Below are 56,026 nucleotides of genomic sequence, written 5' to 3'. Positions count from 1 at the left end.
AGACGGGGGTAAAGATGAACGAATTGGTCCAAGTAGACGATCCCGCCCTTTGGTACGCCGAGGTTCCGAGATCGATAACCAAGTTCATAGTCGTGGGCACCGTGCTGCTGGTCGCCTGTTTCGGCGGGTTCGGCCTGTGGTCGTTTCAGGCGCCGCTCGCGGCCGCAGTGATTGCGCAAGGCAGCTTTGTAGCCACTGGGCGCAACAAGATCGTCCAGCATCTTGAAGGAGGGATCATCGAACAGATTCTGGTCACCGAAGGTCAGACCGTGCAGGAGGGGCAGGTCTTGATGACACTCGACCAGACCTCGGCCGAGGCAAATGAGCGTGAATTGTTCATCCGCAAGATCCGCCTTCAGGCGATGGTCGAGCGCTTGCTGGCCGAATACGCCGAAAAGGACACTTTGGAGTTTTCACCCGCCCTGATCGAGGCATCCGACGACGTTGAAGTGATGACCATTCTCGACAACCAGCGGCTCAGTTTCGAAGTCTCGCGCAAGACTCTGCTGAATGACATTGCCCTTCTCGAACGCAATATTGAAGCGCTGAAGATCAGGGCCAGCGGCTTCGAGGCGCAATTGGAAAGCATGGAGCGCCGCAAGGCGATCCTTCAGGAAGAATACGAAACCAAGAACGCGTTGTTCGAAAAAGGGCTTGTCCGAAAGGGTGAGTTGAACACCATCCGGCGGGTCCAGGCCGAAGCGGACGGGCAGTTGGCCCGACTGGCGGCCGAGGCTTCGGAAACCAGCCAGATGCTGCTGAAATACGAAGAGCAGATCACCCGGACCCGGTCCGCCTATCGCGAAGCAGCGCTGGACGAACTGGGTGTAATCGAGGCGGATCTGGAAAGCGTGCGGGAAAAATCGCGCCAGGCCAGCAGTGTTCTTGCCCGCGCGGTGGTTCGCGCCCCGGTCGATGGCACGGTTGTGCGACTGCACTATTACACGCCGGGCGGCGTCATCGAGACCGGCAAGCCGATTGCCGAAATCCTGCCAGCTGATGCCCCGCTGATCATCGAGGCCCAGATCCCGCGCACCGATATCGACAGCGTTGTGACCGGCCAGACCGCGACCGTGCGGTTGGTAGCTTTGAATCAGCGCACGACACCGGTTCTGACGGGCGAAGTCTTTTACGTCTCGGCGGACGCGGTTCTGGAAGAAGCCAGCGGAATACCTCAAGAGGTCTATCTGGCCCGGGTGTCGTTGGAGCCTGACGAGATGGACCGGGTACGGGGTTTCATTCCGACCCCCGGCATGCCGGCCGAGATCATGATCCAGACCGAGGAACGCACCTTTGCCGCCTATATCGCCAAACCGATCGTCGACAGCATGTCTCGGGCCTTTCGCGAGCAATAGGCGACCACCATAGCGCTTACAAATACAAAAGGCCCCGTGCTAGCATTCGTGAAAATCCGGGAGGGACCGCACGAATGCCATTGACCGTTCAAGAGATGCTTGAGGCCGCGAATTCCGTTGTTCAACGTATCAGCGCCGCGCAAGCCAGGGAGCTATTGCAGCAGGGTGCGCTGCTGCTGGACATTCGCGATGCGCCTGAACTGGAAAAGACCGGTCGCGCCGTCGGATCTCACCATATCTCACGCGGTATGCTCGAGTTTCGTGCCGATCCTGCGCTGCAGTCGCATGACCCCGAGCTGCGGAAGGATCGCCCGATCATTCTGCATTGCGCTTCGGGCGGACGGGCGGCACTTGCGGGCAAGTTGCTCAAGGACATGGGGTATCAGCATGTCTACAACCTGGGTGGGTTCTCGGACTGGGTAAACGGCGGGGGCGACTATGTCGGCCCGGTTGATTCTGGGATGTAGGGACCCAGCCTGATCTGCATCAAAGCCGATTGTATTCCGCTTCGGCAATCTGCGCGTCAGACGCCATCAACAAGGACGACTGGCAATGATGGGACTTGCAGCGCTACTGTATTCCCTGATCGCGACCGCCCTCGCGGGGTCGGCCGTTATCGCCGTGCTGACCGCCGGGATGGTTTCGACCCTGGCCATCGTGGGTGCCGCAGCCGCCGGAGCGGTCGCGGCTTTGCCCGCATCCTGGCTGGTCGCCAAGCGCCTGTACCAATAGAGAGCTTAGGCGGCGTTCAGAAATATCCGGACAGCAGCTTCGAACTCACGCGGTTTTTCGGCGTGCAGCCAATGGCCTGCGCCCGGAATCTTGGCGAAACGGGCGTTCGGGAACAAAGATTTGATGACTTCGCGGTGACTTGCCTGAACATAGTCCGACTCCGCACCGGCGAGAAACAGCGCCGGGCCGTCCCAATGCGAGGTAAAGTCCGGAAAACCCATGATATTCGGCATCTCTTTGGCCAATACGTCCAGGTTCAGCCGCCAGCGTTTGCCGGGAACGTCCAGCGACTGAGTGAAGAAGCTCTGCAACGCCTTTTCGACTCCGAGATCGGCCAGTTGCTGTTCCACATCCGAGCGGCGCGCGACCTGTGTCATGTCCACGGCGCGCATGGCCTCGATATATTGAATTTGCGTGTGGCTGTACCGAACCGGAGCAATGTCCGCCACGACCAACCTGTTGACCATTTCGCCATGCTCGAGCGCCAATGTCATTGCCGACTTGCCGCCCATCGAATGCCCGATCACGTCTGCCACGCCGCCCATGCTTTCGATGACCTCAGCCAAATCATCCGCCAATGCCGGATAATCGTGCCGGTCGTCCCAGAAGCTGTGGGCGTGATTGCGCATGTCGACCGCCACCACCTGACGTTCATCTGACAGCCGACGCGCAATCACCCCCCAGTTTCGGGCCGATCCGTATAGCCCATGGGCAATCAAAAGCGGTGTGCGGGACGTCGGTTCGCCATGTGTGATCGTGTTCAGCATGTCTTTCTGATAGCCTCCGGCGCCCCGGACAACCAGCCCCATTGTGACCGCCTGCGCAGACCGTTAGATTGCCCCATCAGGAGGGGCGCATGGCTCAGGAAACAGAAATTCAGACCCAGATCGCGCAGACGATAATCCTGTTGCGCAAAAAACTGGGCGCAAAGGGCAAGACCCTGGCCGAGTCGGTGCGCCGTGCCAAGCGTCGCTTGCCGCGCAAGGTCTACAAACAGGCAATGGAACTCGCCCGTGCCGAGCCGTTGGTCGAGCATCCCAAGCTCCGGCTGACCCTGGACTCGCCGACCCTGGAAAAGGCGGCGAAGGATGTTCAGTCGCATCTGCGCGCCATTAATTTGGCGGATCGCCGCTGGGGTTGGTTCCTGGGCATGCTCGGGGGGCTGGCCTTCAACATTCTGGCCTTGGCCGCACTGTTCCTTGTCGTGCTTTGGTGGCGCGGTCTGATCTGATCAGGGCATCTGCCGGCAAGGAAAAATGGCGCCCGAAAAAGGCGCCATTCTGTTGTTTCTGACCTTGTGTCGTCAGAGGTTCGGGTAGATCGGGAACTTGGCGCACAGATCCGCGACCTGCGCTTTGACCCGCGCTTCGACCTCACCGTTGTTGTCTTCACCATTGGCGGCCAGTCCATCGACCACCTCGATGATCCAATCCGCAATCTGGCGGAACTCGGGCTCTCCAAAGCCTCGGGTCGTGCCGGCGGGCGAACCCAGACGGATGCCGCTGGTCACGGTCGGCTTTTCTGGATCGAACGGCACGCCGTTCTTGTTGCAGGTGATGTGCGCACGGCCCAGCGCCTTTTCGGTCGCGTTGCCCTTGACGCCCTTGGGGCGCAGGTCGACCAGAACAACATGGGTGTCGGTGCCGTGGGTCACCGTGTCCAGGCCGCCCTTGATCAGTTGATCCGACAACGCCTGAGCGTTGACGACGACCTGTTTGATGTAGTCTTTGAACGAAGGCTGCAGCGCCTCGCCAAATGCCACGGCTTTTGCCGCGATCACATGCATCAGTGGGCCGCCCTGGATGCCCGGGAAGATGGCCGAATTCACTTTTTTGGCGATCGTCTCGTCATTGGTCAGGATCATGCCGCCACGCGGGCCGCGCAAGGTTTTATGCGTGGTAGTGGTGGCCACATGCGCGTGCGGGAAGGGGCTGGGATGCTCGCCCGCGGCGACCAGACCGGCGAAATGCGCCATGTCTACGTGCAGATAAGCCCCCACCATGTCGGCGATCTCGCGCATGCGGGCAAAGTCGATCTGGCGCGGGATGGCCGAGCCGCCGGCGATGATCAGCTTGGGCTGGTGTTCTTTGGCCAGCGCCTCGACCTGATCGTAGTCCAGCATGTTGTCCTGCTTGCGCACGCCGTACTGAACCGCATTGAACCACTTGCCCGACTGGTTGGGCTTGGCGCCATGGGTCAGGTGGCCGCCAGCATCCAGGCTCATGCCCAGAATGGTGTCGCCCGGCTGGATCAGCGCCTGGAACACGCCCTGGTTAGCTTGTGATCCCGAATTCGGCTGCACGTTGGCGAATTCGCAACCGAACAGTTGCTTGGCGCGGTCGATGGCCAGGTTCTCGGCGATGTCGACGAACTGGCAGCCGCCATAGTAACGCCGCCCGGGATAACCTTCGGCGTATTTGTTGGTCATGACCGAGCCCTGCGCCTCCATGACGGCTGCGCTGACGATGTTTTCCGAAGCGATCAGCTCGATCTCGTCGCGCTGACGTCCCAGTTCGGACGTGATTGCCCCAAAAAGTTCAGGGTCGCGATCCGCGAGGGACTGGGTGAAGAAACCGGTATCACGAAGGTTGGCGTTCATGGGCGCTCCGCATGGCTGAGGTTGGTTTGGCGGATTTCCTATAGGAAACTGCACGGATGAAAAAGACTTTAAAGCGACGAAATGGCCAGCTGCGGCGTCACGTCTGGCCTAATGGGGAAAGGTATGTTTGTTTCGGAACCAAATGCGCAGCACCGGAAACCGGAAAACATGACAAAGAGAATCGCTTTTCTCGCCAGCGACGTGGATGTCGCGCAGTCGGCCCGCAACAAACTGGTTGCACGCTATGGCAATGCGGCCCCCCGAGATGCGGATGTCATCGTGGCGCTGGGCGGCGACGGGTTCATGTTGCGGACGCTGCACAACACGCAGCATCTGGATGTGCCGGTCTACGGCATGAATCGCGGGACCATCGGGTTTCTGATGAACGAGTTCCACGAAGCCGATCTGATGGAGCGTCTGAAAGCAGCCGAAGAAGAAGTCATCAACCCCTTGACGATGAAGGCCATGGACCAATCGGGGCAGGTGCACGAAGCCCTTGCGATTAACGAGGTTTCGTTGCTGCGCGCCGGTCCGCAAGCCGCGCGCCTGAAGATCAGCGTGAATGGCCGGGTGCGGTTGGCCGAACTGGTCTGTGACGGGGCGCTGTTGTCCACGCCCGCCGGGTCGACCGCCTACAACTATTCGGCACATGGTCCGATTCTGCCCATTGGGTCGGATGTTCTGGCGCTGACGGCCATTGCGGCCTTTCGTCCTCGGCGGTGGCGCGGTGCGTTGCTGCCCAGCACGGCGCATGTGCGCTTTGACGTGCTTGAGGCCGACAAGCGCCCGGTGATGGCGGACGCTGATTCCATATCCTTTCCGGATATCGATTGGGTCGAGATTCGGTCGGAACCCAAGATCCGTCACAGGATCCTGTTTGACCCCGGGCATGGCCTGGAAGAGCGTCTAACGATTGAACAATTTACATAAATTCCCGAGATTCTCGGACTTATGTGAAGCAGTTCACAGGAAGCTGACCACCTCTCAGCTATGCTGATCCTGCCCGGAGAACACGCCGCGGTGGGAGTGAGTGGCCACCAAATGGTGTTTTCGGATGATTGCGCAGTTTTCGCGCTGGCGAGGGTGGGTGGTGCTACGCTCGTCATCACAATCCGGGCATATTTTAGCACGTGGACCCCGGGCTCTCAGTCCCGGGGTCAATTATTTTGGGGCAGTTGAAGGCGGTTGGTGTTTCAGCCCGTGCCTGCTAGATCGGCCCACAGGTGATCAGCCATACGACCAACCCGGGCTTCAATCGCGATGGCTGCGTCCACCGCCAGGTCCTCGCGCCATCGCTGCGCTGCGATCTGAACGTTGATTGGCTGGCGCCCGCTCGGCAATTCGGCCAAACGCGCCGGAACGCAGGCGGCGGGCAGGCCCAGAAAGTTCATGGCATAGGAATAGACTGCACAGCCCAGCACTTCGTGTACGCCTTCCGAGCCTTCTGTATCACGGTCGGGTCTGAAAAAGGGCTGCGGCAGGAAAGGCGATAGCACCAGCGGGTAGTCCTCCAAGAACAGGGACCATTCCCGCGCATAGTGGCTGCGCTGCGCCAGTGCTCGGATCAGGTCCGGGCCGGTGATCGGGGGAAATTCCTGGAAGTAAGTGGCAAAGATGCGCTGGATGGTCTCGGACCCGGCCGCCTCGACATCGGCTTTCATCAGGGTCAGAACCTCGCCCATCAATGCGCGATAACCCAGCCGTCCACATTCAAAAACGTTCGGAGGGTCGATCTCGTCAACGGTGTACCCGGCATCAACCAGTGCATCACGGGCCGTGTCCAGCGCTTTGTCGACCTCGGGGTGGAGATCGTAACCGAAAGTGTTCTTGGTGAAAGCTGCCCGCGGCTGCTGGTCAGGCTCGGTCACGCGCCAGGGCAGCGGAACGTGAAACGGATCGCGCGGATCCGGCGCGATCAGGCTGGGCATGGCTAGGTGCAGGTCAGCCGCGCTGCGGGTGATCAGGCCTTGCACCGACATGGATTGCGCAAGCAGTCCACGTTCGGCGGTTTGGCTGGGGTTCCATGCGGGAACGCGCCCCAAGCCCGGCTTCACGGTCACCGCGCCAAGGGCCGCGGCCGGAAACCGCAGGCTGCCGCCGATGTCGTTTCCATGCGCCAGCGCCCCCATGCCCGTCATCACCGCCACACCGGCCCCGCCCGAGGAGCCCCCGGGAGAAATATGTCGGCCCCAAGGGTTGTGGGTGCGTCCATAAAGCGGGTTGTCGGTGTCGGCACGGAATGAGAACTCGGGCGTGTTGGTCCGGCCGATCACCACCGCACCGGCCTTCAGCAGGTTCGACACGACGGGCGCATCGTCGGGGGCAATTACGTCTTTCAGAGCGGTCACACCGTTGGTCGTGGCATGGCCCTTCTGGTCGACATTGACTTTGATCGTGACGGGAACGCCGTGCAGCGGGCCGGTCGGTTCGCCGCGGGCCCGCTGGGCATCGAGGGCGCGGGCGCGCTCCCGCGCCTCGGCGCTGAGGTCTTCGACGACGGCATTCAGCGCCGGGTTCAGCGCGTGCATCCGGTCGATTGCGCTTTGGACGGCTTCGGTCGCGCTCAATTCGCCGGAGCGGGTCAGTTTTGCGAGTACTGTGGCGCTCAGGCGCCAGATGTCGTCATTTGCCATGTGCCCTCCGTCAAGGGCACAGTAGGCGGTCTGCCAATGGTTGCAACCCCGCAGGGCAGGGCGGGCGGCCCGGGGCCGCCCGATGCCCGGTTACTGGGCGTAACCGATTGATTTCAGGGCTTCGGTAATTTCGTCCAGAATGGCCGGATCGTCGATCGTGGCGGGCATTTTGTAATCTTTGCCATCGGCGATCGATACCATCGTTCCACGCAGGATCTTGCCAGACCGTGTCTTTGGCAGACGATCCACTACGACGGCCAGTTTGAATGCCGCAACGGGCCCGATTTTGTCGCGCACCATCTGCACGACCTCTTTCGCGATCTCGGCATGGTCACGATTGCAGCCTGCGTTCAGGCACAGGAAGCCAACCGGGGCCTGACCCTTCAACTGGTCCGATACACCGATGACTGCGCATTCGGCCACATCGGGATGGGCTGCCAGAACCTCCTCCATCGCGCCGGTGGACAGGCGGTGGCCGGCCACGTTGATCACGTCATCGGTGCGGGCCATGATATACAGGTAACCGTCTTCGTCGATCATCCCGGCATCGCCGGTTTCATAGTAGCCCGGGAAATGCTCGAGATAGGATTTCTTGAACCGCTCCTCGGCATTCCACAGGGTCGGCAGCGTTCCCGGCGGCAGGGGCAGCTTGACCGCGATCGCGCCCAGCTCGCCCGGTTTCATCGGGTGGCCGCCTTCGTCCAGGATCTGCACGTCATAGCCGGGCATCGGCTTGGCGGGCGAGCCCAGCTTGATCGGCAGTTCCTCGATCCCCAGCGGGTTGCCGGCGATGGTCCAGCCGGTTTCGGTCTGCCACCAGTGGTCGACGACCGGAACCTTCAGCGCGTCCTGCGCCCAAGTGATCGTGTCCGGGTCGGCGCGTTCACCGGCCAGGAACAGGGCCTTGAGGCAGGACAGGTCGTATTTCGCCAGCATCTCGCCCTTGGGGTCCTCGCGCTTGACCGCGCGGATCGCCGTTGGGGCGGTAAAAAAGCTTTTGACCTTGTGCTCGGAAATCACCCGCCAGAAGGTGCCGGAATCGGGTGTGCCGACGGGCTTGCCCTCGAACACGATGGTGGTGTTGCCGTGGATCAGCGGGCCATAGCAGATGTAGGAGTGACCCACGACCCAGCCCACGTCCGAGGCCGCCCAGAACACATCGCCGGGATCGACGTTGTAGATGTTCTTCATCGTCCAGTTCAGCGCCACAAGGTGCCCCGCCGTGGGCCGCACGACGCCTTTGGGCGCCCCCGTGGTGCCCGAGGTGTAAAGGATGTAGGCGGGATCATTGCCTGCGACCGGCACACACTCGGACGGCTCGACACCGTATTGGAAGCCGTGCCAGTTGAAGTCGCGCCCTTCGATCAGCTTGGCCACTTCCTGTTCGCGCTGGAAGATCACGCAGAACTCGGGCTTGTGGCTGGCCATGTCGATGGCGCCGTCCAGCAGTGGCTTGTAATGTACCACACGACCGGGCTCCAGCCCGCAGGACGCCGCGATGATCGCCTTGGGTTTGGCGTCGTCGATCCGAACGGCCAGCTCGTTGCTGGCAAACCCGCCAAAGACCACCGAATGCACCGCACCCAGCCGCGCGCAGGCCAGCATCGCCTCGAGCGCCTCGGGGATCATCGGCATGTAGATGATGACGCGGTCGCCCTGTTCGATCCCCTTGGCCCGCAGCGCACCGGCCAGGGTCGCCACGCGATTGCGCAGTTCCATGTAGGAGATCTCGCGCTTGGTGTGGGTGATCGGGCTGTCATAGATGATGGCGGTCTGCTCGCCCCGGCCGTTTTCCACATGGCGGTCCACGGCGTTCCAGCAGGTGTTCACCTTGGCATCGCAGAACCATTCGTACAGAGGAGCGTTGTCGTCAAACAGTGCTTTCGATGGTGGTCGGATCCAGTCGATGCCTTTGGCGGCTTCCATCCAGAAAGCCTCTGGGTCATTTTTCCAGCTGTCATACACGTCCTGGTACGCCATGGGTCCTCCTCCCGAAAACTGTCATCTTTGTGTTAGGCGGCTGGGTTCACCCGGGCAAGCGGCGCGCGTGACGGCGCGTCAGTTTATCGCGAAATATTTGCAGAACTGCCCCATTTGTCTTGCAAAGTTTTGCAAATGATCCTTGTTTTCGCGCCTGAGCAGGAAATTTTTGCAGAACTTGCAAATCTGCGAAGCGTCTGGTGCAAAAGTGGCTTTGCCAGATTCGGATCAGGTCGCCGTTCCGGCATATCGGGGCAGGCTGTCCTCGATGTTCAGCCAGTGCAGATGCTCGGCGTGATAAACGTGAAACCGGGGCGCGGCATCCTCGGGGTTGTCCAACGTGGCGGTGTAGAGATGAATGTTCACCCGGTCGCGGGCATTGCGATATGCCATCGGCGTGCCGCAGGTCCCGCAGAACAGACGTTCAACATCCTCAGACGAGTTGTACACGCGTGGCGGATCCCCTGACCATGCCACCGAGCCGTGCGGCAGCCCGATGAACGCCGTGACTGGGGCGGCGCAATTGCGACGGCAATCCACGCAATGACAGTAGCAGCTCCAGGCGATCTCGGCATCGCTGGCCCATCGCACGGCGCCGCAGTGGCAGTGACCTTTCATGATGACCTCCCTCGGCAGGGCGGCCAGACCGGTCAGGCCGCCGCGGTCAACCGTAATGCGCGACGGGCGTTCCGGCAATCGCCGCCATGTTCAGCAGCCCGCGCGCCGTGATCGAGGGTGTCACGATATGTGCCTTGTTGCCCATGCCCATCAGGATGGGGCCGACCTCGATGCCGTCGGCCTTCATCTTCAGAATGTTGCGCACGCCGCTGGCCGCGTCCGCATGGGCAAAGATCAGCACGTTGGCCGCCCCCTCCAGGCGCGAATTGGGGAAAATCCGCTCGCGCAGTTCGGGGTCCAGGGCCACGTCCAGGTTCATTTCGCCTTCATAGATGAAGTCGCGGGGCTTGCTGTCCAATATCGCGATGGCTTCGCGCAGGCGCTTGCCCGAGCCCTCGGCCTGATTGCCGAATTGCGATTGCGAGCAGAACGCGATCTTGGGTTCGATCCCGAACCGCCGTACATGCCGCGCGGCGCCCACGGTGATCTCAGCCAGTTCTTCCGGGCTGGGCAATTGCCGGACATGAGTGTCGGCGATGAACAGCGGGCCGTCTTCAAGGATCATGAGGGACAATGCACCATGGGGGCGAAGGTCGCCGTCATTCAGCACTTGCTCGACATAGTTCAGGTGCCAACGATACTCGCCGAAGGTGCCGCAGATCATGCTGTCGGCTTCACCCCTGTGAACCATGATTGCGCCGATCGCGGTGGAATTGGTCCGCATGATCGCTTTGGCCAGATCAGGCGTCACCCCCCGGCGCTGCATGATTTGGTGGTACGAGTTCCAATAGTCATAATAGCGCGGGTCGTTTTCCGGGTTCACGATTTGGAAGTCCTGCCCGGGGCGGACCGACAGGCCCAGACGTTCGCAGCGCGCCTCGATCACCTCGGGACGGCCGATCAGGATCGGGGTTTCGGTGGTTTCCTCAAGAATCGCCTGAGCGGCGCGCAGTACGCGTTCGTCTTCGCCCTCGGCAAAGACGATGCGGCGCGAGGCGGCGGCGGCGGCCTCGAAGACGGGTCGCATCAGAAGGGCGGACTTGAAGACCGTCTGGTTCAGCTTTTCCTTGTAGGCCTCGATGTCCTCGATGGGGCGTCTGGCCACGCCGCTTTCCATCGCGGCCCGGGCCACAGCCGAAGACACCACACCCACCAGCCGTGGGTCGAACGGTTTCGGGATCAGGTAGTCGGGGCCGAAGGTCAGCTGCTCGCCCTTGTAGGCGGCTGCGGCCTCGGCGCTGGTGGTGGCGCGGGCCATCTCGGCGATGCCTTCGACACAGGCGATCTGCATGGCATCGTTGATTTCGGTCGCGCCCACGTCCAGCGCGCCGCGGAAGATAAACGGGAAACACAGGACGTTGTTCACCTGGTTCGGGAAGTCGCTGCGCCCGGTGGCGATGATGGCGTCGGGGGCCACTTCACGCGCGGCGTCGGGCAGGATCTCCGGGGTTGGGTTCGCCAGCGCAAAGATGATCGGCTGTTTGGCCATGCGCGCGACCATCTCGGGCTTGAGCACGTTCGGCCCGCTGAGGCCCAGAAACAGGTCGGCCCCGTCGATCACCTGATCCAGCGTGCGCAGGTCGGTTTTCTGGGCGAATTGGTCCTTGTGCGGGTTCATGTCCTCGGCCCGGCCTTCATAGACCAGCCCGTGAATGTCGCAAAGCCAGATGTTCTCGCGCTTGACGCCCAGCTTGACCAGCATGTTCAGGCAGGCGATCCCAGCCGCTCCGCCGCCGGTGGACACGACCTTGATGTCCTCGAACCGCTTGCCGGCCACGTGCAGCGCGTTGCGCGCCGCGGCCCCAACCACGATGGCGGTGCCGTGCTGGTCGTCGTGGAACACGGGGATGTTCATCCGCTCGCGGCACAGTTTCTCGACGACAAAGCAATCGGGCGCCTTGATGTCTTCGAGGTTGATCGCGCCGAAAGTGGGTTCCAACGCGCAGACGATATCGGCCAGCTTTTCGGGGTCGGGTTCGTTCACCTCGATGTCGAAACAGTCGATGCCGGCGAATTTCTTGAACAGGACGGCCTTGCCCTCCATCACCGGCTTGGAGGCCAGCGCGCCGATATTGCCCAGCCCCAGCACCGCGGTGCCATTCGAGACGACGGCCACCAGATTTCCGCGCGCGGTATACATCTCGGCAGTCGCCGGGTCGGCCTTGATCTCAAGGCTCGCCTCGGCCACGCCGGGCGAATAGGCGCGCGCCAGATCGCGCCCGTTGGCCATGGGTTTGGTCGCCTTGATCTCCAGTTTCCCAGGCTTTGGATGCGCGTGGTAATCAAGTGCGGCCTGGCGCAGGCTGGGTGTGTCGGACATGTCAAAACTTCCCGTTTGGAATTTAGTTTAGTGCTAAACTATTTCTGACGCAGGGGAAACCTCGAAATCGCATGACGGCGGATCCGACCCCGACTTGCAAATCCCCCAACGGCCCCTCACAGTCCCGCGCAGAGGAGACCAGCATGACCGATACCATAGCCGAATTCCGCATTCCGACCCAAGAACTGCGAAACGACATTCCGTTCTACACCAAGGTTCTGGGCATGCGGATGGACATGATCTATCCGGCGGATGACCCACGGGTCGCGGTGTTTTCGGGGCATGGCCTGCGACTGCGTGTGGAAAAGGACGCGCCCGAGGCGCCGGGCACCTTGCGCATCCTCACTGATGACCCGGACGGGTTTGCCGGCGGTCAGCGCAGCCTGGTCGCCCCCAACGGCACCCGCATCGAGATCGAAGAGCGCAACCCGCCCCTGGTGATGCCCGAGACGGTTCATTCCTTCGTCGTCCGCAGGCTCAAGGATCAGGCGCCCTGGATCATCGGGCGCGCGGGCATGCATTACCGCGATCTGGTGCCGGACCGGCTGGGTGGGTCGATCATCGCCAGCCATATCCGCATTCCCGACGGCGGCCCGGTGCCGGACATGGTGCATTTCCACAAGGTCGGGTTCCAGCTGATCTTCTGCATCCACGGCTGGGTGGATGTGGTCTATGAGGATCAGGGGGACAAGATGCGCCTGACCGCTGGCGACTGTTTCATTCAGCCACCCGAAATCCGGCACCGTGTGCTCGAAGCGTCGGACAACGTGCAGGTGATCGAAATCGGCGTTCCGTCCGAACATGTCACCGAGATCGACCACGAAATGCAGCTGCCCACGCCGCATTACCGCCCCGAGCGGGAATGGCAGGGCCAGCGGTTCGTCTACAACCGGGCCGAAGGGGCAGAGTGGCAGCCGTTCCGCCTGCCGGGCTATCAATGCCGCGACACGACGATTGCCGAAAACACCAAGGGCGTGGCCGGCGTTCAGGTGGTGCGCCGGGGGCAGGGCGACCCGGTCTGGGCCAGCCATGATGCCGATATCCACTTCACCTTCGTGATGAACGGGGCCGTCACCCTGGAGGGTGAAGGCCGCGACCCGTACCGCCTGGAACAGGGCGACGCCTTTGTCATCCCACCCGGAATGCGCACGCGGCTGGCCGACCCCAGCGACGATGTCGAACTGCTCGAGGTCACGCTGCCGGGGTATTTCAAGACCGATCTGGGCTGATGCCCGGACATTCCGGTGCAGAGGGGGCTTCAATTCCCCCGCGGATTTCCAGTAGGGTATGGCATTCTGACCAGATGATCAAAAATCGGGGAATCGCCATGTCGTTGAAAGAAGCAGCCCTCAAGGTGCGTGAAAACGCCTATGCGCCCTATTCGAATTTCAAGGTGGGCGCCGCGGTCCGCACCCCGTCGGGCGCAGTGTTCGCGGGCTGCAACGTGGAAAACGTGGCCTATCCCGAAGGCACCTGCGCCGAGGCCGGGGCGATCGCCGCGATGGTCGCCGCCGGAGAAAACAAGCTGGCCGAGGTCTATGTGGTCGCCTCCAGCTCGCAACCGGTGCCGCCCTGCGGCGGATGCCGGCAGAAACTGGCCGAGTTCGGGGGCAGGGACGTGGTCGTCACAATGGCGACGGTGGACGGGGTAGAAACCCGAACGACCATCGGCGAGCTGCTGCCCGGCGCCTTCGACGCCTCGTTCATGTAAGGGCCGCGCCCATGGACGCCCGTTCGATTATCGCGAAACTGCGACGCCGCGAGGTGCCGGATTCCGGCGAACTGGCGTGGTTCGCCCAAGGTCTGGCCGATGGCAGCGTCAGCGACGCCCAGGCCGGAGCCTTTGCCATGGCCGTCTGCATGGGCGGGCTGGGTCCCGAAGGCCGCGCCGCGCTGACGCTGGCCATGCGCGACAGCGGTGAGGTTCTGACCTGGGATCTGGGCGGCCCGTTGATCGACAAGCATTCGACCGGCGGGGTGGGGGATTGCGTCAGCCTCGTGCTGGCTCCGGCGCTGGCGGAATGCGGGGCCTATGTGCCGATGATCTCAGGGCGCGGTCTGGGCCATACCGGTGGGACACTCGACAAGCTCGAGGCCATCCCCGGCGTGTCGACCCAGATCAGCCAGGACCGTTTGGCCCAGATTTTGGCCGAGACCGGCGCCGCCATCGTTGGCGCGACCGCCCAGATCGCTCCGGCGGACAAACGGCTCTATGCGATCCGCGACGTGACCGCCACGGTTGAAAGCCTCGATCTGATCACCGCCTCGATCCTGTCTAAGAAACTGGCGGCCAGCCCGGATGCGCTGGTGCTGGACGTCAAGGTGGGCAGCGGGGCCTTCATGAAAACGCTGGACGAGGCGCGCAAGCTGGCGCAGGCTCTGACCGAAACGGCCAATACGGCCGGGTGCCGGACTTCGGCCCTGATCACCGACATGAACCAGCCGCTGGCGCCTGCCTTGGGCAACGCCCTGGAAATCGCCGAAGTGATGAAGGTGCTGACCGGTGGGGAGCCCTCGCCTCTGGCCGAGATTTCGGCCGAGCTGGGCGGTGTTCTGCTGTCTGACGCTGGTATGTTCGCCGACGCGCAGGCCGGGCGGGACATGATCGCCGAGGTGATCCGCGATGGCCGCGCGGCCGAGCGGTTCGGACGGATGATGGCCGCGGTGGGCGGGCCGTTGGGTCTGGTCGAGGACTGGGCGCGCTATCTGCCCGAGGCCAGCGTGATTCTTGAGGTCGCGGCGCAGGACGAAGGCTATGTCACCGCGATGGATGGCGAGGCTCTGGGCCTTGCCGTCGTGGCGCTGGGCGGTGGCCGGCAGGTGGAAAGCGATGTGATCGACCCGGCTGTGGGGCTGTCGGGGCTGGTGCGGCTGGGCGACAAGGTCTCGGCCGGAACGCCGCTGGCCGTGGTCCATGCCGCGCGCGAGGACGCCGCGCAGCGGGCCGCGCAAGCCGTGCGTGCCGCAATCACCATCGGCCCGGCGCCCGTTCCGGTGCCGGAGCTGGTACAGGAAAGGATCCTCGCATGAGCCGCGCGTTCCTCGTGGTGATGGATTCGGTGGGTATCGGCGGTGCGCCGGATGCTAACCGGTTCTTTAACGGCGACGTGCCGGACACGGGCGCCAACACGGTGGCCCATATCGCGCAGGCCTGCGCCGCAGGGCGGGCCGAGGATGGCCGGTTCGGGCCGTTGCGCCTGCCCAACCTCGATGCGCTGGGGCTGGGGGCGGCGGTACGACTAGCTTCGGGCGCGGATGCGCCGGGGTTGGGGGCCGACCCGGCCGGACTGTGGGGTTGCGCGCGCGAGCATTCGCCGGGCAAGGACACGCCTTCGGGTCATTGGGAATTGGCCGGGCTGCCGGTGCCGTGGGACTGGCACTATTTCCCCGACACGGTCCCCGCGTTCCCTGATGATGTGACCCGCGCCGCCGCGCAGGCCGCAGGTACCGAGGGCATTTTGGGCAATTGCCACGCCTCGGGTACCACGATCATTGCCGAACTAGGTGCTGAACACATGCGCACGGGTTGGCCGATCTGCTATACCTCGGCTGACAGCGTGTTCCAGATTGCCGCACACGAGGAGACGTTCGGGCTGGAGCGCCTGTACCAGATGTGCCGGAGCCTGGCCCCCATGCTGCACGAGATGAAGGTGGGCCGGGTGATCGCGCGCCCCTTCGTGGGATCGCCGGAACAGGGGTTTGTCCGCACCACCAACCGCAAGGATTTCGCCATCACGCCGCCTGCTCCGGTGCTGACCAATTGGGCGCAGGATGCCGGGCGCACGGTGCATGGCGTGGGCAAGATCGGTGACATCTACTCGATGCAGGGGATCGACACGCTGGACAAGGGCTCGGACGCCGAACTGATGGGTCACCTCTCGCGCCTTGTAGACAGCGCCGAGGACGGCAGCCTGACATTCGCAAATTTCGTCGAGTTTGACAGCCAGTACGGCCACCGGCGCGACATCTCGGGCTATGCCCGCGCGCTGGAATGGTTCGACGCTGAGATTGGCCGTATCCTGCCCCGGCTGCGCCCGGGCGACCTGTTTCTGCTGACCGCCGATCACGGCAACGACCCAAGCTGGATCGGCACCGACCACACCCGCGAGCAGGTGCCGGTGCTGACCGCCGGCCTGGGGGCCGGACAGATCGGGCAAGTAAATTTCGCCGACGTGGCCGCCAGCATCGCCCATCACCTGAACATTCCGGCGCAAGGGCCGGGAAGGACCTTTCTATGACCGTCGCAGACCTGCCCAAGATCGAACTGCACCTGCATCACGAAGGCGCGGCCCCGCCCGCCTTCATCCGCCAGCTGGCGCATGAAAAGAAGGTTGACCTGAGCGGCATTTTCAAACCCGACGGCAGCTATGACTTTCGCGATTTCGCGCATTTCCTCAGCGTCTACGAGGCCGCTTGCGAAGTGTTGAAAACCCCTGAGGATTTCCGCCGCCTGACGCTGGCGATCCTGGAGGAAAGCGCGGCGAACGGGGTGGTCTATTCCGAAACCTTCCTCAGCCCCGATTTCTGCGGCGGGGGCGATCTGCATGCCTGGCGCGACTATCTGGCCGCCATTCAGGACGCCGCCGACGAGGCCGAGCGCAAGTTCGACATCACCCTGCGCGGCGTGGTAACCTGCGTGCGCCATTTCGGACCCGACAAGGCCAAGCGCAGCGCGCTGTGCGCCGCCGAAACCGCCGGTGACTGGATCACCGGGTTCGGTATGGGCGGGAACGAGACCATGGGCCAGCAGGCCGATTTCAAATGGGCCTTCGACTGCGCGCGCGAGGCCGGATTGCGCCTGACCACCCATGCCGGCGAATTCGGCGGCCCCGAAAGCGTGCGCGATGCGGTGCGCGCGCTGGGGGTCGAACGTGTGGGCCATGGCGTGCGAGCCATCGAAGACCCCGATCTGGTGCATGAGCTGGCCGACCGGGGCGTCACGCTCGAGGTCTGTCCGGGCTCGAACGTGGTGCTGGGACTGTACCCCGATTTTGCGGCCCACCCGATCGCGCGGCTGCGCGCGGCGGGTGTGAAGGTCACAGTATCCACCGATGACCCGCCGTTTTTTCATACCACCATGCGCCGCGAATATGACATGCTGGCCCAGGCCTTCGGCTGGGACGCCAAGGATTTCGCCGCGCTGAACGACACCGCCCTGAACGCCGCATTCTGCGATGAAGAGACCCGCGCAAGGGTCAGAAAAAGACTGGAGAACACATGAGCGAACATCTGACCGTCGTCGACCACCCGCTGGTTCAGCACAAACTGACGCTCATGCGGGACAAGGGCACCTCGACCGCCTCGTTCCGTCAATTGCTGCGCGAGATCACGCTGCTGCTGGCCTATGAAGTCACGCGCGAGATGCCCCTGACCACGCGCCATATCGAAACTCCGATGGAGGAGATGGACGCGCCGATCCTGGCGGGCAAGAAACTGGCGCTGGTGTCGATCCTGCGTGCGGGCAACGGGATGCTTGACGGCGTTCTGGAACTGGTGCCCTCCGCCCGGGTCGGATTTGTGGGGCTGTATCGCGATGAAGAAACGCTACAGCCGGTGCAGTACTACTTCAAGGCCCCCGAAGGCCTTAAAGATCGGCTGGTGATTGCGGTTGACCCGATGCTGGCCACCGGCAACAGCTCGGCCGCTGCGATCGACCTTCTGAAACAGGCCGGTGCCACCGACATCCGGTTCCTGTGCCTGCTGGCCGCCCCCGAAGGTGTGGCGCGCATGAAAGAGGCGCATCCCGACGTCAAGATCGTTACTGCCGCACTGGACCGCGAGCTGAATTCCAAAGGCTACATCATGCCCGGTCTGGGCGATGCTGGAGACCGGATGTTCGGCACCAAATAGGCGCGCCTAGTCGCTGCAGATGTTCTGCAGCCGTACCCAGTCCCGGTCGGGCATAACCTGATCCAAAGGCTGACCCGCCATCGGGTCGGCCTCGATCAAACCCAGAACCGTTTCGCCGGTTATGTCAACCGCATAGGCATATGGGGTTGAGGGCAAATTGGCGGACGCAAACGCCTCCAGCAAGTCGTCTTCCGGAACTGCGGGGCGGGGTTCGGCCAGAACCTGTTCGGTATAGGTGTCCACGATCTGGGGTGTCAGTTCGCCCGTCGTCAGCAGGCGAAACGCTGCAGTGGGCCCAGTTTTGTCCAGGAGATCGTCCAACGGATCATGCAGCCTGGCCCGCGTGCGTTCAGCTATCACGTAACCGGCGGCAACCGCGGGATCTTCACTGTCTTCAACCAGCGCTCGGTTCAGCAGCACGATCCCTCCGGGAAGTGACAGGCTTTCCTGCACTCCGGCCGGCAACACAACGATCCGTCGCACACCTGTTCTCTGGGCCAGCTTCTGCAGCGCCGGCTGCGCGTCCGCCGAGGCGCAGGCCCGGCCCGAGACCCGTTCAATCCGTTGCAGAATCGTGTTCCCGATGTCCTGCCGTTTGATCTCGGGCACGACCTTTTCGACATGGCTTTGCAGGGCGCCGGGCAGCCAGAACAGCAAGACCGCCGCGACAGCCGCAACCACGCCGCCGACACTGGCCCACCGCAACCGCCCGGGATGCGGGCGCGCCCGTTCGATGGCGTGTTGCAAGCGGTCGATTGCCTCGATCATGGTGGTTTCGGACTGCTCCAGCTCCAGTGTCTCGTCCGGATCGCCGTCGGGGTTGAATATCGCGGGGAACTTGCCCGGGTTCTGCCTTTCAAGTGCGGCAAGCGACCAGTGCGTCAGCGCGCGATCGTTGAAATCGGTGATGGTCAACGTCGCCTCGCCGATCGAAACAACCACTTCGCGCCGCTGCTCGTCGGGCGACGGGCGCCACAGACCGGTAGCCTCGATCCGCTGGTATTGTTTCAGTGCCGTCATTTCGATGAGGTCTGCTCGTTTTTTCTTTTGTCGATTTCTAACACGGAGAGATTAATCCGCGCAAACCTGTTGCGTGGTGATTTGGAAATGTGCTCGATAACCGGGACGCGCAGTTTCGGCCAAAGGGCCCGGAGGCCAAGGCCACATGCAGACAGCACATCCTTCTTCACCGGTTCTTGCATCGGTCCTGATGGTCTCGGCCATGGCAATCATCGGCGTCGTGGACAATTTCGTCATCCGACTGGCTGAAACAATCGGTCTGTGGCAATTCCACCTTAGCCGGGCCGTGATGATGCTGCCTCTTATCGTTGGACTGTCGTTTCTTGGGTTTGGAGGGCTGCGACCTCAGAGGTTTTGGGCGGTCCTGCTGCGCAGTGTTCTGATCACCCTGGCGATGTTGTTCTATTTCAGCTCACTGGCTTTGATGCCAATTGCTCAGGCCCTTGCGGGGCTGTTCACATCACCGATCTTCGTTCTGTTGATTTCCGCGCTGTTGCTGGACCAGAAGATCGGCCCCTGGCGGGTCCTGGCTGTGCTTATCGGGTTTGTCGGAATCCTCTGTGTATTGCAGCCTGACCCCAATGCCTTTGATGCGACCAGCCTATTGCCGGTGGCTGGCGGCTTTTTCTATGCGCTCAGTGCGATTCTGACCCGAACGCATTGTGCAAACGAAAGCACCGTCGCCTTACTGGCCGCGATGATTGTCACGCTTGGGCTGGCCGGCGCTCTTGGCCTCGCCGTGTTTTCGGTTTTGCCGGTGGTCGGGTCTGACGGCCCGGCTGGTTTTGTGACCCGGGGCTGGGTCTGGCCGATGGAGGCCGCTCTGCCTTGGGTCGCATTGCAGGCGGTTGGGTCCACGGCTGCGGTATTCATGCTGATCAAGGCCTACCAACTGGGCGAGCCGTCATATGTCGCGGTGTTCGAGTATTCGGTCATGATCTTCGGGCCGCTTTTTGCCTGGGTGGTGATGGGGCAGGGGATCGGACCGCTTCAGATTGCGGGCATCGCCCTGATCGCCGCGGCCGGTGCAGTTCTGGCGTGGCGGGCGAGCGTGGTTCCCCAACGGGAACCGGCGCAATGATTCTATCAACAGGGCGGTCCTACATCTTCATACATATTCCCAAGACCGGGGGAACATCGCTGGCGCTGGCGCTCGAGCAGCGGGCCATGAAGGACGATATCCTGGTGGGCGACACCCCCAAGGCGCAGCGCAGAAACAAACGCAACAGGTCACTGAAGACGGCGGGAAGGCTGTGGAAACACTCCCGGCTGACCGATTTGCGGGGGCTTTTGCCCGCCCAGCAGATGAAAGAGATGTTCGTGTTCACGCTGATCCGGAACCCGTGGGACCGGATGGTCAGCTATTACCACTGGCTGAGGGATCAGTCCTTTGATCACCCAGCAGTCCATCTGGCCGGGCGGCTGGATTTTGAGGCCTTTGTTCTGCACCCTAAAATCCAGCAGTCCTTTCGGGAAAACCCGTTCCCATCCTATGTCAGAGACGCCACCGGAACCGATCTTTGTCGCGCATACATTCGGATCGAAAGCTTTCAGCGGGATGCGGCCCCACTGTTCGATCATCTGGGGTTTCGTCTGGACCTTCCGCATGAAAACCGGTCAGCCCGGGGGGCGGAATACGCCAACTACTACTCGGTCCAGGCAAAAAAGGCTGTGTTTGACGCCTGTCGCGAAGACATAGAGAGATTCGAATATCGGTTCGAATAAGGCTGGTCGATTATTTCCCGAATTGCGCGAAACGCTGACAAATACAGGCTTTTGTTTATAAAAAAACGCGACTAATGGGGCGAAAAAGGCCCAAATTGGCCCTAAATATGGCAAAACTAAGTCACTCCCGAAAACTTCGTGCTAGCACAATGGGATAGTTTGAAAGTGCCAAAAGGGGGTCGGCACGTGTTGGAAGTAGTGAGTGTTTCGGGGTTTTCCGAAAATAATATCCAGACCGTACCGGGTGACGCCGTTTCGGTCAGGCGTGGCGGATTGCTGCATGGGACGAAGGTTGCCACCACCAGTGGCTGGAAACTGGCCGAGGCATTGGTCGCCGGGGATCTGGTCAGAACGATGGACAACGGGTTCCAGGAAGTGAAACGCGTGTCCCACGACAGAATAGCCGTACCGGCTGGCGAGGTTCGACCTGACTTTTTGCCCGTGCGCGTGCCGTCCCGCGCGGCATATGACGGTCGCGCGGTCTGGCTAATGCCCGAGCAGGGAATGGCCGTAGCCTTGTCTTCTGATGGCAGCATCGACGAGGGGCTGGCGATCATTCCGGCGCGTCTGCTGAGCGGGCACTTCAGCTTTTCCTCTCGGACACCGGCAGAGGAATTCCAGGTCACATCGCTGTTTTTTGAGCAGGACGAAGTGGTCTTTATCGAGGGTGGCTTTCAAGCCTTCTGTTCCTCGTGCCGCATCCGTTCGCTGTCTGGCCCGTCCCGACGATCCTACGCGGTGCTGGAAGAATCCGAGGCGCGGAGTCTCGTTACATCTATCGCAGAGGCCGGCGAACTGTCGGCCCTTGCAAACCCGTTGGGTGCACTGCCTGCACCCATCCCGCAGGAACCGATCTTTCCGATCCGTCCCCCATCGGGGGTGCGGCGTCCGGGACGTCCGGGGCGGCCCAACGTGCCGGCCTTGTTTCTGCGGCCTGAATGGCAGACCTGACCAAACACTCTAAGAAAGATGCTGGCGCATGGGATCATGCGCCAGCATCACTTGTTCAGGCAGCCTTGGCTTCGGGGTCGAAGCGGCCGTAGAAGGTCTGACCTTTTTCGGCCATCTCGCGCAGCAGCGGCGGGCAGGCGAAGCGGTCACCGTACTTCTCCGACAGCTGGTCACAACGCTCGGCCGCGTAGGGCGCACCGATGATATCAAGCCAGCTGAACGGACCACCTGACCACGGCGCAAAGCCCCAGGCCAGGATGGCGCCGACATCGCCTTCGCGGATGTCTTCCAGAACACCTTCTTCGAGCGCGCGCACGGCTTCGAGAACCTGTGCGAACATCAGGCGCTCCTGCACCTCGATCAAGTCGGGCTGCTGCTCGGCCAGCGGATACTTGTCCTGCAGACCTTTCCAGTAGCCGATGCGCTTGCCGTTTTCGTCATAATCGAAGAACCCGGCCTTGGACTTGCGGCCCAGGCGACCCTGTTCTTCCATCCAGAAGATCAGATCGTCCGCGGGGCTTTCCGGATAGGCATCGCCCATTGCCGCCTTGGTCGCCCGGGCAATCTTGGCGCCCAGGTCGATCGAAGTTTCGTCGGTCAGCTGAACCGGACCCACCGGGAAGCCCAGTTGACGGGCGGCGTTGTCGACCAGAACCGGGCTGACGCCTTCGGTGATCATCCGCGCCCCTTCGTTGATGTAGGGGATGATGCAGCGGTTGCAGTAGAAGAACCGCGCGTCATTGACCACAATCGGCGTCTTGCGGATCTGGCGGACATAGTCCAGCGCCTTGGCCACGGCCCGGTCACCGGTTTCCTTGCCCTTGATGATCTCGACCAGGAACATCTTCTCGACCGGCGAGAAGAAGTGGATGCCGATGAACTGGTCGGGCCGCTTGCTGGCCTTGGCCAGTTCGGTGATCGGCAGGGTCGAGGTGTTCGAGGCAAAGATGCAATCCTCGGGAATGATCGCCTCAACCTTCTGGGTCATCTCGGCCTTGACCTTGGGATCCTCGAACACGGCTTCGATGATCAGATCGCAGCCCGCCAGCTTTTCAAGGTCCGGCGTGGCGGTGATGCGGGCCAGCATGGCCTCTTTCTTCTCGGCCGTGACCTTGCCACGCTTCATGCCCTTGTCCAGATAGGCTTCGGTATAGGCCTTGCCTTTGTCCGCGGCGGCCTGATCGCGGTCGATCAGCACAACCTCCATCCCGGCCTGCGCCGAGACCAACGAGATGCCCGCGCCCATCATGCCCGCACCCAGAACGCCGATTTTCTTGACCGACTGATCCGGAATGCCTCGCGGACGCACAGCGCCTTTTTCCAGCGCTTCCTTGTTCAGGAACAGCGAACGGATCATCGCGCCCGAGGACGGGTTCATCAGTACCGAGGTGAACCAGCGCGCCTCGATCTTCAGCGCGGTGTCGAAATCGACCAGTGCGCCCTCATAGACCGCGCTCAGCAGGGCTTTGGCTGCCGGGAAGGCGCCTTGGGTCTTGCCGTTCACCATGGCCGAGGCACCCACGAAGTTCATGAAGCCCGCCGGGTGATAGGGCGCGCCGCCGGGCATCTTGTAGCCCTTCGCGTCCCACGGCTTGACCAGATCGGCCTCCTTGGCGTTCAGCACCCATTCCTTGGCCGCGGCCAGCGGATCGGATGCGATCTCGTCGATGTAGCCTGCGCCCTTGGCCTTTTTCACGTCCAGCATCTTGCCTTCCAGCAGCAGCGGAGCCGCCGCGATGGCGCCCACCTTGCGGACCATCCGGGTGGTGCCGCCCGCGCCGGGGAAGATGCCGACCATGATTTCCGGCAGGCCGTATTTGGCCTTGGGGTTCTCGGCGGCAAAGATGCGATGGGTCGCCAGCGGCAGCTCCATGCCGATGCCGGCGGCCGTGCCGGGCAGGGCGGCCGCGATCGGTTTGCCACCTTTCTTGGTCTTGGGGTCCATGCCGGCCAGCTCGATCTTGCGCAGCAGGGCGTGCATCTTCATCGTGCCTTCGAACAGGCCCTTGGCCGGGTCGTCGCCCGCCTGTTCCTTCATAACCGCCAGCAGATTCAGGTCCATGCCGCCGGCGAACGAGCCTACCTTGCCGCTGGTGATCACGATGCCTTTGATCTCGTCATCGGCCAGGGCCTGATCAATGCAGTCGTTCAGTTCGGACAGGCCGTCGAACGACATCACGTTCATGGTCTTGCCGGGGACGTCCCAGGTGATGATGCCAACGCCGTCGGCGTCTTTGGTCAGTGTAAAATCAGCCATTTTTCTTCTCCTGATCCCCGCCGTTACACACGTTCGATGATGGTTGCCGCGCCCATGCCGGATGCAATGCACAAGGTGGCCAGACCGGTTTCCTTGTCCTGGCGCTCCAGCTCGTCCAGCAGGGTGCCGATGATGATCGCGCCGGTGGCGCCCAGCGGGTGGCCCATGGCGATCGAACCGCCATTGACGTTGACCAGCGCCGGATCGACGTCAAACGCCTGCTGGAACCGCAGCACGACCGATGCGAAGGCCTCGTTGACCTCGAACAGGTCCAGATCGCTGATCTTCATGCCGGTTTCGGCCAGGATCTTTTCGGTCACCGGAACCGGGCCGGTCAGCATGATGGTCGGGTCGGTGCCGATCTTGGCGGTGGCCTTGATGCGGGCGCGCGGCTTCAGACCGTATTTCTCGCCGAACTCCTTGTTGCCGATCAGAACGGCCGCCGCGCCATCCACGATGCCCGAGCTGTTGCCGGCGTGGTGGATGTGGTTGATCTTTTCCAGATGCGGGTATTTCAGTATCGCCACCTTGTCGAAGCCGGGCATCTGCTCGCCCATCATCTGGAAGGACGGGTTCAGCGCGCCGAGGCTCTGCATGTCGGTGCCGGGGCGCATGTATTCGTCGCGGTCCAGAATAGTCAGGCCGTTGCGGTCCTTCACCGAGATCACCGACTTGGCAAAGCGGTTCTCTTCCCACGCCTTGGCCGCGCGTTTCTGAGACTCGACGGCCAGCGCGTCGGCATCGTCACGGCTGAAACCGTATTCGGTGGCGATGATGTCGGCCGAGATGCCCTGCGGGACGAAATAGGTCTCCATCGCCAGCGACGGGTCGACCGCGATGGCGGCGCCGTCGCTGCCCATGGGCACGCGGCCCATCATCTCGACGCCACCGGCGATATAGGCCTCGCCCGCGCCGCCTTTGACCTGGTTGGCGGCCAGGTTCACGGCCTCCATACCGGATGCGCAGAACCGGTTGATGGCCAGACCGGGGATCGATTCATCCAGGTCCGAGGCCAGAACCGCGGACCGCGCCAGGCAGCCGCCCTGTTCCATCACCTGGGTCACGTTGCCCCAGATCACGTCCTCGACAGCGTGGCCTTCCAGGTTGTTGCGCTCCTTGATGGCGTTCAGGGCCACCGCCGACAGGCGCACCGAGGTCACCTCGTGCAGGCTGCCGTCCTTGCGGCCCTTGCCGCGCGGGGTGCGCAGGGCATCATAAATGTAAGCTTCGGTCATACTTCTCTCCTCAAGCTCGATCCGACGGATTGCCGGGCATCAGGTCATAGGGGTGTTTCCATCCAGGCTGCTCGGACAGGCGGGTCAGCCAGGCGTTGATATGGGGCCATTCGGCTCGGTCAAAGCCGAAGGGTTCGGGGTAATACAGGTAGCCGCAGCAGCTGAGATCGGCGTTGGTCACGCTGTCGCCGACGATCCAGTCGCGGCCCTCAAGATGCGCGTTCAGCACCTGATAGGCGGCTTTCAGGCGGCCTTGGTTGAAGGCGATCACATCCGGGTTGCGGTGCTCTTCGGGCAGGAAGTTCATCAGGAAACGGGTCAGGCCCGCCATCGAACTGAGTTTGTGGTTGTCCCACAGCACCCAGCGCAGGATGTTATAGTTCTCTTCCCGCGTCTTGCCGCCGAATTTCCCTGATTTTTCGGTGACATAGGCCTGAATCGCGCCCGACTGGCTGGTCCGGAAATCTCCGTCGATCAGCACCGGCGCTTCGCCCATTTCGTTGACTTCGGCGCGGTATTCGGGGGTTCGGGTCTGGCCGTTGAAGAAATCGACAAAGACCGGCTCCCATTCCAACCCCGACATCTCGAGCGCAAGGGCGGCCTTGTACGAGTTTCCGCTTTCTCCGAAGCAATGCAGTTTTATCGTCATGCACTCACCCCTCCCAAGGCGGTTTGTACGGTTTCGTCACGCACGTGTTTCGAGAAAGACCTGACCGCGGGCCGCAGCTGCGTTCGGACTTGTCTTGCTGAAAACACGCCGGGCCTGGGCCAGGCATTGGGGTCGTCTAGCGTTTGCGCGCCTCAAGCTCGGAATTGAAGATGCGCAGCCGGTGGGTCAGGTTCTCCTCGTCGATCACGCTGTTGAAGTTCTCGAACAGGAATGACAGCGCCTCTCCTTCGTCCAGCCCGGCCTCGCGGGCAAACCCCTTGAGTTTTCGATACCCGTCCTCGGTCATGGCGACGGGAAAGCGGCGGGTCAGGCGAAAGCGTTTGGGCATGTCATCTCCTCCATGAGCGCTGGTTCCGGGCGGGGTCGCCCGGAACCAGACTGGGATCAGAAGTTCGCCGCGTCCAGTGCCATCACCGTGTCGGCGCCGGTCTGGATCCGAGCCAGGTGCATGCCTGTGGCCGGCAGACGGCGCGCCATGTAGTAGCGGCCGGTGGCGATCTTGGTCTCGTAGAAGTCCTTGTCGGACGCGCCGGCATCCAGTGCTTCCTGCGCGGCCTTGGCCATCTGCGCCCACATCAGGCCCAGGCAGACATGACCGAACATGTGCATGAAGTCATACGAGCCCGACAGAGCGTTGTTCGGGTTGGTCATGCCGTTCTGCATGAAATACATGCCGGCGGCCTGCAGGTCTTTCGAGGCGGCCTTCAGCGGTTCGATGAACGCCTTGTCATAGGCTTCGTCTTTGCCGCTGTTTTCCTTGCAGAAGGTTTTGACCATGTCGAAAAAGGCCATGACATGCTTGCCGCCGTCCTGCGCGAGCTTGCGGCCGACCAGGTCCAGCGCCTGAACGCCGTTAGCTCCTTCGTAGATCATGGCGATGCGGGCGTCGCGGGTGTATTGCGACATGCCCCATTCCTCGATGTAGCCATGGCCGCCATAGACCTGCTGGGCCTGAACGGTCATGTCATAGCCCTCGTCGGTCAGGAAACCCTTGATGACCGGGGTCATCAGCGAGATCAGCCCGTCGGCGTCCTTGTCACCCGAACGGTGCGCCTTGTCGATCAGGGTCGCGCCCCACAGGATGAAGGCCCGCGCGCCTTCCACAAAGCTTTTCTGGTCCATCAGGCTGCGGCGGATGTCGGGATGTACGATCAGCGGATCGGCCGGGCCGTCGGGATTCTTGACGCCGGTCACGTCGCGGCCTTGCAGACGGTCCTTGGCGTATTCCAGCGCGTTCTGATAGGCGGCCTCGGCCTGAGCCAGACCTTGCATGCCGACACCCAAACGCGCTTCGTTCATCATGGTGAACATGGCGCGCATGCCCTTGTGTTCCTGACCCAGCAGGTAACCGGTTGCGCCGTCATAGTTCATCACGCAGGTCGAATTGCCGTGAATGCCCATCTTTTCTTCGATCTTGCCGACCGAAACACCATTGCGCTCGCCCAGGCTGCCGTCTTCGTTCACCAGGAACTTGGGCACGATGAACAGTGACACGCCCTTGATGCCCTCGGGGCCGCCGGGGATCTTGGCCAGCACCAGGTGAATGATGTTGTCGGCCATGTCGTGATCGCCGGACGAGATAAAGATCTTTTGGCCGGTGATCTTGTAGCTGCCATCGCCCTGCGGCTCGGCCTTGGTGCGCATCAGGCCCAGATCGGTGCCGCAATGCGGCTCGGTCAGGTTCATGGTGCCGGTCCATTCACAGCTGACCATCTTGGGCAGATATGTGTCTTTCTGCGCGTCGGTGCCATGCGCCAGGATGGCTGAGGCCGCGCCGTGGGTCAGGCCCTGATACATGGTGAAGGCCTGGTTCGCGGCCGAGAACATCTCGCCCACGGCGGTGCCAAGAACATACGGCATGTTCTGGCCGCCATATTCCTCGGGCATATCCAGACCGGTCCAGCCGCCTTCCTTGACCTGCTCGAACGCGTCCTTGAACCCGGTCGGGGTGTAGACCACGCCGTTTTCCAGCCGGCAGCCTTCGGTGTCGCCGACCACGTTCAGCGGGTGCAGCAGGTTGACGGCGACCTTGCCGGCCTCTTCCAGAACGGCGCCCGTGAACTCGGGCTCCAGCTCATCATAGCCCGGAATATCCGAGGCCGAGATTTTCAGAACGTCATGCAGAACGAATTGCGTGTCTTTGGTAGGCGCGTTGTAAACGGGCATTTGAAGCTCCCTTAATTCAGATGTCCGGGTGGCAGGCGGCGCGGAGTTACTCGGCCGCCTTTTTTTCCTGTTTCATCGAGGCGATGACCTTCTCGCCCCAGCGCAACTGCTCTTTCAGATCGTCAATGGCCTGAGTCAGTTCCTCGCGGCGGGCTTCCATGTCCGCCAGACGCTCGCACGCGATTTCATAGGTGCGGGTCATCTGGGTCAGTTGCTGGTCGCCGACATGGTACAGATCCAGAAGCTGTCGAATCTCTTCCAGGCTGAAACCAAAGCGTTTGCCGCGCAGGATCAGCTTGAGCCGCGCCCTGTCACGTTTGGTGAACAGCCGTTTCTGGCCCTCACGGATCGGAAACAGAAGCTCTTTGGCTTCGTAGAACCGCAAGGTCCGCGGCGTGACGTCATAGGTCTCGCACATCTCGCGGATGGTCATAAGATCTTCGGTCATTGGTCACCCTCTCGTCGCTGGCGTCATGAGAAAGTTGCGCAGTCGATGGCCGCTTTACAACATGAGATTGACGTTTACGTAATCCAGACGCTGCGTCACAAAGAAATTGACGTAACTTCCGGTCGCGTAAAGCGGCGGGTTGGCAATTTTCTTTCCGTTGGGTCAGCCAAATCCACTGTACCGGCGCGGTTCGAAGCCGACGGGCAGGCGGCAGGGCGCCAGCCGAAAAATGCAGATTTCCGGTGTAATGAAGGATGGATTTGGGGGCTCGAACTGGCCGATTTAGGTCAGGGAGTTGGCCGTTTGATCGCGAAGGCGCTGCAACTCGTCCATAGCTTCGTCCAGTTGCTGACGCTGCTGACGCAGCTCTTCCATCTGGCGGTCGGCCATTTCGATAAAGGTAGCCATCTGGGCCTTGTTGCCTTGATCTTCGTAGATCAACAACCACTGCCGGATTTCCTCAAGTGGAAACCCGAACTTTCGGCCACGCATGATCAGCTTCATCCGCGCACGCTCGCGCGGACCGTAAAACCGGGACCGTCCCTCCCGGTCTGGCTGCAGCAGCTCGATATACTCGTAGTAGCGCAGGGTGCGCGGAGTCACGTCGAACTCGGCGCACATCTCTTTGAATGACAAACGCTTGTCGGACATTCCTGTTCTCCTCGGTTGCAACCTAGGGCGTTGTGCGGACAAGCGCAACAGGCGGGCTTGCCCTTTGCGCGCAGAGCAGATCATAAAGGGGCAGGACAACAGGACTGAACCTCATGGTCGACAAGACAGTACTCGCCCGCCAGTTCATCGAGGCGATCCCCCATGCGCAGGCCCTGGGCCTGACGCTGACCCATATCGGCGAGGGTGAGGCCGAGATCACCATGCCTTACAACGAGGATCTGATCGGCGATCCCCGCACTGGCGTGATTCACGGCGGGGCTGTGTCGGCCAGCCTGGATACTTGCTGCGGGGCTGCGGTCATGAGCCATCCGGCGGCGCCGGGCGGCACAGCAACCATCGATCTGCGCATCGACTACATGCGCGCCGCAACGCCCGGCCAGACGATCACCACCCGCGCGACCTGCTATCACATCACGCGCAATGTGGCCTTCGTGCGCGCAACTGCCATGGACGACGATCAGGATCGCCCGGTGGCCACCGCCTCGGGCGCCTTCACAGTCGAGGGGAAGTGAGATGGCAAGACCCCGTCCCGAACCGATGCAGGTGGTGAAACAGCGCCGCGACGCGGCCCTCAAGGCGCTGGTCGAGGGGGTTCCGTATATCCGGTTCCTCAATATCAGCTTCGACCGGCGCGGAGACGAACTGACCGGAGTTCTGAATTTCGACGAAAAGCTGATCGGCAACCCGTTCCTGCCGGCGATTCATGGGGGCGTCACGGCGGCCTTTCTCGAGGTGACGGCGGTGATCACGCTCAGCTGGGAGCACCTGTTCCCGCGCATCGAAAGCGGTGAGATCGATGCCGAGGACATCATCTCCGATCACAGTATCCGCTTTCCCAAGACCATCGATTTCACGGTGGATTACCTGCGCTCGGGCCTGCCGCGCGATGCCTATGCACGCGCCTTCATCAGCCGGGCGGGTCGGCGGTATGCCTCGGTGCGCGTCGAGGCTTGGCAGGACAACCACGCCAAGCTGTTCGCGCAGGCCGCAGGGCATTTCCTGATGCCGCAAGAGCCTTCGGCCAAGAGCTGAGTAAAATGCGGGACGCCTCGGCACCCATTACGCACAGACGGGTGCTGAAGATCGCGGTGCCGATCGTGCTGTCCAACGCGACGGTGCCGATTCTGGGCGCGGTAGATACCGGCGTGGTCGGCCAGATGGGGCAGGCCGCCCCGATCGGCGCGGTTGGCATTGGCGCGGTCATTCTGGCCACGATCTACTGGGTGTTCGGCTTTCTGCGCATGGGCACGACCGGATTGGCGGCGCAGGCCCGAGGCGCGGGAGACACGGCCGAAACCGGTGCGCTGCTCATGCGCGGCCTGCTCTTGGGCGGCGCGGCGGGGCTGTTCTTTATCGTGGCGCAGGTGGCGGTGTTCGCAGGGGCCTTCGCGCTGTCGCCCGCCAGCCCCGAGGTCGAGGCGTTGACGCGCAAATACCTCGAGATTCGCATCTGGGGCGCGCCCGCGACCATTGCGCTTTATGCCGTGACCGGCTGGCTGATCGCGGTCGAGCGCACGCGCGGCGTGTTCGTCCTGCAGGTTTGGATGAACGGGCTGAACATCCTGCTGGATCTGTGGTTCGTGCTGGGGCTGGGCTGGGGCGTCGAAGGGGTGGCGGTGGCCACGCTGATTGCCGAATGGACGGGTCTGGCGCTGGGTCTGTGGCTGTGCCGCGATGCGTTCGGGGGTAATCAATGGCGCGATTGGGCGCGGATCTTCGACCCCGTCCGCCTGCGCCGGATGATGCAGGTCAATGGCGACATCATGATCCGGTCGGTCCTGCTGACCGGGTCCTTCACCACCTTTCTGTTCGTGGGCGCCGATCTGGGCGACGTGACGCTGGCCGCCAACCAGGTGCTGCTGCAGTTCCTGGAAATCACCGCTTTTGCACTGGACGGGTTCGCCTTTTCTGCCGAGGCATTGGTAGGCAGCGCCGTCGGAGCCAAGGACCGATACCAGGTCCGGCGCGCCTCGGTCATGGCGTCGCAATGGGGCGTCGGTGGGGCTCTGGTGCTGGGGGCCACGTTTTTTGTGGCAGGGCCCGCATTGATCGACCTGATGGCCACCGCGCCCGAGGTGCGGATCGCGGCGCGAGAATACCTGATCTGGGCGGCGCTGGCCCCGGTGATCGGCGTTGCCAGCTGGATGTTCGACGGCATCTACATCGGCGCGACCTGGACCCGCGCCATGCGCACCGCCATGATCCAGTCGGTGGCGATCTATGTTGTGGCGCTGTTCCTGCTGGTGCCGACCATGGGCAATCACGGGCTGTGGGCCGCGCTGATGGTGCTGAACACCGCCCGCGCGGTGACGCTGGGTCTGCGCTACCCCCGGCTCGAGGCGCAGGTCGCCTAGAGCAGGGTCAGCAGGTTCTCGGGCGGGCGACCGATGGCGGCCTTGTCGGCGGTGATCCCGACCGGGCGTTCGATGAGGATCGGGTTCTCGGCCATGGCCTGAACCAAGGCCTCTTCGGGCGTATCCTTGCTCAGCCCCAGTTCCTTGAACCGCGCCTCGCCCCGGCGCATCATCTCGATCGCCGGGATGCCCAGCCGGGACAGCACCGCACACAGCTCATCCGCGCTGGGCGCGTCCTCGAGATATTTGCGAACGGTGACTTCGGCGCCGCGGTTCTGCAGCAGGGCCAGCCCGGCGCGCGATTTTGAACACCGTGGGTTGTGCCAGTATTCGATCACAGCCAATCCTCTCGTTTGCTGCCGACGGCGTCGGCCACCGATTTGAACCCGTCCCGCGCCAGTAGGGCATCCAGCCCCCGCGCGATCTCGGCCGCCAGTGACAGGCCGCCATAGACCATCGCGGTATAGAACTGCACGGCCGAGGCCCCGGCGCAGATCTTGGCATAGGCCTGTTCGGCGGTGCCGATGCCGCCCACGCCGATCAACGGAATCTGCCCGTCGGTCATCTGGCTCAGCCGAGCCAGAACGCGGGTCGATTTCTCGAACAGGGGCGCGCCTGACAATCCGCCGGCCTGATCCTTGTGCGGGCTGCGCAGCCCTTCGCGCGACAAGGTCGTGTTGGTGGCGATGACACCGTCGATGCCCGTGTCACGGGCGACGTCGGCGATGTCCCGCAGTTCGTCATCCGTCAGGTCGGGGGCGATTTTCAGAAACACCGGGATCGGCCGTGCCAAGGAATCGCGGGTTTCCAGCACACCTGCCAGCAGAGCGCTCAGCGCCTCTTTTCCCTGCAGGTCGCGCAGCTTTTCGGTGTTGGGCGACGAGACATTCACCGTGGCGAAATCCAGCCATTGCCCGCAATGGGCCAGCACCTGCGCAAAATCCCGCGCCCGGTCGGTGCTGTCTTTGTTGGCGCCCAGGTTCAAGCCGATCACCGCGTCCTTGGGGCGGTGCGCAAGACGCCGGGCCATCGCCTCCATTCCTTCGTTGTTGAAGCCGAACCGGTTGATGGCGGCGCGGTCCTCGGTCAGGCGGAACAGGCGCGGCTTGGGGTTGCCCGGCTGCGGGCGCGGGGTCACGGCGCCCACCTCGATAAAACCAAAGCCCGCGCGTGACAGCGGGCCCAGAACCTCGCCATTTTTGTCGAACCCGGCGGCCAGCCCCACCGGGTTGGGCAGGTCGAGCCCGGCCAGTTGCATGCGCAAGCGCGTCGAGGTGACGGGACCGGGCGCCGGGGTCAGACCCGTTTTCAGTGCCTTGATCGACAGGCCGTGCGCGGTTTCAGGGTCCAGGCGATGCAGCGCGGCCAGGGCGAGTTTCTCGGTCAGGTTCATCCGAAGGACGCTCCGGTTGGGGAAGGGGCGGTGCGGATCAGGCGCGAGTCGGCCACAGCCGCCTGCCGGTGAATGACCGCCGCGCGATAGGCCGGGTCGGTCACCATCTCCAGAAACGCATGGGCCGAGGGGTAACGGGCGATGAACATCTCGTCCCATACCTCGTCCTGCGGGCCGATCAGCGTTGTCTGGAATGTGCCGCGCCAGATGATCGAGGCCCCCAGCCGCGCGATGATCGGCGCGGTTTCGGCCCCGTACCGGCGATAAGCTTCTGCGCCGCTCAGCCCCGCGCCGGCCAGGTCGTGGCCTGCGGGATAGACGGCCTTGGCGCGGAACCGCACAAGGTTCAGCATCTCGATCGGGTGATCGCGGTCCAGCGCCTTGAACGCCTCGAACTGGGCGCGGTCGGGGTCGATATGGCCGGTCATTGCATCTCCTCGGGGAAACGGTGCGCGCCGTTTTCCAGCGGCAGCGGTTTGGCCCAGACCACATCCGCCATGCGCATGTTGCGATAGAGATGCGGGAACAAGGCCCCGCCGCGCGAGACCTCCCATTTCAGATCATCGCCCATTTTCTGGGCATCGCAGGCCACTAGGGTCAGGTTTTCGGCCCCGGCAAAGTGCTTGGCCGCGGTTTCCGCCGCTTGTTCTGCGGTGGAAAAATGCACGAACCCATCCGCCACGTCGACCGGCGCGCCCCGGGTTTCGCCCTGTGCCTGCAGGGCCGCCCATTCCTCGGCCCGGAATATCTTGTAGATCAGCATGGCGCCGTGATGCCCCGCGCGCTGGGTAGAATCAAGCCGCATTTCCCCCTTTGACTCTTTGCCGCCCTCGGCGCACGATCCTGACAATCAATAACAGGGAGTTTCAAATGATTACCCGTTTCCTGACATCCGTGGCGGCCCTTGGCCTGACTGCAGGCATGGCGGCGGCCGACTACAAGCTGACCATTCTGCACACCAACGACTTCCATTCCCGGTTCGAGCCGATCAACAAATATGACAGCGGCTGTGGCGCCGAGGACAATGCCGAGGGCAAATGCTTTGGCGGTTCGGCGCGTCTGGTGACCGCGGTCAACGACGCCCGCGCGCGGGCCGAAAACTCGATCCTCGTGGACGGCGGCGACCAGTTCCAGGGGTCGTTGTTTTATACCTACTACAAGGGCAAGGTCGCGGCCGAGTTCATGAACAAGCTGGGCTATGATGCGATGACCGTGGGCAACCACGAATTCGATGATGGCCCCGAGGTGCTGGCCGGTTTCGTTGATGCGGTCGAATTTCCGATTCTGATGTCGAATGCGAACATCGAGAACGAGGAGCTTCTGACCGACCGGATCAAGAAATCGACCGTGATCGAAGTGGGTGGAGAGAAGATTGGCCTGATCGGCCTGACCCCCGAAGACACCGACGAGTTGGCTTCACCCGGGCCGAATGTCGTGTTCTCTGATCCTGTTCCGGCGGTTCAGGCCGAGGTGGACAAGCTGACGGCGGAAGGCATCAACAAGATCATCGTGCTCAGCCACTCGGGCTATGGCGTCGACCAGCGGGTCGCGCAGGAAACCACGGGTGTTGACGTGATCGTGGGCGGACACTCGAACACCTACCTGTCGAACACTTCGGACAAGGCCGCCGGGCCGTACCCGACCGTGGTGAACGGGGTGCAGATCGTTCAGGCCTATGCCTACGGCAAGTTCCTGGGCGAGTTGAACGTGACCTTTGATGACGACGGCAACGTGGTCGAGGCGGTCGGTGAACCGCTGATCATGGACAACACCGTAACCGAGGATCAGGCTGCCCTGGATCGCATCGCAGAACTGGCCAAGCCTCTGGACGAGATCCGCAACAAGGTTGTGGCCAATGCTGCAGCTCCGATCGAAGGCGACCGGTCGATCTGCCGCGTGCAGGAATGCGAGATGGGTAACCTGGTGGCCGATGCCATGCTGGCGCGGGTCGCCGATCAGGGCGTTCAGATAGCCATCGCCAACTCGGGTGGCCTGCGTGCCTCGATCGACGCGGGCGACGTGACCATGGGCGAGGTGCTGACTGTTCTGCCCTTCCAGAACACGCTCTCGACCTTCGAGATCAGCGGGCAGGGCATCATCGATGCGCTGGAAAACGGCGTCAGCCAGGTGGAAGAGGTCAAGGGTCGCTTCCCGCAGGTGGCCGGGCTGAAGCTCACCTGGGATCCGTCAGTTGCCCCCAACGAAGGCCGCGTGACCGAGGTCATGGTGGCCGAAGGTGATGGCTATGTGCCGATCGATCCGGCCAAGACCTATCTGGTGGTGACCAACAACTATGTCCGCAACGGTGGCGACGGGTACAAGATGTTCTCTGGCGAGGACAAGAATGCCTACGACTTCGGTCCCGATCTTGCGGATGTGACCGCGGAATACCTTGCGGCCAATGCTCCCTACACGCCCTATCTGGATGGACGTATCCAGCAGAAGTGATTGCTGACACAAAGAAAGAAATGGCCGCATCCAAGGATGCGGCCTTTTTTGTTGGGGTTCGGCTTAATCGAATTCGTATTCGGGCCACAACTCGGGGTCGAAACCGTCCAACATGGGCCGGATATAATCCGCAACCTGACGCCAGCCGCCAACCGATTTGGTCGAGATTTTCTTGCGCACCTGGTCGATACTGGCCGTACGCACCTGTTTCTTGTTTTCTTCCGGGTGCATCATGCTTTCGCGCCATTCGATCCCGCAGAATTCTGCAACCTGCTTGCTGTAGGTCTCAGGGTCGGCCACCAGTTTTTCGTAGGGCACCGTAAGGATGCGATCACCGAAGATGGCATCCCAATGCTGCATGTAGCGGCGATACATGTTGGCCGAGTGCGCGATCGAGTTCAGGTTCGATGCGTACCGCATACCGGCCGCTGGAAAACGCCGGATCCATTTCGATAGGCCGACGTCCCGAGGGTCACGCAGCATGTTGATGATCTTTGCGTTGGGGAAGGCTGCCAAAAGAAAACCAACCCGCTGGTAGTTGTGCGGCATCTTGTCGACGAAAGCGATCGAGCCCTCGGGGATCGGGGGCATCAACTCGCGGAAATGCTTGGCGAACTCCGCGGCTTCTGCGTCCGAGAATGCCTTCTTTTCGTTCGAGTATGGCGCCGAAAGGTCGGACCCGAGGTTCAGCTCTCCACATCCCGCGATGTCGGGGGCGGAACTCAGCATCATTTCCATCAAGGTGGTGCCCGACCGAGGCTGTCCGATCACGAAAATCGGCAGGGGCATTTCCTCGATCCCGGAACTTGGGACCGACGTGCTGTCAGGGAACAGGCCGCAGATGCGGCGTAGTTTGCGCTCTTCTTCTTCGAAATCGTATGGGTTTTCGTCGTGCTGCACCCTGTTTGCGACTGCAAACTGCGCAAGGGCGGCCTCCAGCCCACCGATCTTTGATTGAAGCTGTGCCAGCGTGAACTCCAGAGTCGAATTGGGGTGTTTCCGCTTTGCGATCGCGGCCTCGACCCGGGGCAACAATGCTTCGGCCTGTTCGGTGTCTACCATTGACGACAATTGGAACAACGCCGATGCGTGATACGGATCCTTGTCCAAAACACGCCACAAAAGGTCAGTACAGCCCTTCTTGTCGCCGGCTTGGTGCAGGTCCACTGCTCGGCGGAAGGCGATTTCGATGTTGTCGGGATCCAGCTCGTATGCGCGCGCAATATCGGCCGAGGCCGCATCCACGAAGCCGACGCGCCCATAGGCCCTGCTGCGGGTGGACAGCAGCTTGGGGTTGTCCGGATCGGTCATCAGGCGCTTGGTGGCGTTCTCGATGATGCTGCGCCAGTTCTTGCCCTTAAGCGTGATTTCATCGATCACCCGGACGATCTCGCGGTTGCCGGGCATCTTTTCGGCCATCTTTTCGGCATAGGCCAAGGCGCGCGCGATCTGGCCGGTCTGCATCAGGGCATTCGCGATATTCTCGACGAATTGCGGGTCGTCCGGTTTCAGGCGGGCGGCTTCCTGGAAATGCGGCAGCGATTTCTTGTACTGCTTCATCTCGGTCAGAACGAACCCGGCAATCGCGTGGTAGTCCGCGTCTTTCGGGAATTTCTTGATGCCGAGGGTAGCTTTTTTCAGAGCCTGAGGAAGCTTGCCGGAGTCCAGATCCGCCACCGCCTTGGCCTTGAGGGAATTTGGTGCTTGATTTGTCATCTGACTGCGCGAGACCCTGTGCCTGATTGAAACTTTTGTTGTTGGTTCATTACCCATGTGCGGACGGTTTGCAATAACTCTTCCCAACGATGCCATGGCGCAGCTGTTTGCTGCGCGGCCTTCAAACGCGTTGCCGGCGGTGCCCAACTACAACATCTGCCCGACAAATCAGGTGCATGTCGTGCGCGCCAGAGAGGGAGGGCGGCAGTTGGACCCTCTGCGGTGGGGTTTCTTGCCACATTGGTACAAAACCAAAAACGACGGTCCGCTGCTGATCAACGCCCGCGCCGAAACCCTGGCCCAGAAACCGGCCTTTCGCGCAGCTTGCCGTGATCGGCGCTGTCTGATCGTGGCCACGGGTTTCTACGAATGGACCAAGACCCAAGACGGTGCGCGGCTGCCTTGGTACTTCCACCGCAGCGATGGTGCGCCCATCGCCTTTGCCGGCATCTGGCAGAACTGGGGCGAGGGTGAGGCGCGGCAGGCGACCTGCGCGATCGTCACGACCGCAGCCAACGACAATGTGCGTGCGGTTCATCACCGGATGCCGTTGATCATTGAACCGGCGGATTGGGCCTTGTGGCTGGGCGAGGTCGGCAAGGGGGCAGCCCTCCTGATGAAACCCGGCGCCGAGGATGTGTTGCAGTTTCACAGGGTCGGCACGGTCGTAAACTCCAACCGGGCCAGTGGGCCGGACTTGATCGCGCCCGAAGCCGATGAATGACATCAGCGGGGCCTTCTTTTCTTTTGCCATCCTGCGCGCTAAACCCCTGCCATGGCCCTGAAATTCTCAAACCTGCCGCAGCTGTACGCGCATCCGTTCGATACGATCATCGATGTGCGCAGCCCGGCAGAGTTTGCCGAGGACCATCTGCCCGGCGCCATCAACCTCTCGGTTCTGGACAATGAGGAACGCGCACGTGTCGGCACGATCTACGTTCAGCAGAGCCCGTTTCTGGCGCGCAAGCTGGGGGCTGCGTTGGTATTTCGCAATGCCGCCACCCACATCGAGACGCAACTCAGCCACCACGAGGGCGGTTGGCGACCTCTGGTCTATTGCTGGCGCGGCGGTCAGCGGTCAGGATCCTTCACCTGGATGCTGCAGCAGATCGGCTGGCGAGCCGAGGTGATCGAGGGCGGATACCGCAGCTATCGGCGTCTGGTGAAGCAGTACCTCTACGATGACCCGCTGCCGTTCAAGCTGGTGGCGTTGGATGGCTATACCGGCACTGCAAAAACGGAACTTCTGGCCCAGTTGCAAACGCACGGGGTGCAGGTTCTGGATCTCGAAGCGTTGGCCAATCACCGCGGTTCGCTGCTGGGCGAGCAACCCGGCGGACAACCCAGCCAGAAAGCGTTCGAATCTGCCTTGGCCTCGGCCATGTGTGCGCTTGATCCGGCACGGCCCGTGTTGGTCGAGGCCGAGTCGTCAAAAATCGGTTCGTTGATTTTGCCCCCAGCGGTCTGGCAGAGCCTGTGCCAAGCGCCGCGAATCCTTGTCACGGCAGATATCGAGGCGCGAACGGACTATCTGGTCGCTGCCTATGAAGACATCCTGTCCGATGCCGAGCGTTTGCAGGACCGCCTGTCGCCGCTGCGGTTTCACCGGGGGCATGATGTCGTGGATGCGTGGATGGCTCAGATTGCCGAGGGCAACAAGAAAGCTCTGACGCGTGCCTTGATGGAGCAGCACTATGACCCGGCTTACGAAAAGTCGCGGAAAAACCACCAGTTTGATGTGATTGCGCGCGTGCATGCCGTGTCCTTGACCACGGACGGGCTGGATCAGGTCGCGTCGGAAATCGAAGGGATTGTGGCTCAGCTCTGAAGGCGCAGGCCGGGTGTGTCGCTCAATACACCGATGACTGCAGCCGGGTAACCAGCGGCACGCAAATGGTCGCAGATATTTCGTGCGTCGTCGGCCGAAACGGCAGCCAGCAACCCACCTGCGGTCTGAGGATCGAACAGCAGATCGGCTTTGCCGCCGATTGGAACTTCGGGCGCGATGGAACGATTGTCGTTGAACAAGCTGGACCGGACCCCTTGCTGGCTGAGCTCGAGCGCCCCCTCCATGACCGGGACTGCGTCGAGGTTCAGGACTGCGCCACAGTTGGATGCCTCGCACAGTCCAACGAGATGCCCGGCCAGTCCGAATCCGGTTACGTCGGTCATGGCATGGGCCTGGGCCAGAATGCGCGCGGCGTCACCCTGCGGCCGCGTCATGTGGTCATAGGCGGCCACTACCCACTCGCCGTTGGTTTGCCCAGCCATTTCCGCGGCCATCAGGACTCCGCTGCCAATCGGTTTGGTCAGGATCAACACATCACCGGGCCGCCCGCCCGACAGGGTGATCGGATCAGACTGGCACAAACCCGTGATGGTGAAACCGATGGTAAGCTCATCGCCCATCGAGCTATGGCCGCCGACGATCTCAGCGCCGGCGCTGCGCATGACTTCGGTCGCGGTTGCCATGATTTCAGCCATGGTGCGGTGTTGCAGCTGAGAGGACATGCGCGGCAGGATCAGAGTGGCCGTCGCGGCCTGTGGGGTCGCACCCATCGCCCAGATGTCCCCCAGTGCGTGAATGGCCGCGATGCGGGTCATCAGAACAGGGTCCGAAACGAAGCTGCGCAAATGATCTGACGTCAGCACCTGCCGGACGCCTTCAAAGGTCAACATCGCTGCATCATCCCCGGGCAGGGGCGCGATATCCGGACGGTCGGATCGCGGTACTGCGGACAGCGCGGCCTGCAAGGCGCCGCGACCTACCTTGGCGCCGCAACCGCCGCACATGGGCTTGTCGCCCAGAGCGTCGCGCAGTCCATCCGCATGGTGACGGGGAAGCGCGGGGCCTGGCATCTGGGGCAGCTCACGAAAGCGACGCATGAACTTCTGGTCGATATGGTTTTTCCACCGCCACATCACAGGTCCGCTGAATGACGTCCCAAAGCGCTCGGCCAGTGCCGAGCGTTCCCCCAGCGAGACCAGCTTCAGGTAATCCTTCTGCGGCTTGTACCGGCGCATGGTTCCAGCGCCGAGAGCTGCGCGCAGGTTGTTGAAGAGAACAGGAGCCTCTCGCACGGCAAAGACACCGGCCTTGGGGCGCGGCGTGTCATCCAGATGAGCGCAGTCGCCGACTGCGAAGACCGATGGATCGCTGGACTGCAAATACCCGTTCACTCGGATAAAGCCGTCGTGCAGGTCCAGTCCGGTCTGGCCGATCCAGTCATAGGGACGGGCGCCCGCCGCGCCGGTTGTGAAATCAGCCGTGATGTGACGCCCATCGGTCAGTTGCACGCCTTCGGGTGTGATCTGCGCAATTTCGGCCTGTTCGATGCAATCGATGCCAAGCTGTTCCATCGCCCGCCGAATGGTCTGGGCGGCTTTGGGGTTTATCGCGGTCAGGATATGCGCCTTGTCTATCAGAGTGACCGTTGCTTGCCGACCCTTGGCGCGCAGAGCATGGGCCATGGCCATCGCCAGTTCGACGCCCGCGACGCCGCCGCCAATGACCGCCACCGAAGCAGGGTCGGTTGCCTCTAGATACTGGGCCCATTTTGAGGCAAAGGGACCAAGAGGTTTTGCTGGGATGGCATGTTCCGTGAACCCGGGCAAAGACGGCATATCCGATGTTATTCCGACATTGATCGAGGCGACATCGAAAGCGACATCAGGGTGATCGGCCACATTCACTAGCCGCCGGTTCAGGTCCAGGCCGATCGCGGCACCCAGAATGATCCGGGCCCCCGCAAACCGCGCCAGCCGGATCAGATCGATGTCCAGGTCGCGGCGGGCATAGTGCCCCGCGACATATCCGGGCAACATCCCGGAATAGGGCGCGGTCGGGCCAGGATTGATCACGGTCAACCGCGCGCCGGGCAGGGGGTTCATCCCCCATTTCCGAAGGTAAAGCGCGTGCGTATGACCTCCGCCCACCAGAACCAGATCGCGGGTAAGTGGCAACGAAGGTGTTTTCATGAAGTCAGTTCGCGCTGTGATCCGGGACGTCTTCGACCTGCTCGACCGCGTGGGTGGCCCAAAGCTTGTCTTCGCCCGCGTCCGGCAGATCATCGGGGGCTTCATGGCGGTGAATGTGCCACTTGGCAATGAACAGAGCCGTGATCGGAGCCGTCAGAAACAGGAACAGCGTGATCAGCAGTTCATGCATGGAAAGGCGCTGTTCGATCAGGATCGAATGAAAGATCGAGGCCAGCAACACACCGCCCACGCCCAGCGTGGTGGCTTTGGTCGGGGCGTGCAGCCGCGACATCGGATCCTTCAGCTTGATCATGCCGAATGACCCGACAAAGCCGAAAATCCCTGAAACGATCAGGAAAAATGCAATCAGAAGCTCGAAGATGAATTCCATGGCGGCCTCACTCGATGATGTTGCCGCGCAGCATAAAGCGCGCATAGGCCACGGTCGAAACAAAGCCCAGCATGGCAATGATCATGGCGGCTTCGAAAAAGATCTCGGTGCCCAGATGCAGGCCGTACAGGATCATCAGGGCGATGGTGTTGATCACCATCGTATCAAGGGCGAGCACTCGCGTTCCCACACCGTCGGCGGTGATGATCCGCCACAGGCACATCATGATCGCGGCCCCAAAGCAGGCAAAGGCAAAATAGATTGCATATTCGATCATTCGAAAATCTCCTTCAGGCGGCGCTCGTAACGCTGCTTGATCTGGTCTCGTACCGCGCCCGGATCCGGAGCGTCCAGGCAATGGACCAGCAGACAATGCCCTTGGGCCGAGAGGTCGCAACTGACGGTGCCCGGAGTCATGGTGATAGTTCCAGCCAGTACCGTGATCGCTTCGGGTGTGCGCAGTTCCAGCGGGATCGAGATCCAGTTCGGTTGTCTGTCCGCGTCGCGTTTGAACAGGATGATGCGGGCCACGGTCACGTTGGCCACCACGATGTCCCACAGAACCACGATCATGTACTCAACGACCATGGGCCAGTTCCGCAGGATGGGCCGGTCGGGCCAGTAGGGTTGGGTGATGAAGGGAATGATGATCCCCAGAAGCAATCCAAACACCAACGAGTTCAGCGAGGGCGCGTTGGCCAACAGCACCCAGACCAGAGTCAGCAGGAAGCTCAGATGCGGGTGGGGGAATATCCGGCGCAGCAGTTTCATCAGTCTTCCCTTCCCAATACGGCCGAGATGTACTGTTCCGGCGCGAACAGTTGCGCGGCGGTCTTGCGAGTGTAGTCCAGCGAGGGTCCGGCGAACAGGGTCAGCAGGACGAGGCCCAGAACCACTCCGAACACCGAGGTGAACGCCAGCCCCGGCTGCGGTTCAGGCGCGGGCCGGTGCGGGGGTTCATCATCGTTGGTGGCCTCGGTTTCGGGTTCCGGTTCGATCTGGGTGCTGGCGTCATAGCTTTTCCAGAAGATCAGGGATCCGGCGCGGGCCAGACCTACGATGGTGACGAAGGACCCGATCAGAACGACCGCCCAGACCGCAGTGGCATCCGGCGCATACCAAGACGCATCCAGCACCAGAAGCTTGCCGATGAACCCCGACAAAGGCGGCATGCCCGCCATCGCTATGGCTCCTACGAAGAACAGCGCCGAGATCAGTCCGCTTTGCGGCATCGGCGGGCGGGGCGCAATGGCCCCTCCACGACGTTCCATCACCAGATCGGCCACCAGGAACAGCAGCGCGGTCGCCAAGGTTGAATGGTAGACGTAGTACAGAGCGGCGGCTGTGGCCGTCTCGGTGAACAAGGAAATAGCCACCAGCAGCGTTCCCATCGATGCGATGGCGCAAAACGCAACCATGCGCGCGATGTGCCGCGTGCCCAGAATACCGATCGAGCCGATGGCAAGGGTCACCAGCGCGGCAGGTTGTAGCCAGTCACCAACCAGTCCGTCGGTGACTGCAACATCCGGGCCGAATGCCAAAGTATAGACCCGCAGGATCGAATAGGCCCCCACCTTGGTCATGATCGCAAACAGCGCGGCCACTGGCAGTGGCGCGTTGGCATAGCTGGCCGGCAGCCAGAAATGCAGCGGCAGAACGGCGGCCTTGATGCAGAAGACCAGCAGCAGAAGAACCGCACCCACGCGCAACAGGGCGGTGTCTTCGGCCGGAATTTCCGCGACGCGCACGGCGAGGTCGGCCATGTTCAGGGTACCGGTCACCGAATAGATCGTGCCCAATGCAAACAGGAACAGAGTTGACCCCAAGAGGTTGTAGGTGACGTATTGCACCCCGGCCTTCAGACGTACCGCGCCGCCGCCATGGGTCATCAGGCCGTAGGAGGCGATCAACAGCACCTCGAAAAACACGAACAGGTTGAAAGCGTCCCCCGTCAGGAAGGCGCCGCAGACACCCATAAGCTGGAACTGGAACAACGGGTGAAAGTGATTGCCGCGTTCGTCCCATCCGGACGCGATGGCGTACAGCACGACAGGCAAGGCCAGCAACGCCGTCAGCAACACCATCATCGCGGACAACCGGTCAAGGACCAGAACAATGCCAAACGGGGCCGGCCAATCACCCAGCTCGTAGACATGAATCTCGCCGCCCGCCGCCTGCGCAGTGATGGTCAGCGCGATGCCGAGCAGACCCACCACACCGGCGACTGAAAAGATACGCTGCAGGTCCAGATGGTACCGCAGAACCATGATGATGAAGGGGGCCAGGATCGCGGGCAGGACGATCGGCGCAACGATCCAGTGGTTCATGCGTCTTCTCCTGCGTCATCCACGCTGTCCTGCGCGGCCATGTCTATATGGTCATCCTTCGAAGACAGGTAGGCGCCCAGAGCGATCATCACGATCACAGCTGTCATCCCGAACGAGATTACAATCGCCGTCAGCACAAGGGCCTGCGGCAATGGATCGGTATAGGGGACCTCTTCGTATTTGTTCAGCACCGCCGGCGCGTTCACGGCCAGCCGTCCCGTGGCGAACAGGAACACGTTGACCGCATAGGTCAGCAGAGACAGGCCCAGGATGACCGGAAAGGTCCGACGGCGCAGGATCAGGAAGATCCCTGCGGCGGTCAGGACGCCAACGGCCGATGCGACGAGTGCTTCCATCAGCCCTGCTCCTTCGCTTTGTCTTGTTCTTCGACCAGATCATCCCGCAACGGGTTGATGTCCATCGGGAATTCCTGCGCCATGCCCGGCCGCCACGCGAACCGCGACAGGCTGTCCAAGGCCAACATCACGGCACCCAGAACGGCCAGGAACACGCCTGTGTCGAACAGCATGGCCGTGGCCCATTCGAACTCTTCCAGCGGTGGCCAATGCAGATAGCCGAAATCGCTGGTCAGGAAGGGCCGCTCGTTGAACCAGGCGCCCAGACCCGTGGCCGCAGCGATCAAAACGCCCCAGCCGATTGTGCCATGGTAGTAGAACCGCTGCCGCTCGATCGCCCAGGTATAACCGCTGGCCATGTACTGCATCAGGAAGGCGATCGCGACCACCAGACCGGCGATGAACCCGCCTCCGGGCTGGTTGTGGCCGCGGAAGAAGATGTAGGCGCCTACCATCAGGGCAATCGGCATCATCACACGTGTGGCAACAACCATCATCAGCGGGTGCGAGTCACCTGACTGGGGCCAGTGCGGTTTGCGGTTCAGCAGGTAGGCCCGGACACTGGTGCCCAGCACGGCTTCTGTCAGGGCAAAGATGATAAGGGCCGCGATCCCCAGCACGATGATCTCGCCGAAGGTATCAAATCCCCGGAAGTCCACCAGGATCACGTTGACCACGTTGGTGCCGCCGCCACCTTTGTAGGAATTGGCCAGGTGGAACTCCGAAATCGTCGGGAAGGCGAAATCGCGCAGCATGAGCGCATAGATCAAGCCCCCGGCGCCGATGCCGGCCACCACCGAAATGGCCGCGTCTCGCCAGCGCCGCGCTGCGCTGCTGTCCCATGGGGTCTCGGTCGGCAGGAAGTTCAGCGACAGCAGCAGCAGGATCATCGTGACGACTTCGACCGAGATCTGCGTCAGGGCCAGATCAGGCGCGGACAGATAGTTGAAGGCCATCGACACGATCAGGCCGACGACACCGATCAAAACAAGCGACAGCAACCGGTTGCGGTGGAACCACATGATGCCCATCGTCGCCACGATCAGGCACAGCCAACCGATGATCGGGATGATGGGGGCCTCCAGCGGAACCCGCGTTTCCACGCCAATCGTGCCGGTCGAATAGGCATAGTATCCAAGGCCGACCGTAAAGGCGATCAGGATGATCGCATAGCGGCTGATGACACCGTTGTGCAGCTCGTCCGTGATCCACCGGCTGGCGGCGGTCAATCCGCCGATCACGGCGTCGAAGATGGTCTTGGCCTCGGGGCGGGGCAGGATATTCCAGACCTGCTCGCCGCGGCGGTGCAAAGCCAACAGGAAGAGGCCGCCAAAAGTTGCGACGATCGACATGTACAAGGCAGGCGTGAACCCGTGCCACAGCTTCAGTGAGTAATAGGGCAGCTTCTCGCCGCCGATCACTGCGGAAGACACAACTGCAACCAAGGGGCCGACGATGGCGGCCGAGTTCAGGCCGATCAGCACGACCAGCACGACCAGGAATGCCGGAGCCAGCCACAGCCCCACCGGCGGGTCATGCGGGTGCGCAGGGTAATCCTCGCGTTCAGGGCCCAGGAAGACGTGGGACACGAACCGGAAGGAATATGCGGCAGAGAAGATCGCGGCTACCAGGGCAAGGGCTGGCACCAGATAGTGCGAGTTTCGCCAGACCGTGTGCACGGTTTCTTCCAGCATCATTTCCTTCGACAGGAATCCGTTCAAAGGTGGAATCCCTGCCATGGACAATGCGGCGATTGTTCCAATCGAAAAGGTGATCGGCATCAAATGGCGCAGGCCGCCCAGGCGCTTGATGTCCCGGGTGCCGGTTTCGTGGTCCACGATCCCGGCGGTCATGAACAGGGCGGCCTTGAAGGTGGCGTGGTTGATGATGTGAAAGATGGCGGCCACGACCGCGATCTTGGTGCCAAAGCCCAGCAGCATCGTGACCAGCCCCAGATGCGACACCGTCGAAAAGGCCAGCAACGCCTTGAGGTCATCCTTGAACAGCGCGATCACCGCGCCGATCAGCATGGTCACCAGGCCGGTGGTGGCGACGATGTAGAACCACGCCTCGGTTCCGGCCAGAACCGGCCACATGCGCGCCATCAGAAACAGGCCAGCCTTCACCATCGTGGCCGAGTGCAGATAGGCCGAAACCGGCGTTGGAGCGGCCATTGCATGCGGCAGCCAGAAATGGAACGGGAACTGGGCCGACTTGGTGAAACATCCCAGCAGGATCAGTATCAACGCCGGCAGGTAGTAGGGCGAAGACTGGATCAGTTCGCGGTTCTGGAGGATCACGCTCAGGTCATAGGACCCCACGATATTGCCGAGGATCAGCATCCCCGCGATCATCGCCAGCCCGCCGGACCCGGTGACCGCCAGCGCCATCCGCGCGCCCTGGCGGCCTTCGGGCAGGTGTTTCCAATAGCCGATGAGCAAGAACGAACTGAGCGAGGTCAATTCCCAGAAAACCAGCAAAAGCAGTATGTTGTCGGACAGAACGATACCGACCATCGCGCCCTGGAACAGCAGGAGATAGGTATAGAATTGCCCCATTGGGTCTTCACGCGACAGGTAGAACCGCGCGTACAGGATGATCAGCAGACCAATGCCAAGGATCAGCAGCGCGAACAGAAATCCCAGCCCGTCCAGCATGAAATTGGCATTCAACCCCAGCCCTGGAATCCAGTCGAACCGCGCGGTGACCACCGTGCCGTTCATGACGTCCGGGATATGAATCAGCAGCCCCATCAAGGCCAGAAACGTGGTCAATCCCGCTGCCGACGCGGCTGCGTTGCGCCCGGCGCGGATCAGCAGGGCGGGAAAGACAGCTCCGAGGAAGGGAAGGGCCGCGATAAGGAATAGGGACAACTGCGATACTCCGGGCTGAGCGGTCAGGGTGCTGTTGATTTTGTAAGGATAATTTATTGACTGTCCAGCTATTGCAAGTTTTTCACCTTGCACTACTCCCCGCGAATTTTTGGCCAAAGCCTGCGCGAAAATGACGCGAACTTGATCCGCACCCGGCTTTTCGGCGCAGCGTCGGAGGCGGACCCGTGATAAAACCGGCTTGGAGAAACCGGAGGGTGCACATTGGCGATCACAACCAGGCTCAGCCGCAGAGGCGTGTTCCTTGGGGGCGCGGCCGCTGTTCTCGCGGGTTTTGCGTTCCGTGAATACCGTCTGATCCCCGAAGACTTTTCTGGCGGTAAGTTGACCGTCGCTCAGGCGCATGAAAAGGCTGTTGCGGGGGAAATCCTGTTGCTCGACATCCGGACTCCGCGCGAATGGCGTGCCTCAGGCATCGGGCAGGGCGCTCAACCGCTGGACATGCGCCGTGAAGACTTTCTGGATGCGTTGGATCGCCTGTCCGGCGGTGACAAGGGGCGGCCGATTGCCGTGATCTGCGCCCGTGGTGTGCGGTCAGCGCGGCTGGGCAACAGGTTGACCGAGGCGGGCTACGGCAACATCCTTGACGTGCCCGAAGGGATGCTGGGGTCAGCCGCAGGTCCGGGCTGGGTGCGGGCCGGGCTGCCGGTGCAGGCGTATTCGGAGGGGGCGTGATGAGGCTCAGGGATCTTTTGGCCGTGTTGGTCGCAACCGCCGCAACTCCGGCATTGGCCGCGTGTGGGCAGGATCAGGGTGTTTGCGAGACTGCAACCGGAAGCTATCGCATCGAGCTGCCGGAAGAAACCAACCCGCCATTGGTCGTGTTCCTGCACGGGTATGGCGGCAGCGCGCAGGGAACCATGAAAAACCGCGGCATGGTCGAACCCTTGCTGGCGCGGGGATACGCGGTCATGGCACCCGAGGGGGCCGAGCGCAACGGGCGAAAGAGCTGGAACTTCTATCCGGGGTGGGACGGGCGTGACGAAGCCGCGTTCCTGAAGGAGGTTGTTGCGGATGCGGTCCAACAGTTCGGGGTAGATGACCACCGCGTGGTGCTGGGGGGATTCTCGGCCGGCGGCTTCATGGTGAACTATCTGGCCTGCGCCGATCCCGAGGCATTCTCGGCCTACGTGCCTGTCTCAGGCGGATTCTGGCGTCCGCATCCCGAAAGTTGTGCGGGGCCCGTGCGCCTGTTCCACACACATGGCTGGACCGACAACGTGGTGCCGCTGGAGGGGCGCGCACTGGGCGGCGGTCGGTTCCTTCAGGGCGACATCTTCGCCGGGCTTGAAATCTGGCGGCAGGCCAACGAATGCGCCGACAACCGTCCGGACGGGTTTTCAACGACAGGCCAGTTCATGCGCCGCAAGTGGACCGCCTGTGCTGACGGCAGTGCATTGGAGTTCGCGCTGTTTCCCGGCGGTCATACAGTTCCGCGGGGCTGGGCAGACATGATGCTGGATTGGTACGAAGGGTTGCCCGGCGGGTGATCATTCCGCCGGGGTCATGGTTCCCTTGCCCTCGATCAGGCGTTTCAACTCGTTGCGATGCGAACGTGCCGCCCGCGTGATGGCAGGCTCGTGGAAATCCTCGGGCATGCCGACCATGCGACGCGCTGCTGCCGCAGATACGCCGCTGAGAGCGGAGAGCGGTACCGCAAAGGTCAGGCTGATGGCGATTGGAGCCAACCAGACCGAGACCAACCCGGCCAGGATACCCGCACTCAGCGCGAGGCCGCTGATGGTTTCGAGCGCGTGACACACGATCAGCGTCCGCAACCCATAAGTGCCGCCATCCCGTGCCTGCGGGGTCCAGCCTTTTTGCACACCGAGAAGGGTGCGGAACACGGCGATCATCTGCTGTACCATAAGGATTGGTGCGTACAGGATCGACAGCACGACCTCGAACAGGAATGACGCAAGAAACCGGGTCCGGCCGCCGAAATCTTCATAGCGAACACCGCTGAGGGGCAATGCCAGTGCACCCAGAATCTTGGGGGCCAGTAGCATCGCGTACATGACAAGAATGATCAGAACATGCCGCGTTTCGGTCATTTCCGGCCACTGGGGGAACATCGGATTGTCGGGGCTGAAATAGTGCAGCACCGAAGCATCCTTGCCCTGACCGATCAACGCCCACATGACCAGCAGTGCGAACCACAAGGGTGACATCAGGTATCCGACGGCGCCGTGGAACAGATGAAACCGCGACACGGCCCGAAACCCGGTCGAGCCCAGCAGTCGCAGATGCTGCAGGTTGCCCTGGCACCAGCGGCGGTCGCGTAGGGCGTGGTCGATCAATGTCGGCGGTGTTTCCTCGTACGAGCCTCGGATGCGCGGCAGAAAGCGAACGCCCCAACCGGCGCGGCGCAGCAACCCGGCCTCGACGAAGTCGTGGCTCATGATCAGTTGTTCCTGGCCCGAGAGCGAGCGCAGCTTGGGCAGACCCGCACAGGTCGCAAAGGCCTTGGTGCGGATGATGGCGTTGTGGCCCCAATAGTTGCCTTCCTGGCCACACCAACGGGACAGGCCCTCGGCGAACGCGATGCCGTACACACCATTGGCGAACTGCTGCATCCGGGCAAAGACGGACTGGGCACCGATCAGTTGCGGATAGCTTTGGATCAGGCCGGCGCCGGGATCGCGGGCCAGCGCGTCGGTCAGCCGCGCGATCGCGCGCCCGGTCATCAGACTGTCGGCGTCCAGAACCAGCATTGCATCCCAAGCGCCACCCCAGCGGCTGACCCAATCAGCAATATTGCCGACCTTGCGGTCCGTATTCTGTTCTCTGCGTCGGTAATACAGCTCAAGCCCCGGGGCGAGCGTGGTACGCAGCGCCTCGATGCTGGCCTGTTCCTGGGCCGCGATTTCCGGATCGCGGGTGTCGGACAGGATGAACATCGCATAGTGATGCTTGCCCCCTCGGGCGCGCAGTTCTTCGAGCATCGTGCGGGCATTGCCCAACACGTTCCACGGCACTTCGTTGTAGACGGGCATCAGCAAAGCGACCCGCAGTGGCTGCGCACGACCCTGCCGTACCGGACGCTCTTGCCGGGCCAGAGAGACCATGCCCAGTAGGACGGTGCAGACCGTGAAGGAAATCCAGAAGAAATTGAACGAAATCAATGCCAAAAGGATGGCTTCGACCACGTTTATCCCTTCGGCGTCGAACCAGTCCGCCATGACCCACAACAAAGCAACCGAGGCGGCCATGGCAGGGGAAAACGCCAATGCGCGCCAAAGGCCAGCCGACGACCGGCGGGCATCCGCAGGTGCTTGGGCGTCCCGAAACCCGGCGCCAAAGTCCTGCTCCGGCATTGCCAGCGGTGCCTCGGGCGGCATGATTTTCAGGTCCGGGATTATGCTGTCCATCTGTACATCCAGACTTCCGAGGCGGGCTCGTCACCCAGCCTCAGTTGCGCGCGCAATTCTACGTGGTCGCGGTCGCCGGGTTGAAACGAAAAGGCCAGACGCAAACCGCCCGTATCCGGGTTGCGTTGCAGAACCCCGTCCGAGGTTTCCGCATGAGGCGACTGCACGAACACGCTGAGGACGTCCGGATCGTCGAACAACTCGCTGGCTTCGAAGTCGATCACCGCAAGCCGTCCTTCGCCGAAAGTGTTCTCGCCCATTGCGGTGTTGATCACCCGCGGCATGGCGGTCCGCTGAGGTTCCTCGCCCCAGATCAGGCGGTACGACAAGTCGAGCTGAGCACCGGCAGCGACCGGTTCCGCAGGACGCCAATAGGCGACAATGTTGTCGTAGATCTCCTGATCGGCCGGAATTTCGACCAGAGTGACCGTACCTTTACCCCAATCGCCCATCGGCTCGACCCAAAGCCCGGGGCGCTTGTGGTATTGCGCCTCGAGGTCGGCATAGTCGGAAAACGCGCGTTTGCGCTGCATCAGTCCGAACCCGCGCGGATTCATGTCGACGAATGAGGACACCTGCAATCGCTTGGGATTGGCGAGCGGGCGCCAAATCACTTCTCCCGCCCCGTTTCGGATCATCAGCCCGTCGCTGTCGTGCACGGCCGGACGGAAATCGTCGAACCGGTTGTGATTGGTCTGATCGAACAGGAACATCGACGTCCCCGGAGCGATCCCGACATGGGGAAGTTCTTCCCGAGCAAACAAGGTTGCCTGCACCTCCATGATGCAGTCGGCGCCGGCCGTGATGTCGAACCGGTAGGCGCCGGTCACGCTGGGGCTGTCCATCAGGGCGTGAACGATCATGTTGCGCTGGCCGGGCTTTGGGCGCTCCAGCCAAAACCGGATGAAATCCGGAAATTCTTCGCCCTCGGGATCCCCGGTTTTCAGTGCAAGACCACGGGCTGACAGACCATAAACCTCGTGAAGGCCGATGGCACGGAAATAGCTGGCTCCCTGAAAGACGCAGAACTCGTCCGTCTTGCCAGGGCGATGCATCTCGGTGCGCAGCCGGAAACCCGAAAAACCCAGCGTTTCGTCTACTGGCAGATCGGGGACGTCCTCGGCCCGGTCGAACATCTCGAGGTCGAAGGCAACCGGCGCGGTCATCCCGTTCTCAACCGCCGAGACCTGAACGGTTCGCGGAAAGTAGAGGCCGGGGGTGAAGAAATCGACGTTGAACGGCGTATCGGTCCCGTACCAGAGCGCACGGTCCAGCCGGAAACGGATGGAGCGGTACTGCTCGTAAGTGAGGTCCTGCCACGCCTGCGGAACGGTTTCGCGCGCCTCGTAGGGGCGGCTGGCCAGATCGCGGGCAAGGGCGATGATGTCGGCCCGGTCGAATGGCACCTCGCCACCGGTGGCAAAGGTGGCCGGGGCGAAGGCCAGCGCCGTAGTCGACGCAAGGAATGCACGACGCGTGAACTTCATGACTTCGATTTCCATGGGTGTGATTTGAACCAAGCGGCCAGATAAGCCACGCCGATGATCAATGCAAATCCAATTAGATTTGCGGCCAGAACGGTGGCAAAATCCCGCCCAAATTCGTCGAGGAAAACGCCGATAAGTCGTGCTGCTGCCATGGAAAATACAAAAACCGCCAAGGACTGCTGGCCCACTTTGGTGATCTGCTTCAGGATCCATCGCCACAGCTGCGCGCCCATCGTGTTGCCGGTGGCGATCAGGCGATGCCCATGTTGCCCAGCAGCCACCCATCCCAGGTAGGCCAGCGACAGGAAGTGCATGTACCGGAACAGACCGAAATCAGTTTTTTCGCGCAGTTCGCTTGTCAGGGGCCAGACCTTTCGGATGTTTTCGGCAAGATCCGGGGCGGCCGCCTGGACCCACAAGAACACTTTCCACGATCCGAATGGGGCCGAGAGGACAAGGAACAATGCCGCGGCCCAGATCAGCGTCTTGGAAACCGGCGGCGCAGGGATCCAGCCTCGCATGAATGCAAAGCCGGTGAAAAACAGCAACTGCCATCCAAACGGGTTGAAGAACCACTGGCGGTCCGACCACGGTTCGGCCGGAAGCGCCAACATATCGGTCTGCGCCACCAGCCAGATCGCGACCGAGACCAACCCGACCGCCCAGATGCTGAGGCGCGACAGGCCCATGAACATCGGCATCATTGCCAGAACGACCAGGTACATCGGCAGGATGTCGAAATAGTTCGGCACATAGGTCAGGGTGAACAGCCCCACCATCTGTGGCATCGGGTCGTTGAAGAAATGCTGCAGGTTCAATCCCGAGACATAGCTTTTGTCGAAGGCTCCGGACAGATCCAGCGCCGCCATGGACATGGCGACAAAGAAAAACAGGCAGATATGGGCCCAGTAGACCTGCCAGATGCGGAAGCTGACCCGGGCGGTCCCCATCCACCAGCCCTTGCGCTCAAACGCGCCGCCAAAGGCGATCGCCGAAGCCATGCCCGAGCAGAAAACAAAGATTTCAGTCGCGTCCGAGAATCCGAACCGGGCCGGGATCCATCTGGCCCAAGGGTCGTTCGGGATGTGCGCGATCAGGATGATGAACATCGCAATACCGCGATAGAAATCCAGCCGCGGGTCGCGGGTTGTGGCAGCAGGGGCGGAGGATGCCGCCACCGGTGCAAAATCAGAAGCGGGCGATGCTGTCGCCATTCGTTTCTCTGTCCTTTGTGGTCGTCTTGTTATTCAGCCGGTACGCTTTGCACACCGGATTGGTCGCGGGCCGAACTGATCAGAGCGCGGCGCGCGAGGGCGTAATTGTCTTCGGTGCCGGACCGTTTGGCCTTGCGGTCGTCCAAAATGCGCTCGACATCGTCGAGGCGTCCGGCACGCAGGCCGGAATCGATTGTAATGCGTTCAAAAACATCCCTCTGGGCGTGACTGCCGCCGGCCAATTGCATCGAATTTCGCGCATTTGCAAGATGCTCGAAGGCTTGAAGATAATTGCCTTTTCCAAATGCCTCGAGGCCAATGGCAGCGGCCAAGCCCGGGTCGGCCATGCGACGTGCCGTGTCGGTTGCGGGCTGTTGCGAGTCCTTGTGAATGCGGGCCAGCAACTTGGCGGTCGAGTCGGGCCTGTTGTCACCAGTCAATGCCAGAAGGTAATGCAGATCAGCGAAGATCAGACAGCCGTCTTCGGTGCGGGCGGCGCTCAGGTCGGCCAGTTCTTCCCATCGGGTGCCAATGTCCACGCCTTCAAGCTCGAGCCGCGACAACAGCGAGGTCGCATTCGAAATATCGCGATAGTCATCTGTCTTGTCCTGGCGAATCTCGTGGTCGTACAGATCAAGCACCTGGTCGATCTGACCCAGATCCAGATGCATCAACGCTTTGTGCCACCACACGTGATACCGGAAGTTGTTGCAGTGGGACCAGGCAGCCTCGCGCCCGGCCAGCCAGTCCAGACCGGATTGCGCATTGCCCGTCATTTCGTGCACGTGGGCGACTGCGTGCAGGCCCCACGCGTCGTCCGAAACCATCCACAGAGCCTGCCGCCCTGCGATTTCGGCCTTTTCATAGGCACCGGTTTCTTCCAACGCAAAGGAATGGCACCCAAGCAGGTATCCACGACCGGGGTGATCAGGCGCATAAGCTGGCAGAACCCGTTCGATCGAGCGTCGCATCCCTGCGGAGTCGCCCAACACGAAACGGGTCGCGTGGCTGAGTTTCATGGCCAGCGTGTCATCGGGGTGGCTGCGCAGAATTGCCTCGAAGGTTTGCACGGCGCGGGTGGGCTGGCCTGCCAGCCAGTGATCCAGGGCCTCAAGATACAGTGTCTCGCGGGCCGAAATCGGCTGCTCAGCGGCCGCACTCTTTGCGGCAGCGGCGGCCTGATGGGCGACCTCCATCATTTCCCTGCGCCCCAACAGAACCATGAACAGCCCCTTGATGGCATGCCCAAGCGCAAAGCCCGGTTCAAGCTCAAGCACCTTGCCCAGATGCTGAGGTGTGACGGCTGCGTGCGCCATGAAACCAAGCAGAACACCATTCCACGCTTCGGCGCTGTCCGGGTGGGTCAGGGTGTTCATCTGTCCGAAAACATCTTGCTGCATGCTTGGGTCCAATCTGGTTGCAAAAACTCACACTCTTGGACTTAGCAGAGTGTGCAGACGGGACGTAACAGTATCGGGCCTGCTCTCGAATTGGTGAAAGCTTGTGTTCGCAAAAAGCGAAAAAAATCGCCGATTCAATGACATGTTTCAGCGACTTGCCGCCGAAAAAGGCAGAGTGTTTCAATCCTCGAAGGGGTTTTCCGCGTTCAGAACCGCTTGCGTGTCAGCGCCGAACTCGGGCGGAGCAGAGCGGTAGGTCACCGGGCTGCGGGACAACTTCAATGGATTCCCGATCAGCCGCACCGGGCCGGGCCGGGCTGGCATATCCACTTGCATCCCCCGCGCCGCCACCTGATCCGAGGCAAAGACCTGATCCAGCGTCTGAACCGGCCCGACCGGCACTTTCAGCGCCTCGAGGCCATCGATGACGGCCTTGGTCTCCAGCCGCTGTAGCGCGGGCCGCAGAACGGCGTTCAATGCGTCGCGGTGTTCCAGCCGGGCCGGGTTGGTGGCGAACCGCGTATCGTCGGGCAGGTGACCCAGCTTCAGAAAGCCGCAGAAACGCCGGAACTGGCTGTCATTTCCCACGGCCAGAATGACGTGTCCTTCGGCGGTTTCATAAACATCATAGGGCACGATGTTGGGGTGCCCATTCCCGCGCCGCTGTGGAACCTGGCCCGAGGTCAGATAGTTCACGCCCTCGTTGATCAGCCATGCGATCTGGCTGTCGACCAGTGCGATGTCGATCTGCTGGCCTTCGCCGGTCTGATCCCGGTGGCGCAGCGCCGCCAGAATGCCGACGGTCGCGTACATGCCGCACATCACGTCGGCGATGCCCACGCCGACTTTCATAGGGGCTCCATCCGGTTCGCCCGTCAGCGACATGATCCCGCCATAGCCCTGCGCCATCAGGTCATAGCCCGGCTTGGCCGCGTTCGGGCCGGTCTGGCCGTAGCCCGAGATCGAACAGTAGATAAGCCCCGGAAAGTCCCGCGAGAGGGTTTCATGGTCCAGCCCGTATTTGGCCAGCCCGCCGGGTTTGAAATTCTCGATGAGGATGTCAGCATGAGAGGCCAGCCGCCGGATCTGTGCCTGCCCCTCGGGCGTTGCGATGTCGATGGCGACGGACTTCTTGTTGCGGTTCGCAGCCATGAAATAGGCGCTCAGATCGGTCGGGTTGCCATCCGCATCGGTGACATAGGGCGGCCCCCATTGGCGGGTGTCATCGCCCCCGGTGGCCGGGTTTTCCACCTTGATCACGCTGGCGCCCAGATCGGCCAGCAGCTGCGTGCAGGTCGGCCCGGCCAGAATGCGCGACAGATCCAGAACCTTGACGCCCTTCAGCGGCCCTTCAGATGCGGCCATCATAGCCTCCGCGGTCGATCTCGGCTGCGATCACCGTGAACGTGTCGGCGGCCATCGCGGCCTGCAGCGCCGCGCGCAGTTCAGCGCGGTTGCGCACGGTGTGG

General features: G+C 62.0%; 55 protein-coding genes (2 of these 55 cut by a window edge). 23 read left to right on the top strand and 32 right to left on the bottom strand.

The genetic code is table 11. From position 1 onward, the window contains the following. From ACR0CU_RS08930 to ACR0CU_RS08915, 4 genes are all read left to right on the top strand, one after another. A protein-coding gene (locus ACR0CU_RS08930) for a type I secretion system permease/ATPase (RefSeq protein ID WP_480642860.1) crosses the window boundary here: on the top strand, positions 1–2 show a 2-nt sliver of it. It extends 2,290 nt beyond the left edge of the window; a 2-nt sliver of its 2,292-nt coding sequence is all that appears in the window; the start codon falls outside the window, past its left edge; only part of the stop codon is in view: it crosses the left edge, with 2 bases visible at positions 1–2. Between the two features lie 12 nt (positions 3–14). Further along, positions 15–1,355, top strand: coding sequence for an HlyD family type I secretion periplasmic adaptor subunit (locus ACR0CU_RS08925; protein WP_170358354.1), 1,341 nt, complete (start codon positions 15–17; stop codon positions 1,353–1,355). Positions 1,356–1,429: 74 nt separating this feature from the next. After that, positions 1,430–1,822 carry a rhodanese-like domain-containing protein gene (locus ACR0CU_RS08920; RefSeq protein WP_093962649.1) on the top strand — a complete coding sequence of 131 codons (393 nt, stop codon included), beginning with the start codon at positions 1,430–1,432 and terminating at the stop codon, positions 1,820–1,822. A gap of 85 nt (positions 1,823–1,907) precedes the next feature. Continuing rightward, on the top strand, positions 1,908–2,087 hold the full coding sequence (locus ACR0CU_RS08915; protein WP_480642858.1) for a hypothetical protein: 180 nt from the start codon (positions 1,908–1,910) through the stop codon (positions 2,085–2,087). A 5-nt stretch (positions 2,088–2,092) separates the two neighbouring features. On the opposite strand, the gene ACR0CU_RS08910 is transcribed toward ACR0CU_RS08915, so the two are convergent. After that, a complete protein-coding gene (locus ACR0CU_RS08910; protein WP_254437559.1) occupies positions 2,093–2,896 on the bottom strand; it encodes an alpha/beta fold hydrolase in 804 nt (267 codons plus the stop codon). A gap of 47 nt (positions 2,897–2,943) precedes the next feature. On the opposite strand from ACR0CU_RS08910, the gene ACR0CU_RS08905 reads away from it, so the two are divergent. Further along, the gene (locus tag ACR0CU_RS08905; RefSeq protein WP_170337639.1) at positions 2,944–3,318 is read left to right on the top strand and encodes a hypothetical protein; all 375 of its coding nucleotides are present in this window, start codon (positions 2,944–2,946) and stop codon (positions 3,316–3,318) included. A 72-nt stretch (positions 3,319–3,390) separates the two neighbouring features. Here the strand turns inward: ACR0CU_RS08905 and glyA are convergent, their stop codons facing one another. Beyond that, positions 3,391–4,686: a serine hydroxymethyltransferase gene (gene glyA / locus ACR0CU_RS08900; protein WP_170337640.1), complete on the bottom strand. Its 1,296-nt coding sequence runs from the start codon at positions 4,684–4,686 to the stop codon at positions 3,391–3,393. Positions 4,687–4,854: 168 nt separating this feature from the next. Between glyA and ACR0CU_RS08895 the strand changes: the two genes are divergently transcribed. Then, positions 4,855–5,616 (top strand): NAD kinase, encoded by a 762-nt coding sequence (locus ACR0CU_RS08895; protein ID WP_170363030.1) that lies wholly within the window; start codon positions 4,855–4,857, stop codon positions 5,614–5,616. Between the two features lie 263 nt (positions 5,617–5,879). Here the strand turns inward: ACR0CU_RS08895 and ACR0CU_RS08890 are convergent, their stop codons facing one another. The 4 genes from ACR0CU_RS08890 to ACR0CU_RS08875 all read right to left on the bottom strand — a co-directional run bounded on the left by ACR0CU_RS08890 (position 5,880) and on the right by ACR0CU_RS08875 (position 12,237). After that, entirely contained in the window at positions 5,880–7,319 is a 1,440-nt protein-coding gene (locus ACR0CU_RS08890) for an amidase family protein (RefSeq protein WP_170446796.1), read from the bottom strand. 90 nt (positions 7,320–7,409) lie between these two features. Then, on the bottom strand, positions 7,410–9,299 hold the full coding sequence (gene prpE / locus ACR0CU_RS08885; protein WP_170446795.1) for a propionate-CoA ligase PrpE: 1,890 nt from the start codon (positions 9,297–9,299) through the stop codon (positions 7,410–7,412). 228 nt (positions 9,300–9,527) lie between these two features. Further along, complete coding sequence (locus ACR0CU_RS08880) at positions 9,528–9,917, bottom strand: GFA family protein (RefSeq protein ID WP_170401975.1); 390 nt, start codon at positions 9,915–9,917, stop codon at positions 9,528–9,530. A gap of 46 nt (positions 9,918–9,963) precedes the next feature. Then, complete coding sequence (locus ACR0CU_RS08875) at positions 9,964–12,237, bottom strand: NADP-dependent malic enzyme (protein WP_170446793.1); 2,274 nt, start codon at positions 12,235–12,237, stop codon at positions 9,964–9,966. A gap of 143 nt (positions 12,238–12,380) precedes the next feature. Between ACR0CU_RS08875 and ACR0CU_RS08870 the strand changes: the two genes are divergently transcribed. From ACR0CU_RS08870 to upp, 6 genes are all read left to right on the top strand, one after another. After that, entirely contained in the window at positions 12,381–13,466 is a 1,086-nt protein-coding gene (locus tag ACR0CU_RS08870) for a cupin domain-containing protein (RefSeq protein WP_170446790.1), read from the top strand. 98 nt (positions 13,467–13,564) lie between these two features. Continuing rightward, on the top strand, positions 13,565–13,948 hold the full coding sequence (locus tag ACR0CU_RS08865; protein ID WP_170446788.1) for a cytidine deaminase: 384 nt from the start codon (positions 13,565–13,567) through the stop codon (positions 13,946–13,948). An 11-nt stretch (positions 13,949–13,959) separates the two neighbouring features. Next, positions 13,960–15,267, top strand: a complete 1,308-nt coding sequence (locus ACR0CU_RS08860) for a thymidine phosphorylase (protein WP_170446786.1) — start codon at positions 13,960–13,962, stop codon at positions 15,265–15,267. Beyond that, positions 15,264–16,475, top strand: a complete 1,212-nt coding sequence (locus ACR0CU_RS08855; RefSeq protein ID WP_170446784.1) for a phosphopentomutase — start codon at positions 15,264–15,266, stop codon at positions 16,473–16,475. Before ACR0CU_RS08860 ends, ACR0CU_RS08855 begins: the two co-directional genes overlap by 4 nt. Then, positions 16,472–17,458, top strand: coding sequence for an adenosine deaminase (locus ACR0CU_RS08850; protein WP_170446782.1), 987 nt, complete (start codon positions 16,472–16,474; stop codon positions 17,456–17,458). Before ACR0CU_RS08855 ends, ACR0CU_RS08850 begins: the two co-directional genes overlap by 4 nt. Continuing rightward, entirely contained in the window at positions 17,455–18,087 is a 633-nt protein-coding gene (gene upp / locus ACR0CU_RS08845) for a uracil phosphoribosyltransferase (RefSeq protein ID WP_093962638.1), read from the top strand. The genes ACR0CU_RS08850 and upp overlap by 4 nt, the downstream gene beginning before the upstream one ends. Before the next feature lie 6 nt (positions 18,088–18,093). On the opposite strand, the gene ACR0CU_RS08840 is transcribed toward upp, so the two are convergent. Further along, positions 18,094–19,107, bottom strand: coding sequence for a hypothetical protein (locus ACR0CU_RS08840; protein ID WP_170446780.1), 1,014 nt, complete (start codon positions 19,105–19,107; stop codon positions 18,094–18,096). A 145-nt stretch (positions 19,108–19,252) separates the two neighbouring features. On the opposite strand from ACR0CU_RS08840, the gene ACR0CU_RS08835 reads away from it, so the two are divergent. From ACR0CU_RS08835 to ACR0CU_RS08825, 3 genes are all read left to right on the top strand, one after another. Beyond that, complete coding sequence (locus ACR0CU_RS08835) at positions 19,253–20,188, top strand: DMT family transporter (protein WP_170338127.1); 936 nt, start codon at positions 19,253–19,255, stop codon at positions 20,186–20,188. Then, on the top strand, positions 20,185–20,832 hold the full coding sequence (locus tag ACR0CU_RS08830; protein WP_170366564.1) for a sulfotransferase family 2 domain-containing protein: 648 nt from the start codon (positions 20,185–20,187) through the stop codon (positions 20,830–20,832). Before ACR0CU_RS08835 ends, ACR0CU_RS08830 begins: the two co-directional genes overlap by 4 nt. A gap of 186 nt (positions 20,833–21,018) precedes the next feature. After that, positions 21,019–21,783, top strand: coding sequence for a Hint domain-containing protein (locus ACR0CU_RS08825; RefSeq protein ID WP_480642853.1), 765 nt, complete (start codon positions 21,019–21,021; stop codon positions 21,781–21,783). A gap of 55 nt (positions 21,784–21,838) precedes the next feature. On the opposite strand, the gene ACR0CU_RS08820 is transcribed toward ACR0CU_RS08825, so the two are convergent. From ACR0CU_RS08820 to ACR0CU_RS08790, 7 genes are all read right to left on the bottom strand, one after another. After that, on the bottom strand, positions 21,839–24,040 hold the full coding sequence (locus ACR0CU_RS08820) for a 3-hydroxyacyl-CoA dehydrogenase NAD-binding domain-containing protein (protein ID WP_170446778.1): 2,202 nt from the start codon (positions 24,038–24,040) through the stop codon (positions 21,839–21,841). Positions 24,041–24,063: 23 nt separating this feature from the next. Beyond that, positions 24,064–25,275 carry an acetyl-CoA C-acetyltransferase gene (locus ACR0CU_RS08815; RefSeq protein ID WP_170446776.1) on the bottom strand — a complete coding sequence of 404 codons (1,212 nt, stop codon included), beginning with the start codon at positions 25,273–25,275 and terminating at the stop codon, positions 24,064–24,066. Positions 25,276–25,285: 10 nt separating this feature from the next. After that, positions 25,286–25,924 carry a glutathione S-transferase family protein gene (locus ACR0CU_RS08810; protein ID WP_170446774.1) on the bottom strand — a complete coding sequence of 213 codons (639 nt, stop codon included), beginning with the start codon at positions 25,922–25,924 and terminating at the stop codon, positions 25,286–25,288. Positions 25,925–26,060: 136 nt separating this feature from the next. Then, positions 26,061–26,273 (bottom strand): hypothetical protein, encoded by a 213-nt coding sequence (locus ACR0CU_RS08805; RefSeq protein WP_005981899.1) that lies wholly within the window; start codon positions 26,271–26,273, stop codon positions 26,061–26,063. Between the two features lie 56 nt (positions 26,274–26,329). Continuing rightward, positions 26,330–28,111, bottom strand: a complete 1,782-nt coding sequence (locus ACR0CU_RS08800; protein ID WP_170438609.1) for an acyl-CoA dehydrogenase C-terminal domain-containing protein — start codon at positions 28,109–28,111, stop codon at positions 26,330–26,332. Between the two features lie 46 nt (positions 28,112–28,157). Beyond that, on the bottom strand, positions 28,158–28,559 hold the full coding sequence (locus tag ACR0CU_RS08795) for a MerR family transcriptional regulator (protein ID WP_093962630.1): 402 nt from the start codon (positions 28,557–28,559) through the stop codon (positions 28,158–28,160). A 282-nt stretch (positions 28,560–28,841) separates the two neighbouring features. Then, positions 28,842–29,210, bottom strand: a complete 369-nt coding sequence (locus ACR0CU_RS08790; RefSeq protein WP_170337669.1) for a MerR family transcriptional regulator — start codon at positions 29,208–29,210, stop codon at positions 28,842–28,844. Between the two features lie 113 nt (positions 29,211–29,323). On the opposite strand from ACR0CU_RS08790, the gene ACR0CU_RS08785 reads away from it, so the two are divergent. Genes ACR0CU_RS08785 through ACR0CU_RS08775 form a run of 3 tightly spaced genes read left to right on the top strand, consistent with a single transcriptional unit; the run spans position 29,324 to position 31,585 of the window. Then, positions 29,324–29,743 carry a PaaI family thioesterase gene (locus ACR0CU_RS08785; RefSeq protein WP_170390566.1) on the top strand — a complete coding sequence of 140 codons (420 nt, stop codon included), beginning with the start codon at positions 29,324–29,326 and terminating at the stop codon, positions 29,741–29,743. A 1-nt stretch (position 29,744) separates the two neighbouring features. Further along, a complete protein-coding gene (locus tag ACR0CU_RS08780) occupies positions 29,745–30,263 on the top strand; it encodes a PaaI family thioesterase (protein ID WP_170358400.1) in 519 nt (172 codons plus the stop codon). 5 nt (positions 30,264–30,268) lie between these two features. Then, positions 30,269–31,585, top strand: a complete 1,317-nt coding sequence (locus ACR0CU_RS08775; RefSeq protein ID WP_170446772.1) for an MATE family efflux transporter — start codon at positions 30,269–30,271, stop codon at positions 31,583–31,585. Here ACR0CU_RS08775 and arsC read toward each other — a convergent pair. The 4 genes from arsC to ACR0CU_RS08755 are packed head-to-tail and all read right to left on the bottom strand — an operon-like array spanning position 31,582 to position 33,741. Then, positions 31,582–31,923, bottom strand: coding sequence for an arsenate reductase (glutaredoxin) (gene arsC, locus ACR0CU_RS08770; protein ID WP_170446770.1), 342 nt, complete (start codon positions 31,921–31,923; stop codon positions 31,582–31,584). The two genes, ACR0CU_RS08775 and arsC, sit on opposite strands and share 4 nt — an antisense overlap. Then, complete coding sequence (locus tag ACR0CU_RS08765; protein ID WP_170446768.1) at positions 31,920–32,978, bottom strand: quinone-dependent dihydroorotate dehydrogenase; 1,059 nt, start codon at positions 32,976–32,978, stop codon at positions 31,920–31,922. The genes arsC and ACR0CU_RS08765 overlap by 4 nt, the downstream gene beginning before the upstream one ends. Next, the gene (locus ACR0CU_RS08760; protein ID WP_480642848.1) at positions 32,975–33,406 is read right to left on the bottom strand and encodes a DUF1330 domain-containing protein; all 432 of its coding nucleotides are present in this window, start codon (positions 33,404–33,406) and stop codon (positions 32,975–32,977) included. Before ACR0CU_RS08760 ends, ACR0CU_RS08765 begins: the two co-directional genes overlap by 4 nt. Beyond that, positions 33,403–33,741 (bottom strand): DUF952 domain-containing protein, encoded by a 339-nt coding sequence (locus ACR0CU_RS08755; protein WP_170447095.1) that lies wholly within the window; start codon positions 33,739–33,741, stop codon positions 33,403–33,405. The genes ACR0CU_RS08760 and ACR0CU_RS08755 overlap by 4 nt, the downstream gene beginning before the upstream one ends. A 107-nt stretch (positions 33,742–33,848) precedes the next feature. Between ACR0CU_RS08755 and ACR0CU_RS08750 the strand changes: the two genes are divergently transcribed. Continuing rightward, positions 33,849–35,426: a bifunctional metallophosphatase/5'-nucleotidase gene (locus ACR0CU_RS08750; protein ID WP_170446763.1), complete on the top strand. Its 1,578-nt coding sequence runs from the start codon at positions 33,849–33,851 to the stop codon at positions 35,424–35,426. Between the two features lie 63 nt (positions 35,427–35,489). Here ACR0CU_RS08750 and ACR0CU_RS08745 read toward each other — a convergent pair whose 3' ends face one another. Then, complete coding sequence (locus ACR0CU_RS08745; protein ID WP_480642846.1) at positions 35,490–37,142, bottom strand: tetratricopeptide repeat-containing sulfotransferase family protein; 1,653 nt, start codon at positions 37,140–37,142, stop codon at positions 35,490–35,492. A gap of 55 nt (positions 37,143–37,197) precedes the next feature. On the opposite strand from ACR0CU_RS08745, the gene ACR0CU_RS08740 reads away from it, so the two are divergent. Together ACR0CU_RS08740 and mnmH are read left to right on the top strand one after the other, a co-directional pair. Continuing rightward, a complete protein-coding gene (locus ACR0CU_RS08740; protein WP_170446759.1) occupies positions 37,198–37,866 on the top strand; it encodes an SOS response-associated peptidase in 669 nt (222 codons plus the stop codon). A gap of 51 nt (positions 37,867–37,917) precedes the next feature. Continuing rightward, on the top strand, positions 37,918–38,970 hold the full coding sequence (mnmH, locus tag ACR0CU_RS08735) for a tRNA 2-selenouridine(34) synthase MnmH (RefSeq protein WP_170446758.1): 1,053 nt from the start codon (positions 37,918–37,920) through the stop codon (positions 38,968–38,970). Here the strand turns inward: mnmH and selD are convergent. The 7 genes from selD to ACR0CU_RS08700 are packed head-to-tail and all read right to left on the bottom strand — an operon-like array spanning position 38,961 to position 47,067. Next, positions 38,961–41,120 (bottom strand): selenide, water dikinase SelD, encoded by a 2,160-nt coding sequence (gene selD / locus ACR0CU_RS08730; protein WP_480642843.1) that lies wholly within the window; start codon positions 41,118–41,120, stop codon positions 38,961–38,963. The genes mnmH and selD overlap by 10 nt on opposite strands. A 4-nt stretch (positions 41,121–41,124) precedes the next feature. Beyond that, positions 41,125–41,511, bottom strand: coding sequence for a Na+/H+ antiporter subunit G (locus ACR0CU_RS08725; RefSeq protein WP_170446754.1), 387 nt, complete (start codon positions 41,509–41,511; stop codon positions 41,125–41,127). Positions 41,512–41,518: 7 nt separating this feature from the next. After that, complete coding sequence (locus ACR0CU_RS08720; protein ID WP_093962617.1) at positions 41,519–41,788, bottom strand: K+/H+ antiporter subunit F; 270 nt, start codon at positions 41,786–41,788, stop codon at positions 41,519–41,521. Next, positions 41,785–42,282 (bottom strand): Na+/H+ antiporter subunit E, encoded by a 498-nt coding sequence (locus ACR0CU_RS08715; RefSeq protein WP_170337690.1) that lies wholly within the window; start codon positions 42,280–42,282, stop codon positions 41,785–41,787. Before ACR0CU_RS08715 ends, ACR0CU_RS08720 begins: the two co-directional genes overlap by 4 nt. Next, positions 42,282–43,838: a monovalent cation/H+ antiporter subunit D gene (locus ACR0CU_RS08710; RefSeq protein ID WP_170446752.1), complete on the bottom strand. Its 1,557-nt coding sequence runs from the start codon at positions 43,836–43,838 to the stop codon at positions 42,282–42,284. Before ACR0CU_RS08710 ends, ACR0CU_RS08715 begins: the two co-directional genes overlap by 1 nt. Continuing rightward, positions 43,835–44,194, bottom strand: a complete 360-nt coding sequence (locus ACR0CU_RS08705; RefSeq protein ID WP_170337694.1) for a Na+/H+ antiporter subunit C — start codon at positions 44,192–44,194, stop codon at positions 43,835–43,837. Before ACR0CU_RS08705 ends, ACR0CU_RS08710 begins: the two co-directional genes overlap by 4 nt. After that, a complete protein-coding gene (locus ACR0CU_RS08700) occupies positions 44,194–47,067 on the bottom strand; it encodes a monovalent cation/H+ antiporter subunit A (RefSeq protein WP_170446749.1) in 2,874 nt (957 codons plus the stop codon). The genes ACR0CU_RS08705 and ACR0CU_RS08700 overlap by 1 nt, the downstream gene beginning before the upstream one ends. Positions 47,068–47,289: 222 nt before the next feature. Between ACR0CU_RS08700 and ACR0CU_RS08695 the strand changes: the two genes are divergently transcribed. After that, positions 47,290–47,760, top strand: coding sequence for a rhodanese-like domain-containing protein (locus ACR0CU_RS08695; RefSeq protein ID WP_480642839.1), 471 nt, complete (start codon positions 47,290–47,292; stop codon positions 47,758–47,760). After that, complete coding sequence (locus ACR0CU_RS08690) at positions 47,760–48,575, top strand: CE1 family esterase (protein WP_480642838.1); 816 nt, start codon at positions 47,760–47,762, stop codon at positions 48,573–48,575. Before ACR0CU_RS08695 ends, ACR0CU_RS08690 begins: the two co-directional genes overlap by 1 nt. Here ACR0CU_RS08690 and mdoH read toward each other — a convergent pair whose 3' ends face one another. From mdoH to ACR0CU_RS08660, 6 genes are all read right to left on the bottom strand, one after another. After that, positions 48,576–50,456, bottom strand: coding sequence for a glucans biosynthesis glucosyltransferase MdoH (mdoH, locus tag ACR0CU_RS08685; protein WP_170338174.1), 1,881 nt, complete (start codon positions 50,454–50,456; stop codon positions 48,576–48,578). Further along, a complete protein-coding gene (locus tag ACR0CU_RS08680) occupies positions 50,444–51,943 on the bottom strand; it encodes an OpgD/OpgG family glucan biosynthesis protein (protein WP_170443318.1) in 1,500 nt (499 codons plus the stop codon). The genes mdoH and ACR0CU_RS08680 overlap by 13 nt, the downstream gene beginning before the upstream one ends. Continuing rightward, positions 51,940–53,157, bottom strand: a complete 1,218-nt coding sequence (locus ACR0CU_RS08675; protein ID WP_170446745.1) for an OpgC family protein — start codon at positions 53,155–53,157, stop codon at positions 51,940–51,942. Before ACR0CU_RS08675 ends, ACR0CU_RS08680 begins: the two co-directional genes overlap by 4 nt. A gap of 29 nt (positions 53,158–53,186) precedes the next feature. Continuing rightward, entirely contained in the window at positions 53,187–54,557 is a 1,371-nt protein-coding gene (locus ACR0CU_RS08670) for a tetratricopeptide repeat protein (protein ID WP_170446743.1), read from the bottom strand. Between the two features lie 180 nt (positions 54,558–54,737). Beyond that, a complete protein-coding gene (locus ACR0CU_RS08665; protein ID WP_170446741.1) occupies positions 54,738–55,922 on the bottom strand; it encodes a CaiB/BaiF CoA transferase family protein in 1,185 nt (394 codons plus the stop codon). Beyond that, positions 55,909–56,026: the end of a thiamine pyrophosphate-binding protein gene (locus ACR0CU_RS08660; protein ID WP_170446739.1), read on the bottom strand. The gene runs 1,502 nt beyond the window's last position; the window shows 118 of its 1,620 coding nt (coding positions 1,503–1,620); its start codon lies beyond the right edge, outside the window — the gene reads right to left on this strand; its stop codon occupies positions 55,909–55,911. Before ACR0CU_RS08660 ends, ACR0CU_RS08665 begins: the two co-directional genes overlap by 14 nt.

The organism is Ruegeria sp. BC2 (genome assembly GCF_056539245.1).
This window is presented reverse-complemented; position numbering and strand designations above follow the sequence as displayed.

Coding starts and splice junctions, on each gene's coding strand:
- ACR0CU_RS08925 (WP_170358354.1), top strand. CDS start 15: ATGAACGAATTGGTCCAAGTAGACGATCCCGCCCTTTGGTACGCCGAG.
- ACR0CU_RS08920 (WP_093962649.1), top strand. CDS start 1,430: ATGCCATTGACCGTTCAAGAGATGCTTGAGGCCGCGAATTCCGTTGTT.
- ACR0CU_RS08915 (WP_480642858.1), top strand. CDS start 1,908: ATGATGGGACTTGCAGCGCTACTGTATTCCCTGATCGCGACCGCCCTC.
- ACR0CU_RS08910 (WP_254437559.1), bottom strand. CDS start 2,896: ATGGGGCTGGTTGTCCGGGGCGCCGGAGGCTATCAGAAAGACATGCTG.
- ACR0CU_RS08905 (WP_170337639.1), top strand. CDS start 2,944: ATGGCTCAGGAAACAGAAATTCAGACCCAGATCGCGCAGACGATAATC.
- glyA (WP_170337640.1), bottom strand. CDS start 4,686: ATGAACGCCAACCTTCGTGATACCGGTTTCTTCACCCAGTCCCTCGCG.
- ACR0CU_RS08895 (WP_170363030.1), top strand. CDS start 4,855: ATGACAAAGAGAATCGCTTTTCTCGCCAGCGACGTGGATGTCGCGCAG.
- ACR0CU_RS08890 (WP_170446796.1), bottom strand. CDS start 7,319: ATGGCAAATGACGACATCTGGCGCCTGAGCGCCACAGTACTCGCAAAA.
- prpE (WP_170446795.1), bottom strand. CDS start 9,299: ATGGCGTACCAGGACGTGTATGACAGCTGGAAAAATGACCCAGAGGCT.
- ACR0CU_RS08880 (WP_170401975.1), bottom strand. CDS start 9,917: ATGAAAGGTCACTGCCACTGCGGCGCCGTGCGATGGGCCAGCGATGCC.
- ACR0CU_RS08875 (WP_170446793.1), bottom strand. CDS start 12,237: ATGTCCGACACACCCAGCCTGCGCCAGGCCGCACTTGATTACCACGCG.
- ACR0CU_RS08870 (WP_170446790.1), top strand. CDS start 12,381: ATGACCGATACCATAGCCGAATTCCGCATTCCGACCCAAGAACTGCGA.
- ACR0CU_RS08865 (WP_170446788.1), top strand. CDS start 13,565: ATGTCGTTGAAAGAAGCAGCCCTCAAGGTGCGTGAAAACGCCTATGCG.
- ACR0CU_RS08860 (WP_170446786.1), top strand. CDS start 13,960: ATGGACGCCCGTTCGATTATCGCGAAACTGCGACGCCGCGAGGTGCCG.
- ACR0CU_RS08855 (WP_170446784.1), top strand. CDS start 15,264: ATGAGCCGCGCGTTCCTCGTGGTGATGGATTCGGTGGGTATCGGCGGT.
- ACR0CU_RS08850 (WP_170446782.1), top strand. CDS start 16,472: ATGACCGTCGCAGACCTGCCCAAGATCGAACTGCACCTGCATCACGAA.
- upp (WP_093962638.1), top strand. CDS start 17,455: ATGAGCGAACATCTGACCGTCGTCGACCACCCGCTGGTTCAGCACAAA.
- ACR0CU_RS08840 (WP_170446780.1), bottom strand. CDS start 19,107: ATGACGGCACTGAAACAATACCAGCGGATCGAGGCTACCGGTCTGTGG.
- ACR0CU_RS08835 (WP_170338127.1), top strand. CDS start 19,253: ATGCAGACAGCACATCCTTCTTCACCGGTTCTTGCATCGGTCCTGATG.
- ACR0CU_RS08830 (WP_170366564.1), top strand. CDS start 20,185: ATGATTCTATCAACAGGGCGGTCCTACATCTTCATACATATTCCCAAG.
- ACR0CU_RS08820 (WP_170446778.1), bottom strand. CDS start 24,040: ATGGCTGATTTTACACTGACCAAAGACGCCGACGGCGTTGGCATCATC.
- ACR0CU_RS08815 (WP_170446776.1), bottom strand. CDS start 25,275: ATGACCGAAGCTTACATTTATGATGCCCTGCGCACCCCGCGCGGCAAG.
- ACR0CU_RS08810 (WP_170446774.1), bottom strand. CDS start 25,924: ATGACGATAAAACTGCATTGCTTCGGAGAAAGCGGAAACTCGTACAAG.
- ACR0CU_RS08805 (WP_005981899.1), bottom strand. CDS start 26,273: ATGCCCAAACGCTTTCGCCTGACCCGCCGCTTTCCCGTCGCCATGACC.
- ACR0CU_RS08800 (WP_170438609.1), bottom strand. CDS start 28,111: ATGCCCGTTTACAACGCGCCTACCAAAGACACGCAATTCGTTCTGCAT.
- ACR0CU_RS08795 (WP_093962630.1), bottom strand. CDS start 28,559: ATGACCGAAGATCTTATGACCATCCGCGAGATGTGCGAGACCTATGAC.
- ACR0CU_RS08790 (WP_170337669.1), bottom strand. CDS start 29,210: ATGTCCGACAAGCGTTTGTCATTCAAAGAGATGTGCGCCGAGTTCGAC.
- ACR0CU_RS08785 (WP_170390566.1), top strand. CDS start 29,324: ATGGTCGACAAGACAGTACTCGCCCGCCAGTTCATCGAGGCGATCCCC.
- ACR0CU_RS08780 (WP_170358400.1), top strand. CDS start 29,745: ATGGCAAGACCCCGTCCCGAACCGATGCAGGTGGTGAAACAGCGCCGC.
- ACR0CU_RS08775 (WP_170446772.1), top strand. CDS start 30,269: ATGCGGGACGCCTCGGCACCCATTACGCACAGACGGGTGCTGAAGATC.
- ACR0CU_RS08765 (WP_170446768.1), bottom strand. CDS start 32,978: ATGAACCTGACCGAGAAACTCGCCCTGGCCGCGCTGCATCGCCTGGAC.
- ACR0CU_RS08760 (WP_480642848.1), bottom strand. CDS start 33,406: ATGACCGGCCATATCGACCCCGACCGCGCCCAGTTCGAGGCGTTCAAG.
- ACR0CU_RS08755 (WP_170447095.1), bottom strand. CDS start 33,741: ATGCTGATCTACAAGATATTCCGGGCCGAGGAATGGGCGGCCCTGCAG.
- ACR0CU_RS08750 (WP_170446763.1), top strand. CDS start 33,849: ATGATTACCCGTTTCCTGACATCCGTGGCGGCCCTTGGCCTGACTGCA.
- ACR0CU_RS08745 (WP_480642846.1), bottom strand. CDS start 37,142: ATGACAAATCAAGCACCAAATTCCCTCAAGGCCAAGGCGGTGGCGGAT.
- ACR0CU_RS08740 (WP_170446759.1), top strand. CDS start 37,198: ATGTGCGGACGGTTTGCAATAACTCTTCCCAACGATGCCATGGCGCAG.
- mnmH (WP_170446758.1), top strand. CDS start 37,918: ATGGCCCTGAAATTCTCAAACCTGCCGCAGCTGTACGCGCATCCGTTC.
- selD (WP_480642843.1), bottom strand. CDS start 41,120: ATGAAAACACCTTCGTTGCCACTTACCCGCGATCTGGTTCTGGTGGGC.
- ACR0CU_RS08725 (WP_170446754.1), bottom strand. CDS start 41,511: ATGGAATTCATCTTCGAGCTTCTGATTGCATTTTTCCTGATCGTTTCA.
- ACR0CU_RS08720 (WP_093962617.1), bottom strand. CDS start 41,788: ATGATCGAATATGCAATCTATTTTGCCTTTGCCTGCTTTGGGGCCGCG.
- ACR0CU_RS08715 (WP_170337690.1), bottom strand. CDS start 42,282: ATGAAACTGCTGCGCCGGATATTCCCCCACCCGCATCTGAGCTTCCTG.
- ACR0CU_RS08710 (WP_170446752.1), bottom strand. CDS start 43,838: ATGAACCACTGGATCGTTGCGCCGATCGTCCTGCCCGCGATCCTGGCC.
- ACR0CU_RS08705 (WP_170337694.1), bottom strand. CDS start 44,194: ATGGAAGCACTCGTCGCATCGGCCGTTGGCGTCCTGACCGCCGCAGGG.
- ACR0CU_RS08690 (WP_480642838.1), top strand. CDS start 47,760: ATGAGGCTCAGGGATCTTTTGGCCGTGTTGGTCGCAACCGCCGCAACT.
- mdoH (WP_170338174.1), bottom strand. CDS start 50,456: ATGGACAGCATAATCCCGGACCTGAAAATCATGCCGCCCGAGGCACCG.
- ACR0CU_RS08680 (WP_170443318.1), bottom strand. CDS start 51,943: ATGAAGTTCACGCGTCGTGCATTCCTTGCGTCGACTACGGCGCTGGCC.
- ACR0CU_RS08675 (WP_170446745.1), bottom strand. CDS start 53,157: ATGGCGACAGCATCGCCCGCTTCTGATTTTGCACCGGTGGCGGCATCC.
- ACR0CU_RS08670 (WP_170446743.1), bottom strand. CDS start 54,557: ATGCAGCAAGATGTTTTCGGACAGATGAACACCCTGACCCACCCGGAC.
- ACR0CU_RS08665 (WP_170446741.1), bottom strand. CDS start 55,922: ATGGCCGCATCTGAAGGGCCGCTGAAGGGCGTCAAGGTTCTGGATCTG.